49 protein-coding genes and 1 pseudogene (2 of these 50 only partly in view) are annotated in these 56378 nt (G+C 70.4%); 14 read left to right on the top strand and 36 right to left on the bottom strand.

What is annotated here, in order from left to right; translation table 11 throughout:
• The 5 genes from D9R14_RS06835 to D9R14_RS06815 form a co-directional block, all read right to left on the bottom strand.
• A protein-coding gene (locus D9R14_RS06835) for an RNA degradosome polyphosphate kinase (RefSeq protein ID WP_184759507.1) crosses the window boundary here: on the bottom strand, window positions 1-1266 show its 5' portion. The gene continues 924 nt to the left of window position 1, outside the view; 1266 of the gene's 2190 nt are visible here — the first part of the coding sequence; it begins with the start codon at window positions 1264-1266; its stop codon lies beyond the left edge, outside the window.
• A gap of 67 nt (window positions 1267-1333) precedes the next feature.
• Entirely contained in the window at window positions 1334-2041 is a 708-nt protein-coding gene (locus tag D9R14_RS06830; protein ID WP_121622567.1) for a P-loop NTPase family protein, read from the bottom strand.
• A gap of 5 nt (window positions 2042-2046) precedes the next feature.
• On the bottom strand, window positions 2047-3141 hold the full coding sequence (locus D9R14_RS06825; protein WP_121622566.1) for an AI-2E family transporter: 1095 nt from the start codon (window positions 3139-3141) through the stop codon (window positions 2047-2049).
• A gap of 145 nt (window positions 3142-3286) precedes the next feature.
• On the bottom strand, window positions 3287-3817 hold the full coding sequence (locus D9R14_RS06820; protein WP_121622565.1) for a CDP-alcohol phosphatidyltransferase family protein: 531 nt from the start codon (window positions 3815-3817) through the stop codon (window positions 3287-3289).
• Window positions 3818-3893: 76 nt separating this feature from the next.
• Window positions 3894-4664, bottom strand: coding sequence for an SDR family NAD(P)-dependent oxidoreductase (locus D9R14_RS06815; RefSeq protein WP_121622678.1), 771 nt, complete (start codon window positions 4662-4664; stop codon window positions 3894-3896).
• A 363-nt stretch (window positions 4665-5027) separates the two neighbouring features.
• Between D9R14_RS06815 and D9R14_RS06810 the strand changes: the two genes are divergently transcribed.
• Window positions 5028-5579 (top strand): protease inhibitor Inh/omp19 family protein, encoded by a 552-nt coding sequence (locus tag D9R14_RS06810; protein ID WP_121622564.1) that lies wholly within the window; start codon window positions 5028-5030, stop codon window positions 5577-5579.
• Window positions 5580-5830: 251 nt separating this feature from the next.
• Here D9R14_RS06810 and polA read toward each other — a convergent pair whose 3' ends face one another.
• The 9 genes from polA to uvrC all read right to left on the bottom strand — a co-directional run bounded on the left by polA (window position 5831) and on the right by uvrC (window position 18596).
• Window positions 5831-8833: a DNA polymerase I gene (polA, locus tag D9R14_RS06805; RefSeq protein WP_121622677.1), complete on the bottom strand. Its 3003-nt coding sequence runs from the start codon at window positions 8831-8833 to the stop codon at window positions 5831-5833.
• A 120-nt stretch (window positions 8834-8953) separates the two neighbouring features.
• Window positions 8954-9739 carry a polyphosphate kinase 2 gene (ppk2, locus tag D9R14_RS06800; RefSeq protein ID WP_121622563.1) on the bottom strand — a complete coding sequence of 262 codons (786 nt, stop codon included), beginning with the start codon at window positions 9737-9739 and terminating at the stop codon, window positions 8954-8956.
• A gap of 41 nt (window positions 9740-9780) precedes the next feature.
• Window positions 9781-10266, bottom strand: a complete 486-nt coding sequence (locus tag D9R14_RS06795; protein ID WP_121622562.1) for a hypothetical protein — start codon at window positions 10264-10266, stop codon at window positions 9781-9783.
• Window positions 10267-10381: 115 nt separating this feature from the next.
• Window positions 10382-13546, bottom strand: coding sequence for an efflux RND transporter permease subunit (locus D9R14_RS06790; protein ID WP_121622561.1), 3165 nt, complete (start codon window positions 13544-13546; stop codon window positions 10382-10384).
• 3 nt (window positions 13547-13549) lie between these two features.
• Window positions 13550-14683 (bottom strand): efflux RND transporter periplasmic adaptor subunit, encoded by a 1134-nt coding sequence (locus D9R14_RS06785; RefSeq protein ID WP_121622676.1) that lies wholly within the window; start codon window positions 14681-14683, stop codon window positions 13550-13552.
• Window positions 14684-14888: 205 nt separating this feature from the next.
• The gene (locus D9R14_RS06780; RefSeq protein WP_121622560.1) at window positions 14889-15353 is read right to left on the bottom strand and encodes a molybdenum cofactor biosynthesis protein MoaE; all 465 of its coding nucleotides are present in this window, start codon (window positions 15351-15353) and stop codon (window positions 14889-14891) included.
• 2 nt (window positions 15354-15355) lie between these two features.
• A complete protein-coding gene (gene moaD / locus D9R14_RS06775; protein WP_121622559.1) occupies window positions 15356-15607 on the bottom strand; it encodes a molybdopterin converting factor subunit 1 in 252 nt (83 codons plus the stop codon).
• Entirely contained in the window at window positions 15604-16242 is a 639-nt protein-coding gene (gene pgsA / locus D9R14_RS06770; RefSeq protein ID WP_121622558.1) for a CDP-diacylglycerol--glycerol-3-phosphate 3-phosphatidyltransferase, read from the bottom strand. Before pgsA ends, moaD begins: the two co-directional genes overlap by 4 nt.
• Window positions 16243-16346: 104 nt before the next feature.
• On the bottom strand, window positions 16347-18596 hold the full coding sequence (gene uvrC, locus D9R14_RS06765; RefSeq protein ID WP_121622557.1) for an excinuclease ABC subunit UvrC: 2250 nt from the start codon (window positions 18594-18596) through the stop codon (window positions 16347-16349).
• A 356-nt stretch (window positions 18597-18952) separates the two neighbouring features.
• Here uvrC and D9R14_RS06760 point away from each other — a divergent pair, with 356 nt between their 5' ends.
• Window positions 18953-19579 carry an outer membrane protein gene (locus D9R14_RS06760; protein ID WP_121622556.1) on the top strand — a complete coding sequence of 209 codons (627 nt, stop codon included), beginning with the start codon at window positions 18953-18955 and terminating at the stop codon, window positions 19577-19579.
• Between the two features lie 4 nt (window positions 19580-19583).
• Here D9R14_RS06760 and D9R14_RS06755 read toward each other — a convergent pair whose 3' ends face one another.
• Window positions 19584-20735: an NAD(P)H-dependent flavin oxidoreductase gene (locus D9R14_RS06755; RefSeq protein WP_121622555.1), complete on the bottom strand. Its 1152-nt coding sequence runs from the start codon at window positions 20733-20735 to the stop codon at window positions 19584-19586.
• A 137-nt stretch (window positions 20736-20872) separates the two neighbouring features.
• On the opposite strand from D9R14_RS06755, the gene D9R14_RS06750 reads away from it, so the two are divergent.
• Window positions 20873-21748, top strand: a complete 876-nt coding sequence (locus D9R14_RS06750; RefSeq protein ID WP_121622675.1) for a LysR family transcriptional regulator — start codon at window positions 20873-20875, stop codon at window positions 21746-21748.
• A 95-nt stretch (window positions 21749-21843) separates the two neighbouring features.
• Entirely contained in the window at window positions 21844-22731 is an 888-nt protein-coding gene (locus D9R14_RS06745; protein WP_121622554.1) for a DMT family transporter, read from the top strand.
• A gap of 48 nt (window positions 22732-22779) precedes the next feature.
• On the opposite strand, the gene D9R14_RS06740 is transcribed toward D9R14_RS06745, so the two are convergent.
• The gene (locus tag D9R14_RS06740) at window positions 22780-23814 is read right to left on the bottom strand and encodes an aspartate-semialdehyde dehydrogenase (protein ID WP_121622553.1); all 1035 of its coding nucleotides are present in this window, start codon (window positions 23812-23814) and stop codon (window positions 22780-22782) included.
• Window positions 23815-24170: 356 nt separating this feature from the next.
• On the opposite strand from D9R14_RS06740, the gene D9R14_RS06735 reads away from it, so the two are divergent.
• Together D9R14_RS06735 and D9R14_RS06730 are read left to right on the top strand one after the other, a co-directional pair.
• Window positions 24171-24455 carry a hypothetical protein gene (locus D9R14_RS06735; RefSeq protein WP_121622552.1) on the top strand — a complete coding sequence of 95 codons (285 nt, stop codon included), beginning with the start codon at window positions 24171-24173 and terminating at the stop codon, window positions 24453-24455.
• Window positions 24456-24701: 246 nt separating this feature from the next.
• Window positions 24702-27500, top strand: a complete 2799-nt coding sequence (locus tag D9R14_RS06730) for a DUF2339 domain-containing protein (RefSeq protein WP_121622551.1) — start codon at window positions 24702-24704, stop codon at window positions 27498-27500.
• 34 nt (window positions 27501-27534) lie between these two features.
• Here the strand turns inward: D9R14_RS06730 and D9R14_RS06725 are convergent, their stop codons facing one another.
• Window positions 27535-27963 (bottom strand): DoxX family protein, encoded by a 429-nt coding sequence (locus tag D9R14_RS06725; RefSeq protein ID WP_121622674.1) that lies wholly within the window; start codon window positions 27961-27963, stop codon window positions 27535-27537.
• Between the two features lie 98 nt (window positions 27964-28061).
• Here D9R14_RS06725 and D9R14_RS06720 point away from each other — a divergent pair, with 98 nt between their 5' ends.
• On the top strand, window positions 28062-28985 hold the full coding sequence (locus tag D9R14_RS06720; protein WP_184759509.1) for a LysR family transcriptional regulator: 924 nt from the start codon (window positions 28062-28064) through the stop codon (window positions 28983-28985).
• 22 nt (window positions 28986-29007) lie between these two features.
• Here D9R14_RS06720 and D9R14_RS06715 read toward each other — a convergent pair whose 3' ends face one another.
• The 4 genes from D9R14_RS06715 to D9R14_RS06700 all read right to left on the bottom strand — a co-directional run bounded on the left by D9R14_RS06715 (window position 29008) and on the right by D9R14_RS06700 (window position 32750).
• On the bottom strand, window positions 29008-29463 hold the full coding sequence (locus tag D9R14_RS06715; RefSeq protein WP_121622549.1) for a hypothetical protein: 456 nt from the start codon (window positions 29461-29463) through the stop codon (window positions 29008-29010).
• A gap of 136 nt (window positions 29464-29599) precedes the next feature.
• The gene (locus D9R14_RS06710; protein ID WP_121622548.1) at window positions 29600-30868 is read right to left on the bottom strand and encodes an MFS transporter; all 1269 of its coding nucleotides are present in this window, start codon (window positions 30866-30868) and stop codon (window positions 29600-29602) included.
• Window positions 30869-31156: 288 nt separating this feature from the next.
• A complete protein-coding gene (locus D9R14_RS06705; protein ID WP_121622547.1) occupies window positions 31157-31657 on the bottom strand; it encodes a Spy/CpxP family protein refolding chaperone in 501 nt (166 codons plus the stop codon).
• 187 nt (window positions 31658-31844) lie between these two features.
• Entirely contained in the window at window positions 31845-32750 is a 906-nt protein-coding gene (locus tag D9R14_RS06700; RefSeq protein WP_121622546.1) for a metallophosphoesterase family protein, read from the bottom strand.
• 105 nt (window positions 32751-32855) lie between these two features.
• Here D9R14_RS06700 and D9R14_RS06695 point away from each other — a divergent pair, with 105 nt between their 5' ends.
• Window positions 32856-33719 carry a S49 family peptidase gene (locus D9R14_RS06695; RefSeq protein WP_121622545.1) on the top strand — a complete coding sequence of 288 codons (864 nt, stop codon included), beginning with the start codon at window positions 32856-32858 and terminating at the stop codon, window positions 33717-33719.
• Here the strand turns inward: D9R14_RS06695 and D9R14_RS06690 are convergent.
• The 5 genes from D9R14_RS06690 to D9R14_RS06670 form a co-directional block, all read right to left on the bottom strand.
• Window positions 33716-34381 (bottom strand): uracil-DNA glycosylase family protein, encoded by a 666-nt coding sequence (locus D9R14_RS06690; RefSeq protein ID WP_121622544.1) that lies wholly within the window; start codon window positions 34379-34381, stop codon window positions 33716-33718. The two genes, D9R14_RS06695 and D9R14_RS06690, sit on opposite strands and share 4 nt — an antisense overlap.
• On the bottom strand, window positions 34359-35102 hold the full coding sequence (locus D9R14_RS06685; RefSeq protein WP_121622543.1) for an MBL fold metallo-hydrolase: 744 nt from the start codon (window positions 35100-35102) through the stop codon (window positions 34359-34361). The genes D9R14_RS06690 and D9R14_RS06685 overlap by 23 nt, the downstream gene beginning before the upstream one ends.
• Window positions 35103-35108: 6 nt before the next feature.
• Complete coding sequence (locus D9R14_RS06680; RefSeq protein WP_121622542.1) at window positions 35109-35720, bottom strand: glutathione S-transferase family protein; 612 nt, start codon at window positions 35718-35720, stop codon at window positions 35109-35111.
• Window positions 35721-35860: 140 nt separating this feature from the next.
• A complete protein-coding gene (locus tag D9R14_RS06675; protein ID WP_121622541.1) occupies window positions 35861-36454 on the bottom strand; it encodes a SoxW family protein in 594 nt (197 codons plus the stop codon).
• Between the two features lie 19 nt (window positions 36455-36473).
• Window positions 36474-37214, bottom strand: coding sequence for a cytochrome c biogenesis CcdA family protein (locus D9R14_RS06670; protein WP_121622540.1), 741 nt, complete (start codon window positions 37212-37214; stop codon window positions 36474-36476).
• A gap of 184 nt (window positions 37215-37398) precedes the next feature.
• On the opposite strand from D9R14_RS06670, the gene D9R14_RS06665 reads away from it, so the two are divergent.
• The 3 genes from D9R14_RS06665 to D9R14_RS06655 all read left to right on the top strand — a co-directional run bounded on the left by D9R14_RS06665 (window position 37399) and on the right by D9R14_RS06655 (window position 39808).
• Window positions 37399-37851: a thioredoxin family protein gene (locus D9R14_RS06665; protein ID WP_121622539.1), complete on the top strand. Its 453-nt coding sequence runs from the start codon at window positions 37399-37401 to the stop codon at window positions 37849-37851.
• A 179-nt stretch (window positions 37852-38030) separates the two neighbouring features.
• Complete coding sequence (locus tag D9R14_RS06660) at window positions 38031-38402, top strand: ArsR/SmtB family transcription factor (RefSeq protein ID WP_121622538.1); 372 nt, start codon at window positions 38031-38033, stop codon at window positions 38400-38402.
• A 281-nt stretch (window positions 38403-38683) separates the two neighbouring features.
• Window positions 38684-39808 (top strand): YeeE/YedE family protein, encoded by a 1125-nt coding sequence (locus D9R14_RS06655; RefSeq protein WP_121622537.1) that lies wholly within the window; start codon window positions 38684-38686, stop codon window positions 39806-39808.
• A 242-nt stretch (window positions 39809-40050) separates the two neighbouring features.
• Here D9R14_RS06655 and D9R14_RS23575 read toward each other — a convergent pair.
• Window positions 40051-40260 (bottom strand): annotated as a pseudogene (locus tag D9R14_RS23575) (YeeE/YedE thiosulfate transporter family protein); the annotation flags it as partial.
• Between the two features lie 84 nt (window positions 40261-40344).
• Between D9R14_RS23575 and D9R14_RS06645 the strand changes: the two are divergent.
• Entirely contained in the window at window positions 40345-40857 is a 513-nt protein-coding gene (locus D9R14_RS06645; RefSeq protein ID WP_121622536.1) for a methyltransferase family protein, read from the top strand.
• A 126-nt stretch (window positions 40858-40983) separates the two neighbouring features.
• On the opposite strand, the gene metH is transcribed toward D9R14_RS06645, so the two are convergent.
• The 4 genes from metH to D9R14_RS06625 all read right to left on the bottom strand — a co-directional run bounded on the left by metH (window position 40984) and on the right by D9R14_RS06625 (window position 47183).
• Window positions 40984-44736: a methionine synthase gene (gene metH / locus D9R14_RS06640; RefSeq protein WP_121622535.1), complete on the bottom strand. Its 3753-nt coding sequence runs from the start codon at window positions 44734-44736 to the stop codon at window positions 40984-40986.
• 236 nt (window positions 44737-44972) lie between these two features.
• Window positions 44973-45251 (bottom strand): hypothetical protein, encoded by a 279-nt coding sequence (locus D9R14_RS06635; RefSeq protein WP_121622534.1) that lies wholly within the window; start codon window positions 45249-45251, stop codon window positions 44973-44975.
• A gap of 10 nt (window positions 45252-45261) precedes the next feature.
• Complete coding sequence (gene metF, locus D9R14_RS06630) at window positions 45262-46179, bottom strand: methylenetetrahydrofolate reductase [NAD(P)H] (RefSeq protein WP_121622533.1); 918 nt, start codon at window positions 46177-46179, stop codon at window positions 45262-45264.
• Window positions 46179-47183, bottom strand: a complete 1005-nt coding sequence (locus D9R14_RS06625; RefSeq protein WP_121622532.1) for an ArsR/SmtB family transcription factor — start codon at window positions 47181-47183, stop codon at window positions 46179-46181. The genes metF and D9R14_RS06625 overlap by 1 nt, the downstream gene beginning before the upstream one ends.
• Before the next feature lie 347 nt (window positions 47184-47530).
• Between D9R14_RS06625 and D9R14_RS06620 the strand changes: the two genes are divergently transcribed.
• Window positions 47531-48712: a L,D-transpeptidase family protein gene (locus D9R14_RS06620; protein ID WP_245420608.1), complete on the top strand. Its 1182-nt coding sequence runs from the start codon at window positions 47531-47533 to the stop codon at window positions 48710-48712.
• Window positions 48713-48790: 78 nt separating this feature from the next.
• Here the strand turns inward: D9R14_RS06620 and D9R14_RS06615 are convergent, their stop codons facing one another.
• Window positions 48791-49477, bottom strand: coding sequence for a DUF1345 domain-containing protein (locus D9R14_RS06615; protein WP_121622531.1), 687 nt, complete (start codon window positions 49475-49477; stop codon window positions 48791-48793).
• Between the two features lie 135 nt (window positions 49478-49612).
• Between D9R14_RS06615 and D9R14_RS06610 the strand changes: the two genes are divergently transcribed.
• The gene (locus tag D9R14_RS06610; RefSeq protein ID WP_121622530.1) at window positions 49613-50188 is read left to right on the top strand and encodes an HdeD family acid-resistance protein; all 576 of its coding nucleotides are present in this window, start codon (window positions 49613-49615) and stop codon (window positions 50186-50188) included.
• Between the two features lie 69 nt (window positions 50189-50257).
• Here D9R14_RS06610 and D9R14_RS06605 read toward each other — a convergent pair whose 3' ends face one another.
• The 4 genes from D9R14_RS06605 to pheT all read right to left on the bottom strand — a co-directional run.
• Window positions 50258-53392 carry an efflux RND transporter permease subunit gene (locus D9R14_RS06605; RefSeq protein WP_121622529.1) on the bottom strand — a complete coding sequence of 1045 codons (3135 nt, stop codon included), beginning with the start codon at window positions 53390-53392 and terminating at the stop codon, window positions 50258-50260.
• Window positions 53389-54609 (bottom strand): efflux RND transporter periplasmic adaptor subunit, encoded by a 1221-nt coding sequence (locus tag D9R14_RS06600; protein WP_121622528.1) that lies wholly within the window; start codon window positions 54607-54609, stop codon window positions 53389-53391. The genes D9R14_RS06605 and D9R14_RS06600 overlap by 4 nt, the downstream gene beginning before the upstream one ends.
• Before the next feature lie 140 nt (window positions 54610-54749).
• On the bottom strand, window positions 54750-55400 hold the full coding sequence (locus D9R14_RS06595) for a TetR/AcrR family transcriptional regulator (protein WP_170168531.1): 651 nt from the start codon (window positions 55398-55400) through the stop codon (window positions 54750-54752).
• Between the two features lie 550 nt (window positions 55401-55950).
• Window positions 55951-56378, bottom strand: partial view of a phenylalanine--tRNA ligase subunit beta gene (pheT, locus tag D9R14_RS06590; protein WP_121622526.1) — the 3' end only. Its footprint extends 1987 nt past the window's final position; 428 of the gene's 2415 nt are visible here — the last part of the coding sequence; its start codon lies off the right edge, out of view — the gene reads right to left on this strand; the stop codon is at window positions 55951-55953.

Genomic DNA, 56378 nt, shown 5'->3' with positions numbered 1-56378 from the left:
CAGCTCCACCAGCGCGGTCACCGACTTGCCGGCCTCGGCGGCCTCGGCGAGGGCCTTCACGATGGGGCTGTCGGAGGAGGTGCGGTAGAGGGTCTGCTTGATGGCGACGACGTTGGGGTCGCGGGCGGCCTGGCGAAGGAACTGAACCACCACGTCAAAGGATTCATAAGGGTGGTGAACCAGAATGTCCTTCTCACGAATAGCGAGAAAGCAGTCTCCTCCGTGGTCGCGGATGCGTTCGGGAAATCGCGCATTGTAGGGCGGAAACTTGAGGTCCGGCCGGTCCACCGAGACGAGCTGCGAGAACTCGTTCATGGCGACCACGCCGTCGATGACGAAGATCTCGTCGTCGTTCACGCCCAGCTCGCGGGCGACGAAGTTGCGCAGTTCGTCCGGCATGGCGGCGTCGGCCTCCATGCGGATCACCTCGCCATAGCGGCGCTGCTTGAGCGCGGTCTCGAACAGGCGGACGAGGTCCTCGGCCTCCTCCTCGATTTCGAGGTCGCTGTCGCGGATCACCCGGAACACGCCCTGGCCCTTCACCGCATAGCCCGGGAACAGGCGCGCGATGAACAGGCCGATCATCTGCTCCAGCGTGACGAAGCGCATGGCGCCGGCGTCGTCCGGCAGGCGGATGAAGCGCTCGACCTTGGCCGGCACGCGGATCAGCGCGTTCATGCCCCGCCCGTCGCTCTCGCGCACCAGCTGGAGCGCCAGCGAGAAGCCCAGATTGGGGATGAAGGGGAAGGGGTGCGCCGGGTCGATGGCGAGCGGGGTGAGGACCGGGAAGACGTGATTGAGGAAGTGCTTCTCCAGCGCGTCGCGGTCGGCGCCCGAGGCATCCGCACCGTCCACCAGGACGATGCCGGCGCCGGCCAGCTCCTTGCGCAGCTCGCGCCAGCGCACCTGCTGGTCGGCGATCAGCTGGGCCGCGCCGGCCATGATCTTCACGAGCTGCTCGGAGGGGGTGAGGCCGTCCGGGCTCGGCGTCTGCACGCCCTCGCGCACCTGCTCCTTCAGGCCGGCGACACGGACCATGAAGAACTCGTCGAGATTGTTTGCCGAGATGGAGAGGAAGCGCAGCTGCTCCAGCAGCGGGTGGCTGCGGTTGGAGGCCTCCTCCATCACGCGCCGGTTGAAGTGCAGCCAGGAGAGCTCGCGGTTGATGAAGCGCTCCGGCGAGGCGGCGAGGTCGATTTCCTCGCGGGCGTCGTCCGCGGCGAATTCTTCCACCTGCGCCAAGGCTGCGACGTCGTTTGCGCTCATGCTGGGTCCCCCTTGCTCGGCCGGACCATGGCCGCCTTGCATGACCACTCTATGACGGCCGGCGGTGTCAGTCTTCGTCTTCGTTAGCAGCCAGTTCGCCCTGTTCCTTGAGCACCTGGGCGGCGAGCGCGCGCGTCACCGGGCGGGCGGCGGCGAGGGCGGCGGCGTCGATCGCCTCCACCACCCGCTTCGCCCCGGCCACCGAGCGCGGCGCCCGCAGGAGGAGGTATTGTACGGTGGCTTCATCCACCATCAGCTGGCGGTCGGCGAACAGCTTCACCAGCACCGCGGCGAGCAGCGCGTCGTCGGCGGGGGCGATCTCGAACACCGGAACGGTGCGCAGGCGCGAGGTGAGGTCGGCGGTGGCGAGGCGCAGCTGGGCCGGCGGCACGCGCGCGGTGATGAGCAGAAAGGCGTTCTGCTCGCGCGTCAGGTTCAGCAGGTGGAACAGCGCCGCCTCCTCGAAGGCGCCGGGCTCAAGGTCCTCCAGCACCAGCGCGCCGGTCGCGAGGGCGTCCGGCACGCCGGCCCGGTCGAGGGTCCGCGCCTCGATGGTGCGCGCGCCGGCGCGCTCGGCGAAGATGGCGGCGAGATGGCTCTTGCCGGCGCCCTCCGGGCCGACGAGGCACACCACACGCGCCGGCCAGTCGGGGAAGGCGTCGATCAGCGCGAGCGCGGCGGCGTTGCCCGGCGCGGCGAGGAAGTCCTCGCGTCGCAAGGCCGGCCGGCCGGGAAGCTGGAGCGGCAACTGGCGCGGGCGGGCGGATCGCGACATGGCGCTCAGGGCGCCCCGGCCGGGGGCGGCAGGAGGTCGTCCTCCTCGCCCCGGTAGATCGTGGAGTGCATGTACTGGCCGATGGCGAACCGCGTCAGCACCCCCACCGCGGCGGTGAGCGGCACCGCCAGCAGCAGCCCGACGAAGCCGAACAGGTAGCCGAACGCGAACAAGGCGAACATCAGCCAGACCGGGTGCACGCCGATGCTGTCGCCCACCAGCTTGGGATAGAGCACATAGCCCTCGATGGTCTGCCCGGCGATGAAGATGGCGACCACGGTGCCGATCATCCCCCAGTCCGGGAAGAACTGCACGATGGCGACGCCGATGGCGAGGATGAAGCCGGTGAGCGATCCCACATAGGGGATGAAGGAGATGATGCCCGAGACGATGCCGATCAGCAGGCCGAAATTCAGCCCGACCATGGAGAGCGAGACGGCGTAGAAGGTGCCGAGGATGAGGCACACCATCGCCTGGCCGCGCACGAAGCCGGCGATGGCGAGGTCCATGGAGCGTGCGAGGTGGTGCACCACCGGGCGGTGCGGGACCGGGACGAGGCGGTCCACATAGGCCACCATCGAGTCCCAGTCGCACAGGATGTAGAACATCACCACCGGCGTCACCACCAGCAGCGCGAACATGGAGATCAGCGCCTGCCCGCCGGACCACACCGAGGACAGCAGCCCCAGGAGGTAGGTCACGCTCTGGGACATGAGGTCGGAGATCGAGCGCTGCATGTCCGGCAGCCGGTCGCCGACGATGTGGGAGAGCCACTCCCGGTTCTCCTCGGTGACGAGGCCCTGGAGCCGCGTCACGTAGGATGGCAGACGCTGGATGAACTCGAACAGCTGGCTGGAGAGCACCGGCAGCAGCACGAGGAAGAACAGCATCACGAAGAACAGCATGATGCCGACGATGACGAGGCTCGACGGCATGCGGCCGATGCCGAGCCGCTCCAGGCGGATCACTACCGGATTGAGGAAATAGGCCAGCACGATGCCGGCGACGAACGGCAGCAGGACGCCCCGCAGCAGCCAGAGGACGAGGATCGTCGCCAGCAGCGCGCCGATCCAGAAGCCCACCTGAACCCTGCCGGCCATCGCGCCTCCTTGGGTCATGTGCCGCACCGCATCGCCTGTCGCTTCAGTTGCGTATCACATGCCGATACGTCAGGCACGCGCCGCGTCAGGCCGTCGCCGCGGCGCGCTGTCCCTGGGGATTGCGCAGCCGGCGCGGCGCGGCGGCTCACTTCGCCATGTGGCGCGTCCATTCCGCGAGATAGGCAGCGGCGGAAACACCCGTCAAGAGGCCCACCGCCACAAGGCCCAGCTCCATCAGCTGCGGCGCCTCGATGCCGAAGCCGGTGCTGGCGAGCACGAAGGCGGCGAAGCAGATCTGCGCCAGCGTGTTGGCCTTCGACACCAGCAGCGGGGCGATCGCCACCGGCCGGGCGAGCACCTGCGACAGCAGGACCGCGCCGACGATCAGCACGTCCCGCGTCACCACGGCGATGGCGATCCAGCTCGGCACCAGCGAGGTGGCCGCGAGCATGACATAGATCGAGACCAGCAGCGCCTTGTCGGCGAGCGGATCGAGATAGGAGCCGAGTTCGGTCTGCATGCCGAACTTCTTGGCGATCAGGCCGTCCAGCGCGTCGGAGATGCCCGCCACGACGAACAGCCAGAAGGCGAGCTGCGTGCGCTCCGACGCGATTGCCCAGATGACCACCGGCACCAGCAGGATGCGGATGAGGGTGATGATGTTCGGCAGGCTCACGCGGCGTTTCCCGGTCTTGCTCTTGCCGCCAGCATAAGCAGGGCGCTGGCCGGGCGGTAGGGTGGGCCGAGCTGCGTCAATCGCGGCGCACGGTCATGTTGCCGAAGGTCTGGCGGCTGGGCATGGCCTGGATGCGGTTGATGTTCACGTGGCGCGGCAGGGTGCAGGCGAAGAACACCTGCTCGGCGATGTCGGCGCCCGTCATGGGCTCGGCGCCGGCATAGACCTTCTGGGCGCGCCCGGCGTCGCCCTCGAAGCGCACCATGGAGAATTCGGTCTCCACCAGCCCCGGCTCGATGTTGGTGACGCGCACGCCGGTGCCAGCCACGTCCGCCCACAGGTTGAGCGAGAACTGCTTCACGAACGCCTTGGTGGCGCCGTAGACGTTGGCGCCGGGATAGGGGAATTCGCCGGCGATGGAGCCGGTGAGCACCACGTGGCCCTCCTTGCGGGCCACCATGGCCGGCAGGCAGGCGCGCACGGTGTAGAGCATGCCGTTGATGTTGGTCTCCACCATGGTGTCCCAGTTCGACAGGCTCGCCTGCTGCGACGGCTCCAGCCCCAGCGCGAGGCCGGCATTGGCGAACACCACGTTGTAGTCGGCGAACGGCGCCGGCAGGCCGGCGAAGGCGGCCTCGGTGGCCGCCGCGTCGCGCACGTCCAGCTCCACCGGCAGGATGCGCGCGCCCAATTCGTCGCGCAGCGCCTCCAGGCGATCCTTGCGCCGGCCCATCACCACCACCTGCGCCCCCGCGCCGGCGAAGCGGCGCACGGTGGCCTCGCCGATGCCCGAGGTGGCGCCGGTGACGACGACAGTGAGGGAACGGGGATCGAGCATGGCGGACATGAAGGGCTCCTTGGTCGGCGCCGGGGGGCGGGCGGGCTTCCCGCGCCCGGCTGCTGCGAACGGCACCTGGAAAGGGGCCGCGCGGCGCGAGCGGCCGGGGCGGAAGATGGTGGTGGGATAACGCGCATTAACCACTGCGTCCATCTATGCCGGCGTTGGGGTATTATTGTAGTCATGCGGTCATGGTGATGCCATGATCTCGGAAAAGGGTTCGCTCCTTGCACCGAGTGCAGGCGATGCGCGCATGGCGCGTCACGAGCCGAACGTTGTGAATGGCCATGGACGGGTTCCGATCTCGCTCTCGGGCGGTGGCGGTTCGGAGCTGAAATGGCTAGGGTTGCGGGGAACGTCCGGAGAGTGTGGATGAAGGTGGTCTATCTGGGGGCGGCGGTCGCTTCGGCGGTCGTTTTGGGCGGTTGCAGCACGGAACTCGACGGTTTCGGCGCGAAGCCCTCCGCCATGGACGCGAATCGCGCGATGACGGCGCCGACCGGCTCAGTGGAAAGCTCTTCCGCTCCGGTCGCGGTGTCGGCCGCTGCGACCGGCGCCATTACCACGCGCACCGCCGCCACCGTGCCTTTGACGCCTCCGCCCGCCAATCCCGGCGGCACCGCTTATGCCCCCTCCGCCGCCAAGGACCAGATGTCCGGCGCCTGGAACTTCAGCTGGGACAACGGCCGCAACACCTGTCCGCTGACGCTGTCCAACACCCGCGGCCTCAACGGCCTCGCCGCCCAGGCGGACGTTTCCTGCCCGAGCGAGATCTTCATGACCAAGGGCTGGGACATGATGGGTCCCGATCTGGTGCTGCAGAACCACCAGGGCAAGGTGACCGCCCGGCTCCAGCCCGCCGGCCCGAACATGTATGTCGGCACCATCATGGACACCAACCAGAAGGTTGCTCTGGTCCGCTGAGGCGCCGCGCGCCCGCGATCGCCAAAAGGCCCCCGGCGAGCCTCCCGGCTTTTCTGCACGTTCGAATGACGTCATCCCCCGCGCATCGTCATGCCCGGCATTGTGACAGGCATCCACGCCGTGCCGCCGACGCCTCGTTTTGGATGTGCGCACCCAGCCGCGCGGCGTGGATGGCCGGGACATCCCGGCCGTGACGGGCGGACCCGGAACACCCGCCCTGGCTGGCGATCCGTCCGGGACCCCGATGGCGCTCAGTGCGCCTCTTCCCAGTTCCTCGCGGCGCGGCCATCCACCTTCAGCGGCACCGCGAGCTCGACCGCCGGCGCGGGCGCGCTCTCCATCACGTGGCGCACCACGGGCAAGGTCGCTGCAGCCTCCGCCTCGCTCACCTCGAACACCAGTTCGTCGTGCACCTGGAGCAGCATGCGTGCGGAGAGCTTCGCCGCCGCCAGCGCATCTTCCATGCGCACCATGGCGCGGCGGATGATGTCGGCCGCCGTGCCCTGGAGCCGGGCATTGATGGCGGCGCGCTCGTTGAAGGCGCGGATGGAGGGGTTCTTCGCCGCGATGTCGGGATAGTGGCAGCGCCGGCCGAACAGCGTCTCCACATAGCCGTGCTCGCGGCAGAAGGTCTTGGTCTCCTCCATATAGTCGCGGATGCCGGGGAAGCGCTCGAAATAGCGCTTGATGTACTGCCCGGCTTCCTCGCGCGGGATGGAGAGCTGGTTGGCGAGCCCGAACGCCGAGATGCCGTAGATGATGCCGAAATTGATCGCCTTGGCGCGCCGGCGGATCTCGCCCGGCATGTCCTTCACCGGCACGTTGAACATCTCGGACGCGGTCATGGCGTGGATGTCGAGCCCGTCCTGGAACGCCTGCTTCAAGGCGGGAATGTCGGCGATCTCCGCGAGCAGCCTCAGCTCGATCTGCGAATAGTCCGCCGAGATGAGCAGGTTGCCCTCTTCCGCCACGAACGCGCGGCGGATGCGCCGCCCCTCCTCGGTGCGCACCGGGATGTTCTGCAGGTTCGGATCGGACGAGGACAGCCGGCCCGTGGTGGTGGCGGCGAGCGCGTAGGAGGTGTGGACGCGCTTGGTCTGCGGGTGCACGTAGTTCGGCAGCGCGTCGGTATAGGTGGAGCGCAGCTTGGCCAGCTGGCGCCATTCGAGGATCTTCTGCGGGAGCTTGTGGCCCTGCTCGGCCAGTTCTTCCAGGGCGGTTGCCTTGGTGGACCACATGCCGGTGGCGGTCTTGGTGCCGCCCGGCAGACCCATGCGGCCGAACAGGATGTCGCCCATCTGCTTGGGGCTGCCCACGTTCAGCCGCTCGCCGGCGAGCTCCGCGATCTCGTCCTCCACCCGCGCCGCGCCCTGGGCGAACTCCGAGGACAGGCGCGCCAGCATGGCCTTGTCGATGGCGATGCCGCGGCTCTCCATGCGCGCGAGAACCGCGATCAGCGGGCGCTCCAGGGTCTCGTAGACGGTGGTGCGGCCCTCGGCGGCGAGGCGGGGCTTGAGCACCTGCCACAGGCGCAGCGTCACGTCCGCGTCTTCGGCGGCATAGTCGGTGGCGGCCTGGAGCGGCACCTTGTCGAAGGTGATCTGGCCCTTGCCCTTGCCGGCCACCTCGGTGAAGGCGATGGGCTGGTGGCCGAGATGCAGCACCGAAAGCTCGTCCATGCCGTGGCCGTTGCGCCCGGCGTCGAGCGCGTAGGACATGCACATGGTGCAGTCGATGGGGGCGACCTGGATGCCGTGGCGCGCCAGCACCAGCTGGTCGTACTTCACGTTGTGGCCGATCTTCAGGACGCCCTTGTCCTCCAGCACGCCCTTGAGCGCGGCGATGGCCTCGTGGCTCGGGATCTGGCCCGGCAGGAGGCCTTCGCTGAACAGGCCGTCGCCTGCTCCCTGGTGCAGCAGCGGGATGTAGCAGGCCTCGTTGGGCGCGAGCGCCAGCGAGACGCCCACGAGGTCGGCCTGCATGGGATCGAGCGAATTGGTCTCGGTGTCGAAGGCGAGATAGCCCTGGTCCGCCGCCTTGGCGCACCAGGCCTTCAGCTCGGCGAGGTCGGTGAGCGCGCGGTAGGCCGTGCGGTCCACCGGCGTCGCCCGCGCCGCCTGGGCGCGGGTGCTGGCGAGGGCGGAGGGCGTGGGCGTGCCCGGCGCGGCCTTGGCCTGGCCCGGAGCGCCCGGCGCCGGTGCGCCTTCGTCGGCAGGCGCGGCGGCATCTTCGGCCGGCTCCGCCGCAGCGGGCGCGAACAGGCCGCCCGAGGGCGCGAGCCGCGCGTCGGCCTCCACCGCGCTCGCCTCGACGCCGTAGGCCTCCGCCACGCGGCGCGTGATGGTGGTGAATTCCATGGCCTTGAGGAAGGCGATGAGGCGCGCGGCGTCCGGCTGCTCCAGCACCAGATCGTCGAGCGGCACCTCGACCGACACGTCGCGCACCAGCGTCACGAGCTGCTTGGAGATGCGCGCCGCCTCGGCATTGCCGAGCAGCGATTCCCGGCGCTTGGGCTGCTTGATCTCGCCGGCGCGGGAAAGCAGCGTTTCGAGATCGCCATATTCGGCGATCAACTGGGCCGCGGTCTTGATGCCGATGCCGGGCACGCCGGGTACGTTGTCGGTCGAATCGCCCGCCAGCGCCTGGACGTCCGTGACCTTCTCGGGCGGCACGCCGAAATATTCCAGCACCTCGCCGACGCCGATGCGCCGCTCCGGCCGCGCCCCGCGCCCGCCGCTCTCGCCGGAAGCGGGATCGTACATGGCGACCTTCGGGCCGATGAGCTGCATCAGGTCCTTGTCGGCGGAGACGATGAGCACCTCCGCCCCGGCCTCGACCGCCTGCACCGCATAGGTGGCGATCAGGTCGTCCGCCTCGTAGCGCGACTGCTCCACCGGGATCAGGCCGAACGCGCGCACCGCCTCGCGCATGAGCGGAAACTGCGGGATCAGCTCGTCCGGCGGGTCGGATCGGTTGGCTTTGTAGGCGGGGTAGAGCTCCTTGCGGAAGCTGTCCTCCGACTTGTCGAAGATGATGGCGAGGTGGGTCGGGCGGATGCCGACCGCTCCGTCGCGCACGAACTGGAACAGCTTGGTGCAGAACAGCCGCACCGCCCCGGTGGGCAGCCGGTCGGAGCGGAAATTGTACTTCCGGTCCTGGTTGATGGACTGGAAATAGGCGCGGAAGACGAAGGAGGAGCCGTCCACCAGGAAGACGCGGTCACCGGGCTGGACGGGTCGGGGCGAAGGGGACATGGGCTTCCGCGCAAAAGGGGGATCGACGGCGCGCACGATGCCCGAGGGGGGCGCGGCGAACAAGCCTGCCGCTTTTTCCCTTGCCGGACCGGGCGCCCGCGGTGCGGAGGCGCTCCGGCTTCAGAACCGCGCGGGCACCACGTGGCGCGGCGCGAAATGGTCCTCGAAGCCGTGGTCCTTGCCGCGCTTCGGCAGCTTCACCTTCTCGCGCTTCACCTCGGCATAGGGGATCTGCGAGAGCAGGTGCGAGATGATGTTGAGGCGGGTCCGCCGCTTGTCGTCGGAATAGGCGACGTACCAGGGCGCCCATTCGGTGTCGGTGGCGGCGATCATCTCGGCCCGCGCGCGGGAATAGTCGTCCCAGCGGGCGTAGGATTCCACGTCCATGGGCGAGAGCTTCCAGACCTTGCGCGGGTCGTCGATGCGCCCTTCCATGCGCCGGGTCTGCTCCTCCTTGGACACTTCCAGCCAGTATTTGAGGAGGATGACGCCGGATTCGACGATGGCGCGCTCCACCAGCGGCGTCGCCATGAGAAACTTCTTCGCCTGCTCCTCGGTGCAGAAGCCCATGACGCGCTCGACGCCCACCCGGTTGTACCAGGAACGGTCGAAGATCATGATCTCGCCCGCCGCGGGCAGATGCGGGATGTAGCGCTGGATGAACATCTGCGACTTCTCCCGCTCGGTGGGCGGGGGCAGCGCGACGACGCGGAAGATGCGCGGGCTCACCCGCTCCATGATCGCCTTGATGACGCCGCCCTTGCCGGCGCCATCGCGGCCCTCGAACAGGACGCAGACCTTGGCGCCGGTCTCCTTGGCCCAGAGCTGGAGCTTCACCAGCTCGGCGTGGAGCGATTTCAGTTCGTGCTCGTAGTCCTTGTTCTTGAGCCGCTCGGCGCTGGCCATGGCGGTCCTCCCCTTGTGCCGGTGGCGATGCTGCGGCGCGGTCAGGCCCAGCTGAGGAAGAAGCCGATGTCGCCCGGCATGCCGTTCGGCCAGTCGACGATCATCGCCTTGAGCTTGTAGTGCGCCGGGCGCAGGTGGTCGCGCCACAGCTCGAACGCCTGGCGCGGGCGGCCGGTCAGCGTGTCGGGCCAGCCGTCCTCGGCATTGTTGATGGCGCGGCCCTTGTCCGTGCACAGCACGTTGGGAAAGCGCATGACCATGATCTCGGTCTCGCCGCGCTGGGCGGCAAGGCGCATCTTGGTCACGAGGCTCTGCGAAATCTCGTGCAGCCGCTCGGGGGTGAGGTCGATCGGTTCCGACAGGGTCTTGACGAGTTCCTGGCGCGCCTTGTCCGCCTGGTCCATGGCGGCAAGCTCCTTGTTGAGCTTCTTGCGCTCCAGCTCGTCCATGTAGGCGCGCAGGTCGTCGGCGGACATGAAGGTCTCGTCGGCGAGGTGCTCGGCCTGGGTGTTCGCGGCACTGGTCATCGGTCTGCTCCCTTGGCCGTCGGCCGCCCGCACGGGGCAGGGCGCCGGGGTGATCCCGGCGCGTTCGCGTTGTCCTCCACTCAACGCACCGCGCGCCCGGCTTCCTTGTGCCAGATCAAGAATGGGCGCCCGGCGGCGTTGCTTCCGCTGGCGGCGGTACCTTGGGGCGGGCGCCGGGCCGCAGCCGCTCGCGGATGGCCTGGAACATCACGTAGAGCGGCGGGATGACGAAGATGCCCAGCACCGAGGCGGCGATCATGCCGCCGAACACGGGCGTGCCCACGTTCTGCCGCGCCATCTGCGCCGCGCCGGTCGCCACCACCAGCGGCAGCAGGCCGAGGATGAAGGCGAGCGAGGTCATCATCACCGGCCGGAAGCGCAGCCGCGCGCCCTCGGTGGCGGCCTCAAGCAGCGGCTCGCCCTTCTCGCGGCGCTCCTTGGCGAACTCGACGATCAGGATGCCGTTCTTCGCCGCGAGGCCGATCAGCACGATCATGCCGATCTGCCCGTAGAGGTCGAGCGTGAGCCCGGCCATCAGGATCGCCGCGAACGCGCCGACCATGCCCACCGTGACCGAGAGCAGCACCGGCACGGGGATCGACCAGCTCTCGTAGAGCGCCACCAGGAACAGGAAGGCGAACAGCACCGCGAAGCCGAGGATGATGCCGGTCTGGCCCTCGGCCCGCTTCTCCTGGAACGAGGTGTCGGTCCAGGCGCCGGAGAAGCCCTGCGGCAGCGTCTTGGCCGCCACCTGCTCCATGGCGTTGAGCGCCTGGCCGGAGGAGACGCCCTCCGCCGGCGCGCCCTGCACCGTCACCGCGCGCTTGTTGTTGTAGCGGATGAGGGCGGGCGGCCCGACCTCCACCTTGACCTCCACGAACGAGCGCAGCGGGATCATCTCGCCCTTATTGTTGCGCACGTGGATGCGGTAGATGTCGTCGACGTTCTTCCTGTCCTCGCCCTCCGACTGCACCTGCACCTGCCAGGTGCGGCCGAACAGGTTCATGTCGTTGACGTAGAGCCCGCCCAGCGAGGCCTGGAGCGCCTGGAACACATCGCTCAGCGGCACGCCCAGCACCTGCGCCTTCTCCCGGTCGATGTCGAGGAAGATGGAGGGGTTGGAGGCCGAGTAGGTGGAGAACACGCGCGAGAGCTGCGGGTCCTGGTTGGCGGCGATGATGAGGCCGCGCAGCACCTGGGCCAGCACCTTGGGGTCGCCCGCGCGCAGGTCCTGGAGCACATAGGCGAAGCCGCCGCCGGTGCCGAGGCCGACGATGGGCGGCGGCGCCAGCGGCACCACCGTGCCGCCGGGGATGAGGCGCAGCTTCGCCCCCAGGCGGTCGATGATGGCGGCGGCGCCGTTCTCCACGCCCTCGCGGTCCTCGAACGGCTTCAGCGTGACGACGATGAAGCCGGCATTGGACTGGGAATAATTGTCGATGAAGTTGAGGCCGATCACGGACGTGAAGTCCTCGACCGTGTGCTCCTGCTTGAGCACCGCCTCGGCCTTGCGGATCACCTCCTCGGTGCGGCCCACCGAGGCGCCGCCGGGCAGCTGCACCACGACGAAGAAGGCGCCCTGGTCGTCCTCCGGCAGGAAGCCCGTGGGGGTCGCCTTGGAGAGCGCGAGGATGCCGCCCGAGGCCACCACCACCGCGATCAGCCCGAACAGCGACCAGCGCACGAGCCGCCCGACGATCGAGCCGTAGCCGTCGCGCACCCGGTCGATGAAGCGCATGACATAGCCGATCGGCCCCTTGCGCGGCCCGTGGGCGGGCTTCAGCAGGATCGCGCACAAGGCCGGCGAGAGCGTCAGCGCGTTGATCGCCGAGAGGAACATGGCGACCGCCACCGTGATGGCGAACTGGCGGAACAGCTCGCCCGAGATGCCGGGGATGAACGCCACCGGCACGAACACCGAGAGCAGCACCAAGGTGATGGCGATGATCGGCGCGGTGATCTCGCCCATGGCCTTCTTGGTGGCTTCGGCCGGGGTGAGCTCGGGATGCTCCTCCATCACCCGCTCGACGTTCTCCACCACGACGATGGCGTCGTCCACGACGATGCCGATGGCGAGCACGATCGCGAGCAGCGACACGGTGTTGGCGGAATAGCCGATGGCGTTCAGCACGATGAAGGTGCCGATCAGGCTCACCGGCACGGCGAGCGTCGGGATCAGCGTCGCCCGGAACGAGCCGAGGAACAGATAGACCACCAGCACCACCAGGATGAACGCCTCGATCAGCGTCTTCTGAACCTCGTGGATGGTCTCGGTGACGAACATGGTGGGGTCGTAGGTGACCTTCCATTCCATGTCCTCGGGAAAGGCCTTGGCCAGCTCCGCCATGCGCGCGCGGATGGCGGTGATGGTGGTGATGGCGTTGGCGCCGGGCGACTGGTAGAGCGCCAGCACCGCCGCCGGGCCGCCGTTGAACAGCGTCTCGCGGTCGAGGTTGGAGGCACCGAGCTCCAGGCGCGCCACGTCGCCGAGCCGGAGCACCGAGCCGTCCGCATTGGTGCGCAGCACGATGTCCTCGAACTCCTTCACCGTGGAGAGCCGGCCCTTGGTGCGCAGGTTGAGCTGCAATTGCTGATCGTCGGAGATCGGCCGCGCGCCGATGCGGCCCACGGCCGCCTGCACGTTCTGGGCGCGGATGGCGTCGACGATGTCGCCGGTGGTGAGGTTGAGGCCGGTGAGGCGGTCGGTCTTCACCCAGGCGCGCATGGCGTAGTCCTGGGGGCCCCACAGCCCGGCGTCGCCGACGCCGGGAATGCTCTTCAGCTCGTCCAGGACGTTGATGGTGACGTAGTTGGAGAGATAGAGCGGGTCCTTGGTCGCTTTGGGCGAATAGACGGCGAGCACGCCGAGCAGCGCCGACGACTTCTTCTTCACCACCACGCCCTGGCGCTTCACGTCCTCCGGCAGGCGCGAGAGCGCCACCTGCACGCGGTTGTTCATGTTGACGGTGTTGATGTCCGGGTCGGTGCCCAGCTCGAACGAGCCGGTGAGGGTGTAAGAGCCGTCGTCGCCCGACACGCTCTTCATGTAGATCAGCTTGTCCACCCCCACCACCTGGGCCTCGATGGGCTGGGCGACGGTGGAATCCACCACTTCGGCGGAGGCGCCGGGAAACACCGTGGTCACGGAGACCTGGGGCGGGATGATGTCCGGATACTGGGAGATCGGGATCGCCATCAGCGACAGCGCGCCGGCGATCACGGTGACGATGGCGATGACGATGGCGAGGCGCGGACGATCGACGAAGACCGAGGAGAGCATGGATCAGCCCCCGCTCGCGAGGCCGGCGGCGGGGGTGGCGCGCACCGCGGCGCCGGGCCGCAACTGCTCGAAGCCGTCCACCACCACCTGGTCACCGACCTTGAGGCCCTCCTCGACCACGATGTTCGCGCCCACGGAGCCGCCGGGCTTGATGCGCCGCGTGACCGCCTTCCCGTCCTGCACCACGAACACATAGACGCCGCCCTGGTCGGCGATCAGCGCCGCCTGGGGAATGACGATCTTCTCGTCGGGCTTGGAGGACGACAGCTCCACCCGCACCAATTGCCCGTCGATCAGCGCGCCCTTGGGGTTCGGCACGTCGGCGCGCATGATGACGGTGTCGGTGGTGCGGCTCACGCTCACGTCGACGAAGTTGATGCGCCCGACCTCCGGATAGACCGAGCCGTCGGAGAACTTGACGCGGACCTCCACGTTGGTGAGGTCCACCTTGCCCTCCTCCTTCTGCGCCTCCAGGTAGTCGCGCTGGCTGACGGGGAAGGTGACGTACATGGGGTTCTCGCTCACCACCGTGGCGAGCACGCCGGATTCGGGGCCGACGATGTGGCCCTTGGTGAAGGCGGTGCGGCCGATCTTGCCGGCGATGGGGGAGACGATGTCGGTGTAGCCGAGATTGATCTGCGCCGTCTTCAGGTGCGCCTCGGCGGTGAGCAGCTGGCCCTTGGCGGAGGCCTCGGCGGCGATCGCCTGGTCGCGGGCGACCACGGTGCCGGCATTCTTCGCCAGCAATTCCTCGGCGCGCTCGCGCTGGATCTTGGCAAGCTCAAGGGCGGCCTTCGCCCGCTCGACCTCGCCCTGGGCATTCTCCACGTCGGCCTGGAACAGCGGCTTCTCGATGCGGTAGAGCGGCGCGCCCTCCTTCACCGTCTCGCCCTCCTTGAAGAGCACCGCCTCCAGCATGCCCTTCACGCGGGCGCGGATCTCCACCCGCTCGGGTGCCTCCACGCGGCCGACGAACTCCAGCGCCGCGCGCACCGGCTTCAACTGCGCCTGGGCGACGCTGACGGGGATGGCGGGCGGGGCGGCGGGCGCGGGGTCGGCGGCACGGGCGGGCAGGGCGCCCGCCGCGGCCAGCGCGGCGAGGGCCGTCGCGGCAAAGGCGGTCAAGGAAAGCAGCATGCGGACGCGCCCGCCCGCCATGGTGGACTTGCGACGCATGCTCGCCTCCCGGCCTTGTTTCAGGCCCTTGTCGATGTACGAGCCGCGCCGTCAGCGGCGGGCTAGCATCCGCGCTGTTCTACGCGTTCTTGGTGTGCGGGAAAAGCGGCGGCTCGGGCTCAGCCAGGGGCGTCCACAGCCGGGTGCGCCCATCCCTTGGGGAAGCTCAGTCGGCGGTCCAGCGCGCGGCGGCGGCGTCATCGCTCGCCTTGGCGGCGACCCAGCCACCGGCGGCGCCGCGCTCCTCCTTCTTCCAGAAGGGGGCATTGGTCTTGAGCCAGTCCATCAGGAAGGCGGCCGCCGCGAACGCCGCCTCGCGATGGGCCGAGGCGGTCACCACCAGGACGATCGGCTCGCCGGGCAGGATGCGCCCGTGGCGGTGGACGATGACGGCGCCGGTGAGGGGCCAGCGCTCCCGCGCCGTATCGAGATGGCGCGCCATCTCCTCTTCCGCCATGCCGGGATAATGCTCCAGCACCAAGGCGGTGAGCGGCGCGCCGGCCGCGTCGGGATCGGCGCGGCACAGGCCGGTGAAGGTGACGAGCGCGCCGACATCCGTGCGGGCGTCCGACAGGCGGGCAGCTTCCGCGCTGGCATCGAACACGGCGCTCTGGACCCGCACCTCGAACATGCTCAGCCTCCGGTCATGGGCGGGAAGAAGGCGATCTCCCGCACCCCGGCGATCGGTGCGTCCGGCTTCACATGGCGCCGGTCGAGGGCGGCGCGCACCACCGCCGGGTTCTCGAACGCATGGGCATGGGCCTCGTCCTTGGCGGCCAGCCAGCGGGCGAGGTCGGCCACCGTGACCACTTCGGCCGGCGGCTCCACCGTCTCCTCTGCGCGGCCGACGCGCTCGCGCAGCCAGGCGAAATAAAGGACCTTCATCGCCGGTCCTCCACCAGATGGCGGGCGCCGGCCCGGAAATAGTCGTAGCCGGTATAGAGCGTCAGCACCGCCGACACCCACAGCAGCGTCAGGCCGAGGAACGAGACGCCGGGCAGCACCTTCTCGCCCGCCGGACCGGCGATCAGCACGCCGACGGCGACGAGCTGCATGGCGGTCTTCCACTTGGCGAGCCGCGAGACCGGCACCGAGACGCGCAGCTCGGCGAGGAACTCGCGCAGGCCCGAGACCAGGATCTCCCGGCACAGGATGACGATGGCGGCCCACAGCGACCAGCCGCGGATCGTGCCGTCGGAGGCCAGCATCAAAAGACAGGTGGAGACCAGCAGCTTGTCGGCGATCGGGTCGAGCATCCGGCCGATGGCGGACTGCTGCGACCAAGCGCGCGCCAGGTAGCCGTCGAAGAAATCGGTGACGGCGGCGGCGATGAACAGCGCCAGCGCCACCCACCGCAGCCACACCCCGCCCTGGAGAATGTCGGACCAGAACAGGCATCCGGCCACCACCGGCACGGCCACGCAGCGCCCATAGGTGAGCAGGTTCGGCAGCGAGAACGCATGGCCGCGCGCCGCCGAGGCGGTGGTGGGAGGGGCGGGGCGGGTCGCGGCGTCTGCCATGAGATCACTCTTCCTGCGGGCACGGGAGACGGCGCCCGGATCTGTCGCTCTTCCTTGGTCGGCTCCGGCGCCCCCGTCAAGGAACGAGGCCGGGAGCGGCGGGTTCATGGCCGGCCGTGGAAATAATCATAGACCGCCTGGGCGGTGGCGGCGTTGATCCCGTCCACCTGCCCGAGATCGGCGAGCGAGGCGCGCTCGATCGCCTTGAGCGTGCCGAAATGGCGCAGCAGCGCCCGCTTGCGGGTAGGGCCGACGCCGGCGATCGCCTGGAGCCCGGCCTCGGTGATGTCCTTCTTGCGCCGCGCCCGGTGCGAGCCGATGGCGAAGCGGTGCGCCTCGTCGCGCAGGCGCTGGATGAAATAGAGCACCGGGTCGCGCGGCTCCATGCGGAACGGTGTCTTTCCGGGCAGGAAAAACTGCTCGCGCCCGGCCTCGCGGTCGAGCCCCTTGGCGATGCCCACCAGGGGCACGTCGGTGATGCCCAGTTCCGCCAGAACCTGCCGGGCGGCGTTGAGCTGGCCGAGGCCGCCGTCGATCAGCACCAAATCCGGCCAGGGCGGCGTGTCGGCCGCGACGGGGGCGTCCTCCTCCTCGGCGGGATCGGCGCCCGGGCCGATATCCTCGTCCGGCGGCGGCAGGTCAGCGGAGGTGCCGCCGTTCCGTGATCCACCCGCGCGGTGGGAGGTCGCGGCCGCGCGGCCGCGCGGCTCTCCCTCTCCCGCTTGCGGGGGAGGGCCGGGGAGGGGGGGCGTCCCGCTCTCATCAAGCTGCCGGGGAGAATCGGCGCCGTCCCCCTCCCAACCTTCCCCCGCAAGCGGGAGAGGGCTTTCCCCTTGTAAGGCGCCTCTGGGCGCCTCCTTCAGCAGGCGCGAGAAGCGGCGGCGCAGCACCTCGCGCATCATGCCGAAATCGTCGCCGGGGGTGAGGTCGGTCGAGCGGATGTTGAACTTGCGGTACTGGCCCTTGGCGAACCCCTCGGGGCCGGCGACGATCATGCCGCCCACCGCATTGGTGCCCATGATGTGGGAATTGTCATAGACCTCGACGCGACGCGGCGGCGCGGGCAGGCCGAACGCCTGCGCCACCCCGTCCAGCAGCTTCTGCTGGGTGGCGGTTTCCGCGAGCGTGCGGGCCAGCGCCTCGCGGGCGTTCTGGAGCGCGTGGTCCACGAGGTCGCGCTTCTCGCCGCGCTTTGGGACCGCGATCTCCACCTTGAAGCCGGCCTTCTCGGAGAGCGCCTCGCCGATCAAGGCCTGCTCCTCCACCTCGTGCGAGAGCAGGATCAGGCGCGGCGCCGGCTTGTCCTCGTAGAACTGGGAGAGGAACGCGCCCAGCACCTCGGCCTCGGAGAGCGAGCGGTCGGCGCGCGGATAATAAGCGCGGTTGCCCCAGTTCTGGCCGGTGCGGAAGAAGAACACCTCGATGCAGGTGGCCCCGCCCTGCTGGGTGGCGGCGAACACGTCCGCCTCCTCCACGCCGCGCGGATTGATGCCCTGCGAGCCCTGCACCGCCGAGAGCGCGGCGAGCCGGTCGCGCAGCCTTGCCGCGCGCTCGAATTCGAGCTCGTGCGAAGCCGCCTCCATTTCGCGCGCCAGCTCCTCCTTCACCGCGCGGGAGCGGCCGGAGAGGAAGGCGCGCGCCTCGCGCACCAGCTCCTTGTAGTCCTCGTGGCCGACCTCGCCGGTGCACGGGCCGGCGCAGCGCTTGATCTGGAACAGCAGGCAGGGCCGGGTGCGGTTCTCGTAGTAGCTGTCCGAGCAGGAGCGCAGCAGGAAGGCGCGCTGGAGCGCGTTGATGGTGCGGTCCACCGCCCAGACGCTGGCGAACGGGCCGTAATAATCCCCCGGCCGGGAGCGCGCGCCGCGATGCTTGAGGATCTGCGGCGAGACGTGGTCCGCGGTGATGAGGATGTAGGGGAAGGACTTGTCGTCCCTGAGCAGCACGTTGAAGCGCGGCTTCAGCTGCTTGATGAGGTTCGCCTCCAAAAGCAGCGCCTCGGGCTCCGTGCGGGTGGAGACGAACTCCATGGCGACGGTGGCCGCGATCATGCGGGCGATGCGGTTGGTGTGGCCCACCGGGCGGGTATAGCTCAGCACCCGCTTCTTGATGCTCTTGGCCTTGCCCACATAGAGCACCTGGCCGGCGCGATCGATCATGCGGTAGACGCCCGGCCCCGCGGGCGCGTGCTTCACCGCCTTGACGATCGCCTCCCGGCCGGTGGCGAGGCTCTCCGCCGCCGGTGCGTCCTCCTCCACTGACGCTTCGGGCGCAGGGGTGGGAACCGGGGCATCCGGTGCGGTCTCGTCGGGAGCGCGGGCGATCTCGGGCGGGTCGGTGGGGCGGCGGCCGTTCATGGGCGCAAGTTAGGCATTGGCCGCGCCGAGGGCCAGGGGGGCGAGGGGGGCGAGGCGGCGGGCCGCCGCTTCACCATTCGTGAACCATGGCCGCCTTCGGCCGGCGGGCGCGGGGCGCCGGCGGCCAGACTGAACGGCGCGAAGCCTCATGAAATCAACGCACTAAATGGTCAATGGGAGATTCAGCATAGGGCGGCGAAGGGGGTTTGCGGGAAGGGGTTGGCAAGACCCTGCGGCAGAAGATGCGCGTGGAGCACGTGCCGATCCGCTCGCGTCGCGACCAGGCCGGCCCGTCGCCTATTCGTTTCTGAGGTGAAGTCGCCGCGCGGATGCGGCCGGTTGCGGAGAATGTGAACATGGCTCGTCGTCTCGTCTCTTCCCTTTCGGTCTCCACCGCCCTCCTGCTGGCGCTCGGCGCGGCCGGCGGCGCGCGCGCCGCCGACATGGGCTATGGCGCGCCGCGGGCCTATGTGCAGCCCGTTTCCGCCTTCACCAACTGGACCGGCTTCTATATCGGCGCCAATGCCGGCTACGGCTGGGGCACGTCCAACGTCCAGAATCCGGACGGCTTTCTCGGCGGCTTCCAGGCCGGCTACAATTTCCAGCTCGGCAATCCGTTCATGATCGGCATCGAGGCGGATTTCGACTTCGCCGGCATTTCCGGCGGCGGGTTCTCGCTCGACAATCTGGGCACGGTGCGGGCGCGCGGCGGCTTCACCTTCGACCGGGTGCTGTTCTACGGCACCGCCGGCTTCGCCTGGGGTCAGGGCAGCTTCGACGTGATGGGCCTGTCGTCGAGCCGCACCCAGAGCGGGTGGACCATCGGCGCGGGCCTCGAAATGGCGCTCGACCGCAACTGGAGCGCCAAGTTCGAGTATCTGTACTTCGACCTCGGGTCTTCGGACTTCCGGACCGTCTGGGGGCCGCGCAGCGTGGGCTTCGACGGCGGCGTGCTGCGCGGCGGCGTGAACTACCGCTTCTGACCGCTCAGGCGGCGAGCCCGAGCCGCGCCCGGGCGTCCGCGGCGAGGCGGGCGACCAGGTCGCCCGCGCTCATGCCGTCATTGCCGCGGGAGAGGGCGGCGGCCTGCCCCGCCCACAGGTTGGTGAAATCGCCGGCGCCCGCCGCCTCCGCCTTGGCCTTGAGCGGCGCCAGCGCGCCGCCGGCCAGCGGGAAGGCGGGCGCGTCGGCGCTCATGGGGCCGACCTCCCGCATCACCCGGTTCATGAACCCGCGCGCGGGGCGGCCGGTGAACAGGTCGGTGAGCGCGGTGGCGTCGTCGCGTGCCGCCCGGAGCGCCGCGCGGTGCACCTCCGGGGTGCGCGCCTCGCGGGTGAGGAGGAAGGCGGAGCCGATCTGCGCGGCGCTCGCGCCCAGCACCAGGGCTGCGGCGATGCCGCGCCCGTCGGCGATGCCGCCCGCAGCGATCACCGGCACCGGCACCGCATCCGCCACCTGGGGCACCAGCGCGAAGGTGCCCGGCTGGCGCGCCATCGCCCCGGCCATGGCCACCTTGCCGTCGGCTTCAAGGAAGGTGGCGCGGTGGCCGCCGGCCTCCAGCCCCATGGCGATGACCGCGTCGCAGCCGTGATCGGCGAGGAAGCGCGCCTCCGCCACCGTGGTGGCGGCCGAGATCACCTTGGCGCCGGTCTTCTTCACGCGCTCCAGCAGCGCCGGCTCCGGCAGGCCGAAATGGAAGCTCACCACCTCGGGCCGGACGCGCTCCACCACGGCGCAGAAATCCGCATCGAACGGCGTGCGCCCGCCCGCCGGCGGGGTGATCTCGGGATCAAGCCCCAGTTCCACGTAATAGGGTGCGAGGCGCGTGCGCCAGGCGAGCATCGCGACGGGATCGGGCGCGGGCGGCCGGTGGCAGAAGAAATTGGCATTCACCGGCCCGTCGACCGCCGCGCGCACTTCGCGCAGCGCCGCCTCGAACTGGGCGAGGTCGTACATGGCGCAGGGCAGGGCGCCGAGCCCGCCGGCCTGGGTGACGGCCGCCGCCAGTTCCGGCGTGCCGGGACCTGCGAGCGGACCGAGCAGGATCGGCACCTCAATGCCGAACAGGTCGAGCAGCCGGCGGTCCGGCCAGTTCCCCGGCGCCCGGCCGGGGGTGGAGGATGCGGGGGAAGCGGACATGGCGCGTCTCCTCGGGCGGCGTTCGCCCAGGCCCGGCAGCGGGCGGGAGGGGCGCCTTGCGCGGCGCCGGGTCGGGGTGCAATATTCCCCAATAGGAAATGAAAATCAAATATCATTCTCAAAACTGGAATTTGGCGGTGGACCTCTCCAGCCTCGAAGTGTTCCGCGCCGTGGCCGAGACCGGCAGCGTCACCCGCGCCGCCGCGGCGCTCGACCGCGCGCCGTCCAACGTCACCACCCGCGTGCGCGCGCTGGAGGACGATCTCGGCGTCGCGCTGTTCCTGCGCGACGGCAAGCGCATGGCGCTCACCGCCGAGGGCGAGACGTTCCTCGGCTATGCCCTTCGGCTTCTGGCGCTGGAGGCGGAAGCGCGGGGCGCGGTGCGGCCCGGCATTCCCTCCGGCCGGCTCAGGCTCGGCGCCATGGAGAGCACGGCGGCGAGCCGCCTGCCGGAGCCGCTGGCCCGCTTCCACGCCTCCTGGCCCGAGGTGGCGCTGGACCTCGCCACCGGCACCAGCCGCGACCTCGCCGAGCGGGTGCGCGCCCACGATCTCGACTGCGCGCTGATCGCCGCCGCGCCCGGCGTAGGCGACGGGCTCGACCCGGGGCTGGAGGCGGTGCCGCTGTTCGCCGAAGATCTGCTGCTTGTCGCGCCGGCCGGCCACGGGCCGATCGCCGGCCCGGACGATGTCGGGCCCGACACGCTCGCCGCCTTGCCGGCCGGCTGCACCTATCGCGCGGTGGCGGAGGCCTGGCTGCAAGGCAGGCGGGCCGGGCGGCCGCTGCGGCGGATCGAGCTTGCATCCTACGACGCCATGCTGGCCTGCGTCGCCGCCGGGGTTGCAGTGGCGGTGGTGCCACGCTCCGTGCTCGATTTGCGGCCGGGGCTGGCGCACCTCGTCACCGTGCCGATCGCCCGCCTGCCGACCCTGCTGATCCGCCGCCGGGGCTACCGCTCCGCCGCCTTCGAGGCGCTGAAGGCGGTACTGGCGGCATCCCATCAGGCGGCGTGATGGGTGCATCAGGCGAAATTGCTGTCCTTCGCGCTGCCTAGCATTTAAGCAGAACGGGCGGGCCCCATCGCGCGGCCCCTGTTCCGGAACCCTCCATGCAGCGCCGCGTCCTCATCGGCCTTCTCCTGGGCTTCTGCGGCGTCGTCATGTTCGGCGTGACCCTGCCCATGACGCGCCTTGCCCTCGACGATCTCGGCCCGTGGTTTATCTCGTTTGGCCGCGCCACCATCGGCGGCGTGCTGGCGGTGCTGCTGGTCCTCGCCATGGGCCGGCGCGTGCCGCTGCGCGGGCGCACGCTCGTCGATCTGCTGGTCGCCACCGTCACTTTGGTGTTCATGTTCCCGCTGCTGATGGCGGTGGCGACGCAGACCGTGCCGGCCTCGCACGGCGGCGTGGTGCTGGGGCTGCTGCCGCTCACCACCGCCATCGCCGCCATGCTGTTCGCGGGCGAGCGCCCGAGCCTCGGCCTGATCGGCGCGAGCGCCACCGGGGCGGCCCTGATCGGTACTTTCGCCCTGCGCAACGGCGCCACCGAGGGCCTCGGCTATGGCGACGCCCTGCTGGTGCTGGCGGTGATCGCCTGCAGCTGCGGCTATGCGGTGGCGGGGCGGCTCGCGCGCACCATGACGGGGTGGGAGGTGATCTGCTTCATGCTGATCCTGGCGCTGCCGGTGAACCTCGTCGGCGCGCTGCTCACCTTCCCGGCGCATGTGGCGGCGGTGGCGTGGCCGTCCTGGGCGGCGCTCGCCTATCTCGGCGTCATCAGCCAGTTCGTCGGCTTCTTCTTCTGGAATGCGGGCCTCGCCATGGGCGGCATCGCCCGCGTCGGCCAGGTGCAGTTGCTGCAGACCTTCGTCACGGTGGGCCTCGCCTGGCCCATCAACGGCGAGGTGCCGACGCTGGAGACGGTCGGCTTCGCGGTCGCCGTGGTGGCGGTGGTGGCGTTCGCCCAGCGCGCCGGGCGCAAGCGGGACGCCACATGAAAACGGCCCCCAGCGGGGGCCGTTTCCGGAAACGAAGGCGCAGGGACCTCAGGCCGCCTTGCGGCGCGAGGTGATGAGCTTGCGGTTCACCAGCACCTCGGCGATCTGCACCGCATTCAGCGCGGCGCCCTTGCGCAGATTGTCCGACACGCACCAGAAGGCGATGCCGTTGTCCACGGTCGGGTCGTCGCGCAGGCGCGAGATGTAGGTCGCGTCCTCGCCGGCCGCCTCGTGCGGGGTGGCGTAGCCGCCCGGCTCGCGGGTGTCGATGACCAGGATGCCGGGGGCCTCGCGCAGGATCTTGCGCGCGTCCTCGGCGGACAGCTCGTTCTCGAACTCCACGTTCACCGCCTCGGAATGGGAGATGAAGACCGGCACGCGGACGCAGGTGGCCGTGAGCTTGATCTTGGGGTCGAGGATCTTCTTGGTCTCGGCCACCATCTTCCACTCTTCCTTGGTGAAACCGTCGTCCATGAAGACGTCGATCTGCGGGATGAGATTGAAGGCGATGCGCTTCGGGAACTTCTTCGGCTCCACCGGGTCGGAGACGAACACCGCGCGGGTCTGGGTGAACAGCTCGTCCATGGCGTCCTTGCCGGCGCCGGAGACGGACTGGTAGGTGGAAACCACCACGCGCTTGATGGTCGCGGCGTCGTGCAGCGGCTTCAGCGCCACCACGAGCTGCGCCGTGGAGCAGTTCGGGTTGGCGATGATGTTCTTCTTCGCAAAGCCGGTGATGGCGTCGGCGTTCACCTCGGGAACGATGAGGGGAACGTCCGGGTCCATGCGCCACTGCGAGGAATTGTCGATGACGACGCAGCCGGCGGCGCCGATCTTCGGCGACCACTCCTTCGACACGGCTCCGCCGGCCGACATCAGGCAGATGTCGGTGTCGGAGAAGTCGTAGGTTTCGAGGTTCTTCACCTTCAGGGTTTTGTCGCCGAAGGAGACCTCCACGCCCTGCGAGCGGCGCGAAGCGAGCGCGACCACCTCGTCCGCGGGGAAGCCCCGCTCGGCGAGGATCGACAGAATCTCCCGGCCCACGTTGCCCGTGGCGCCGACGACGGCGACCTTGTAACCCATGGTGTTCCTCGGAAAAATGTCCGCGCCCCATTCATCCGGGGCCGGAGGATGCGCTTTTATGACGAAGCGCGTGCCGGCGCAACGCCGCGCCGCGCAAGGCTGGGCCGAGCGTGGCGCGGGGGTGATTCGGCGGCGGTGCCCCGCGGAGGGGTCCGCGACCGGGTCCTGGGCATGGTCGTCCGGAGGCCTTTGCCTTCCCCTGGGGGCGCCCGGCGGTCCGCAACTGTTGCCGGCAGGCCACGCGATGGGCGTCTCCGGCCGGGAACCGGGGTGCCAGCCGGACCGTTTCCTTGCCTGACGGCCAAGCATGCCGTAACCAAGGGCCAACGGCCGTGTGCCGTTCTGGGAGGCTATCCATGCGTTTCGCGCCCGCTCTTACCCTCGCTGCCGTGCTCGCGGTCGCGTTTGCCGGCACGGCCGAAGCGCAGACGTCGTCGAAGAAGCGCACCCAGGTCACCATCTCCAAGCGCTCGTATCTCGATGCCGGCACGATGGTGAAACCCGGCTCCAAGTCCTACACGGACTATGCGCTGCCGCTGAACTACAACTTCCCGAACTATCAGGGCAGCGCCGTCGGCCCCGGCCCGATCACCGGCATCCGCTCGCCGCTGCCGGGCCCGTTCGACCTGCCGGGCTACTGAGCCTTCCTCCTGTCCCTTCCGCCTGTTCCGGACGGCCGCGCTCCCTGGGAGGCGGCCGTTTTGATTCGCGCCGACGGGTGGAGGGAGAGGGCCCGAGGTAGCATAATGGGTTCAGTCGCCGTCTCTCCGCCGGCCTGACCTTTCCGGGTACCTCCCGCCTCCCGGTGTCGTGCCTGGGATCGCCGGGCGAGTGGCGCCGCGCTTGGCGCAGCTATAGCTTGTGCCGCAGCGACGGGAGACGGGCCGATGGACGAGCTGGTGTGGCTGGTGCTGCTGGTGCTCACCTTTCCGGTGATCGCCATCGTCGCCCTCGTTCTGGCGCTCAAGGCGCGCGGGCGCATCCGCACCCTGGAGGAGAAGGTGGCGGAGCTGGACCTGCGCCTGGCCGGCGCGGCGCCGGCCCCAGTCCCGCTGCCGACGCCCCAGATCCCGCCTGTTTCGTCCGGCTCGCCGCTGGCCCGCTTCGCCACCCCGGAAGCCGCGCCGCAGACGGATTCCGCGCCCGAAACCGCGCCCGTTCCCCCGCAGGACGGTCCCGGGACGTCCGACGCCCCGCCGCTGGTCCCGCAAATCGGTCCCGCCGACACCCCCGCCCCCCCCACCCTAGAGCCGGCCGGGGTGCCTGCGCGCCCGCCGGCCGTCCCCCTCAAGGAGCGCTTCGCCGGCTTCGAGGAGCGCCTCGGCGCCCGCTGGGCGGTCTGGGTGGGCGGCATCGCGCTGGCGCTCGGCGGCGTGTTCCTGGTGCGCTATGCGGTGGAGCAGGACCTGATCGGGCCGCTGGCGCGCATCGTCCTCGGCCTGCTGCTTGCCGCCGGGCTGATGGGCGCGGGCGAGTGGCTGCGCCGGATCGACCGAACGGACGGCTTCGCCGGTCTGCCGGCGGCCCATGTGCCGAGCGTGCTCACCGCCGCCGGCACCATGACCGCGTTCGGCAGCCTCTATGCCGCCTACGAGCTCTACCATCTGCTGTCGCCCGGCGCGGCCTTCGTGCTGCTGGCGCTCACCGGCATCGCCACGGTGTTCGCCGCGCTGCTGCACGGGCCGGCGCTGGCGGTGCTGGGCTTTGCCGGCGCGGCGGCGACGCCGCTGCTGGTCACCTCTAGCGATCCGAACGCCTATGGCGTCGCCATCCTGATCGTCGCCGTGGGGGCGAGCGCGCTCGCGGTGGCGCGGCTGAAGCGCTGGCGCCTGCTGGCGCTGCTCGCCATCGCCGGCATGGTCGGGTGGGGGCTGACGCTGCTCGCCTTCGAGGTGCCGCAGGCGACGCCCGCGAGCGGGCTCATCGGCCTGGTCCTCATGGCGCTGACCGCGGCCCTGCTCACGCCCGGCCATTTGTGGGGGCCGGCCGCGAGCCGAAGGCCGGACCTCGTCTCCAGCCTCGGCGCGGCGGGCGCGATCCTGGTGACCCTGGCGGCGGCGGTTCACGGCGGCGTCGCCTTCGGGCCGCTGGCAGTGTTCGTCGTCGCGGCGCTCGGGGCGCTGGCGCTGGCCTGGCGCGCGCCGCCGGCGACGCTCGCGGCGCTGGCCGTGGCGCTCGCCGCGCCGGTGATCCTCGCCCAATGGAATTTCCCGCCCGATCCCGGCTCGGCGGTGGCGCCCGCCGGCCCCGTCGCCGGCTCGGTGCCCGAGCCGTCGCATCTGCCGCTCGGCCATTTCGTCGCCTATGGCCTGCTGATGGCGGGGCTGCAGCTCGCGCTCGGCCTCCTCGGCGCGCGCCGGGCGGGACGCGCCTTCGCCAGCATCGGCTGGGCGGGGGCGTCGAGCCTCGGGGCGGTGCTGCTGCTGGTGGCCGGCTACGAGCGGCTGACCGACCTTGAGAAGAGCATGCCGTTCGCGGCGCTCGCCGCGCTGCTGGCGCTCGTCCTCGCCTTCTGGGCCGAGACCGCCCAGCGCGCCCGGCCGAGCGGGGCGGCGGCGGGCGCCTTCGCCGCCGGCAGCGTGGTCGCCCTCGCGCTCGGCCTTGCCTTCGCGCTGGAGAAGGGCTGGCTCACGGTGGGCCTCGCGCTCGCCGCGCTCGCCGTGGCGTGGGTCGCGACCCGCCGCCCGGTGCCGGGCCTGCGCCAGCTCTCGGCCGGGCTCGGCCTGCTGGTGGCGGCGCATGTGGGCGCCGACCCCACCATCGCCGGCGCTGAGCTCGGCACCACGCCGATCCTCAACTGGCTGCTGTGGGGCTATGGCGTGCCCGCCGCCGCCTTCGCCCTGAGCGCCCACCTCCTGGGGCGTACCGCCGACGACTGGCCGCGGCGGGTGCATGAGGGCCTCGCCCTGCTGTTCGCGGTGCTGCTCGCGGCGCTGGAGGTGTTCCACCTCGCCCATCCGGAACAGTTCCTTGCCGAGCGCTCCGGCCTGTTCGAGACCGGGCTGCTCGCGAGCATCTACGGTGCCTATGCGGTGGGGCTGCTGTGGCTGTCGGAGGTCAGGGCGCGCCCGCTCTACGGCCTGTTCGCGCGCCTCGTCGGCGGCCTCGCGGCGCTGTTCGCGGTGGGCACGCTCATCGGACCCAACCCGTTCGCCGACAAGGTGAGCGTCGGCGGGCCGGTGTTCAACGTGCTGCTGACCGCCTATGCGCTGCCGGCGGTGCTGGCGCTCCTGTTCGCCTCGCGGGTGCCGGCGGGGGAGCGGCCGACCCGGCTGTTCGCGCGCGGCCTCGCCGTGGTGCTGGGGCTCGCTTATGTCACCTTCGAGGTGAGCCGGCTGTTCCAGGGGCCGGTGCTCGATCCCTCCGCCATCTCGTCCGCCGAATGGTACGCCTATTCGGCCGCCTGGCTCGGCTTCGGTATCCTGCTGCTCGCCCTCGGTTTGTGGCGCGGCTCGCGCACGCTGCGCCTCGCATCGGGCGCGGTGATGGTGGTGACGGTGTTCAAGGTGTTCCGCTACGACATGCAGGACCTCGACGGCGTCCTGCGCGCCGTCTCCTTTGTCGGCCTCGGCCTTGTACTGGTGGCCATCGGCAGGCTCTACCAGCGCCGACTGGCCAAGGGAGCCGGCGCGAGGCAGGCGCCACCGACCACCGCAGGCGCGGACACACCGCCGCCTGCTCCCTGAGGGCGCGAGCGGCGGCGTGCGGTTCCGTGTGGTGTCAGGCGTAGGCGCGCTTGCCGAGGCCGGGGATGAGCGCCGAGGGCTTGAGGGCGAAGGCGCCTTCGCCGGCCAGCGCCACGGTGAGCGAGGCCACCACCAGGAAGGCGGGATATTCCCAGCCGCCGCCGGCGGCGGAGAAGATCCAGCCGTTGGGGATGTGCACCGACATGGCGCCGAGCATCACCGGGATCAGCAGCACCGCCACCGGGCGGGCATAGATGCCGGCGAGGATCAGCAGGCCGCCGATCAGCTCGGCGCCGATGGTCGGCAGCGCGAGCGCGGCCGGGAAGCCCTTGCTGGCGAGGAAGCCGGAGAAGCCGGCGACGGTGAACACGAACACCTTGAGCAGCGCGTGGGAAATCCACATCGCGCCGAGCGCGGCGCGCAGGAGGAAAAGGCCGTAGGGGGCAGTGCGGGCGTCGATCATGGAGGTCATCTCCGGTTGCGTTGCCGCAGATGTAGCGCTTTCCCTCATGCAACTCGATGCGTATAAATGAAGGATATGATTTGCATGAGTGCAAGCAAATGATCCCCTGGGACGACTTCCGCCTGGTGCGGGCCATCGCCGAGACCGGCTCGCTGGCCGGCGCGGCGGAGCAGCTTTCGGTGAACCATTCCACGGTGTTCCGGCGCCTCGGGGCGCTGGAGAGCCAGCTCGGCGCGCGGTTGTTCGAGCGCTCGCGCGCCGGCTACCAGCCGACCCCCACCGGCGAGGAGATGGTGCGCCTCGCCGAGCGCATGGCGGAGGAGGTGAACGCCGTCGAGCGCCGCATCACCGGGCAGGACCTGCGGCCCTCCGGCGAATTGCGCGTCACCACCAACGACACGCTGCTGGTGCACCTGCTGACGCCGATCTTCGCCTCGTTCCGCAAGGCCTATCCCGAGATCCATCTCGACATCGTCGTCGCCAATCCCTCGCTGAACCTCTCCAAGCGCGACGCGGACGTGGCGATCCGCGCCAGCGACCGGCCGGGCGACACGCTGGTGGGCCGGCGCATCGCCTCCATCGCCTGGGCGGTCTACGGCCGGCCGGGCGACTGCAAGGGCGCTTTGGAGGCGCCGGACTTCCGGCGCCACGACTGGCTGGGCTATGCCGAGCCGCTGAACGGCATCAAGGCCGCCAAGTGGCTGCGCGAGCGGGTGGGCGAGGAGAAGATCGTCTACCGCGTCAACACCGTGCTCGGGCTGGCGGAGGCGGTGGCGGCGGGCATCGGCCTCGGCCTCCTGCCCTGCATGATCGCCGAGCGCGTGGCCGGCCTCGTGCGCGTGCTGCCGCCGCAGCCGGAGCTGGAGGCGGGGCTGTGGCTGCTCACCCATCCGGACATCAAGGCGACGGCGCGGGTGCGCGCCTTCATGGACCACGCCGCGCGCGAGCTCGGCCGGCTCAAGCCGCTGATCGAGGGCCATGGGGAAAACGGGGCGGCGAAGGCGGAAGCGCCGGCGGCCTGAGGCGGCCGGCGCGGCGCAGCGCTCAGTCGGCGTCTTCGGCGCTGCTCTTCGACTTGCGGCGGGAGGCGATCTGCGGCCGCGATTGCCCGCCGCTGCCGACGAACTCGCACCACATGGTGCCGATGCCGGCGAGGGTGCCGCGGAACGAGCTGGGCCCGGTGCGCACCACGTCGAAGCAGGGCTCGAAGCTCATGCCTTTGACGAAGCCGCACACCGCCTCGCCCCGCACGCGCAGCGTGTTGGGCGGCAGGCGCACGAAGCGCGCCGGGTTCTGGCCGAGCGAGATGGTGCCGGCCACCGAGCCGTCGGCATAGATGCGGCCCGAGCCGGAGGTGCCCTCGAAGCAGGTGAAGGAGAACACGCGGCCCACCACGAAGGTGCGGGCCTCGTCGGCGCTGAGCTGCTGCGCCCCGGCCGGCACGGCGGCCAGCGGCCCCGCACAGGCGAGCGCGACGATCGCGAGAATGATCTGGCGCATGTCGATCGCAGAGTCCTGAACGTTTGAGGAACACGATGCACCCGCCGGGGCGCACCTTGTCAAGCGCTGCAGCCCCGCGCAGCCGCGATCACGGGCCGCGCGGGGGCGATTTGTGCCTGGGTGTGCCCCGGAGGACTCAGGCCGGCTGGGGGGTCGGGCGATGCACCGGCGCCTCGCGGATCGGCAGGTTGATGGCGGCGGAGGCGAAGGAGAGCGCCACCGAGAGCCACCAGACCACCGCGTAGGAGCCGCTCGATTCGTACAGCTCGCCCCCCAGGATCACCCCCAGGAAGCCACCCACCTGGTGCGAAAAGAAGGCGAAGCCGTAGAGCATGGCCATGTAGCGCGTGCCGAACATCAGCATCACGAGGCCGGAGGTGGGCGGCACCGTGGACAGCCACAGCAGCCCGAACACCGCGCCGAACAGGTAGCAGCTCAAAGGCGAGATCGGCACCAGCATGAACACGGTGATGGCAAGGCCGCGGCCGGCATAGATCAGCGCCAGGATCCACTTGCGCGAGAAGCGCCCGGCAAGGTAGCCGGCCGACAGCGAGCCCATGATGTTGAACAGGCCGATCAGGGCCAGCGTGTAGGCGCCGACGCTCAGCGTCATGCCCTTGTCCACCAGGTAGGCCGGCATGTGCACGGTGACGAAGGCGAGCTGGAAGCCGCAGGTGAAGAAGCCGAGCACCAGCATCACGTAGCTCGGGTGGCGGAACGCCTCGGCGAGCGCGCCGGAGATCGACTGCGCCGGCGCCGCGCTGGCCGCCGCGGCCGCCGCCGGCCTGGCATTGCCGCGGGTGGCGAGCGCCACCGCCACCGGCAGGGTCAGCAGCATGGAGAAGCCGAACATGACCAGCGTCTCCTGCCAGCCGACCGTGTCCATCAGCCCGCGCGCCAGCGGCGGGAACAGGAACTGGCCGAACGAGCCGGCCGCCGTGGCGAGGCCGAAGCCGAGCGACTTCAGGTGGTCCGGCAAAAGCTTGCCGAACGCCGCCAGCACCAGGTTGAACGAGCAGGCCGAGAGGCCGAAGCCCACCAGCACGCCGGCGCTCAGATGCAGCACCAGCGGCGTCTGGGCATAGGCCATCAGCACCAGGCCCGCGCCGTAGAGCAGCGCGCCCACCCACAGCACCCGCACGGTGCCGAAGCGGTCGGCCATGGCGCCGGCGAACGGAGAGCCGACGCCCCACAGCAGGTTCTGGATCGCCACCGCGACGGCGAACACGTCGCGACCCCAGCCGAATTCCTGCGTCATGGGCAGCAGGAACAGGCCGAATACCGAGCGCGGCCCGAAGGTGATCATGCCGATCAGGCCGCCGGCGGCGATGATGACGACGGCCGGCAGGACCAGGCTGCGGCGCTGCGGGGACGGGGAGACCGGGGAGGCGGGAAGGGACGACATGAAGGACTCGCAGCGCGCCCGTGACGGGCGCTCGCCGCGCCGCCTCCGCGCCGGACGCCGCAGGCGCCGGGAGCGCGGGGTGACGCGGCCGGGACGGGATACCTTCCGCCCCGGGCGTTGAATCCGCGGAACAGGAGGCCATTTCACCGCCACGATACTGCGGGCCTGCACTTGATAGAAATCAATAATAATCACGCGATCCATGACCGATGTTCATGGATTGCGCGCCCGAGCGATTACCGGGCAAGCGGAAGGCCCGCGGGGGCGGGCCTTCCGGAGCGGGCGGCGTCAGCCGCGGCGGGGGCCGCCGTGCGGCGCGCCGTGGTGCATGCCCATGCCCTTGAAGTTCTGGCGCAGCAGAACGTTCAGGCGCTGCTTCTGGGCCTCGTCGAGCACGTTGTAGAGCGGCTGGGAGGCGTCGGCCACCTTGCGCAGGTCGGCGGCGGTGGCGTCCATGCGGGTGGCGGCGTTGCGCATGCGGGCGATCGGGTCGGGCCGCGCGCCGTCATTGGCCTTGCGGGCCTCGCGCGCCTGCTCCATGCGGGCGGCGCGGTCCTTGGAGACGTCGCGCAGCGTGGTCTCCACCTGCGGCCAGAGCTTCTCCTGCTCGGGGGTGAGCTTGAGCCCCGCCTTCAGCCCGGCGATGCGGGCATCGGTGAGGGCGGCGAAGTCGGCGGCGCTCGGCTGCCAGCGCTCGCCTTTGCCCGGCCCGCCGGTGTTGGCGGCATAGCTGACGGCGGAGCCGGCGATCAGAGCGGCGGCCGTGGCGGCGATCAGGGCTTTCTTCATGGTCTCAACCTCCTCAAGGGATGAGAAAGGATTGCGCGACCGGTCGGCAACCTCAACTTAAACTTCGGTAATGAGGGTCTGTTACAATTCGTTACTGGAAGTGGCATCAGAATTCGCGCGCCGCAAACAAGTCACGACTTCGCCGCATCTTTGAACAGACGTTAATTTGGCGCGGTCCGGCGGCGCCTCAGCCGAGGATCACCCGCCGATCCCGCTCGGCCACGCCCGGCTCGCCCGGCGCATAGCCGCGCGCCTCCATCTCGCAGCGCCAGGCGCCGGGGCCGCCCGAGATGCGGTAGAGGTTGTAGCGGCCGGCGCCGCGGTCGTCGTCCGCCCCGGCGGAGGCGGAGGGCACGCCCACCACCGGGATCGGCCCATGCGCCGAGGGGATGGCGCCGAGCGAGGCGCGGTGGTCGTGGCCGTGCATCACCAGTTCGGCGCCGGCCTGCCCGATCACCTCGCGCACCGCCTCGGCATCGCGCAAATCGCGATGGAAGGCCCGCTCGCCCACCGGCGGGTGGTGGATCATCACGGCGCGGAACAGTCCCTCGTCGCCGAGCCGGCGCAGCAGGTCGGCAAGCCGCGCGCGCTGCGCCCGGCCCACCGCGCCGCTGGCGAGGAACACCGCGGTCGGCACGGCGGTGGAGACGCCGACGATCGCCACCGGCCCGCGCCGGCGCACATAGGGGAACGCGTCGATGTCCACCGGCGTGTGCGGGTGGCTGTCGTCGCCGGCGAGGAACGGCGCCCAGTGCTCCAGGTGGTAGTGCATGGCCGAGCGCACATAGGCGTCGTGGTTGCCGGGCACGACGCTCACCTGGTCCGCCGGGCCGAGCGCGGTGAGAAAGGCGGCGCCGGTGTCGAACTCCGCCGGCAGGCTCACATTCACGAGGTCGCCGGTGACGCAGATATGGTCGACGCCCTGGGCGAGCAGGTCGTCCATCAGCGGGCGCAGGGTCGCCGCGCCGAAATTGCGCCGCCGCGCGCCGATCCAGTTCATCATGCCGAAGAAGCGCTTGCCCAGCAGCTCGGACAGCCGCGCCTCGGGGATCGGGCCGAGATGGGGATCGGAGAGGTGGGCGATCACGAACATGGCGGGCCTCGGCGCGGGGGCGTGCCTCCCCTTTAGGCGATCGGGGCGCGGTCGGAAACCTTCGCCTGCCTTGAGGCCGACGCAGTCACCCGCTAATCGGGTGCCATGGCCGAACCCCTTTCCTCCTCCTCCATGCTGCGCCGCGCGCGCGACCTCCTCCCGAAAAGCTTGCGGAGCGACCTGCCGGTGGTGCCGGTGGTGCGCCTGTCGGGCGCCATCGGCATGAATTCGCCCTTCAGCCAGAGCCTCACCCTCGCCGGGGTGGCGAAGCCGCTGGAGAAGGCGTTCGCGATGAAGAAGGCGCCGGCGGTGGCGCTGCTCATCAGCTCGCCCGGCGGGGCGCCGGTGCAGTCGCATCTGATCTTCAAGCGCATCCGCGCGCTGGCGGAAGAGAAGGACAAGCACGTCTTCGCCTTCGTCGAGGACGTGGCGGCCTCGGGCGGCTACATGATCGCCTGCGCGGCGGACGAGATCTTCGCCGATCCGTGCTCCATCGTCGGTTCCATCGGCGTGGTGACGGCGGGCTTCGGCTTCAACGAGGCGATCGCCCGCCTCGGCATCGAGCGGCGCGTCTACACGGCGGGCGAGAAGAAGGTGATGCTCGATCCCTTCCGCCCCGAGCGCCCCGAGGACGTGGAGCGGCTCGACACGCTCTTGAAGGAACTGCACGTGGTGTTCGCGGACCTCGTTCGCTCGCGTCGCGGCGAGGCGCTGAACGCGCCCGACGAGGCGCTGTTCTCCGGCGAGTTCTGGCTCGCCACCCAGGCCGCCGGCTTCGGCCTCGTGGACGGGCTGGGCGACGTGCGGTCGATCCTCAAGGCGCGCTATGGCGAGGACGTGCGGATGCCGCTGATCCAGACGCCCGGCCCGTTCTTCCGGCGCCGGCCCGGCGGCTTCGGCGCCGAAGCCGCCCACGGCGCCCTGGCGGCGCTGGAGGAGCGCATGCTCTGGAGTCGCTTCGGTCTCTAACCGCGCAGCAGCAGGCGGGCGATGTCGGCCTTGAGCGCCGGCAGCAGCTCGGCCTCGAAGAACGGGTTGTTCCGGATCCAGCCGGTGTTGCGCCAGGAGGGATGCGGTAGCGGATAGACCATGGTGTGCCCGCCGGCGGCTGCGGCGGCGCGCACCGCGCGCCAGTTGGCCACCGTCTCGGTGAGGCCGCGGCCGACCAGGTGGCCGAGGCCGAGGCGCGTCAGGTGATAGGCCTGCGCCGGCCGCCCCACCGCCAGCACCAGAGCGAAGTTCGGCAAAGCCGCGAACAGCGCGTCGTGCCAGGCGGCGGCGCATTCGCGCCGGGGCGGCAGGTCCGCGCCCTTGGCGTCCTGTCCCGGAAAGCAGAAGCCCATGGGCGCGATGGCGATGCGCGCCACGTCGTAGAAGGTGTCGCTCCCCACCCCCATCCAGGCGCGCAGCCGGTCGCCCGAAGCGTCGGTGAAGGGCAGGCCGGAAAGGTGCACCTTGGTGCCCGGCGCCTGGCTCGCCACCAGGATGCGGGCGGTGGAGGAGACCCGCAGCACCGGCCGCGGCGCATGGGGCAAAGGCGCGCCGCGCGGCGCCTCGACGCACAGCCGGCAGGCGCGGATGCGCGCGACGAGCGCGTCGAGCGCGGCGTCAGATGTCGAGTTCGAGGCCATCCTCCGCCACGCTGAAATGGGCGCCGTCCACCTCTGCGCGCCGCGCCCACATGGCGTCGCCCATATGGGTGAGCAGGATGCGCCGGGCGCCGAGATCGGCGCGGCGCGCGGCGATGGTGCGGTAGGCGAGATGGCCCACCGGCGAGCCCTCGAACATGTAGCTCTCGCAGATGAAGAGGTCGGCGCCCTGGGCGATCGGCAGCAGCGCCTCGGTCCATTCCGTGTCGCCGGAGAAGGCGAGGGTGCGCGTCCCGTCGGTGAGGCGCAGCGCGGTGGAGGGTGCGCCGGAGGGGTGGATCACCTCGGCGGTGGTGAGCGTGAACGGGCCATGGGTGGTGGTGGAGCCCGGCTCCACCTCGATCACCTCCCAGGCGAAGCGCCAGGCATTGGCGCTCATGCGCGGGAACAGCGCCTCCATGGTGGTGACGAGGCGCGCCCGCGTGCCCGGCGGGCCGACGATGGCGAGCGGCTTGGTGCGCCGGTGCACGAACTGCCCGTCCAGCAGCAGGAAGGGCAGGCCGCCGAAATGGTCGCCGTGCAGGTGGCTGAGGAAGATGATGTCGATCGCCGCCGGATCGAGCCCCATCCGGTTGAAGGCCACCGGCGCGCTGGCGCCGAAGTCCAGCGTCGCCGTCAGCCCGGCGGCCGCGACGAGATAGCAGGAATTGCTGCGCCCGCCGGAGCCGAACGCATCCCCGCAGCCGACCACTGTCAGGTGCATGTCGGATCAGGCCTTCGCGCTCGGGCGCTCGGAAACGACGCTCTTCCAGCGCAACAGGTGACTGAACGTCTCGGGCACCTCGACGCGGATCACGCGCATGAAGTCGAGCGCCACCAAAGCGGTGATGTCGGCCACCGTGAAGCGGTCGCCGGCGATATAGGCGCGCTCCGCCAGTTCCAGGTTCAGGAATTCGAGATAGGCCATGACCTTGGGCCGGTTGGCCTCGCCCCATTCGGGCACCTGCGGCACCTCCATTTGGGCCATGCCGGGATTGGTGTGGCGCAGCACGAACATGATGGGATAGAGCAGCTCCAGCTCCACCCGGCGCTGCCACATCTCGATCACGCCCTGCTCCACCGGGGTGCGGCCGAACAGGTTCGGCTCCGGCTTCTCAGCCTCGAAATAGCGGCAGATGGCCATGGTCTCGGTGATGACCGTGCCGTCGTCGAGCACCAAGGCCGGCACGCGCTGGCGCGGATTGATGCGGGTGAAGTCGGCGCTCTTCTGCTCCAGCTTGCCGAGGTCCACCGGCACCAGCTCTACCGAAATATCCTTCTCCGCCAGGAAGATGCGCACCCGGCGCGGGTTCGGTGCACGTCCCGAATCGTAGAGCTTCATGGCGTCGGCCTCTCCTCGCATCATGTTGTTGGCGACGCACAAAACACCCCGCCGGGGCCGGACGCAAGGCATGCCGGCGGCCCGCCGCCATGCGTTCGCGGGGGAGCGGTAGGGGCGTAGATGGCCGCTTGGGGGCGCCGTCAGCCGCGCGGCGCGCCCTGGCGTGCCAGCCATTCGGGAAAGGTGGCGCCGGCGTAGCCCTTCTGCGCCACGTAGCGGAACATGGCGGAAAATTCCGGCGGCGCCAGCAGGCCCGGCATGCGCGCCACCTCCTTCACCTTGCCGTCCACCTCGGCGAAGAACTGGAAGGTGGGCGTGGCGCGGATGCCCTCGCGGGTGCCGAGCGCCTTCTCGGAAAGGCGGGCGCCGTCGAAGAACGTGACCTCGCGGGCGCCGAACAGGTCGAGATGGACGATGTCGAAGTTCGCCTTGATGGGACCCTCGATGGCGGCGTCGGCGAAATACTCGGTGTGCAGGCGCTTGCACAGGGGGCAGCCGCGCTGGCTCCACTGGAGCGCGAAGCCATGCCCCCTGGCGGCGGCCGCGGCGAGGTCCTCCTTGAGGTCCAGGAAGCCCTCCACATACCAGTCCTGGGTGTAGAGCCCGTCGTCGCCGAGCCGCGTCGCGGCGGGGGCCGGGCCGGCCGCGAGGCCGCTGGCAAGGCCGCCGGAGAGCGCGCCGGCGATCAGCGCGCGGCGCGTGGGTCCGGATGCGGCAGTGCGGTTCGCTCCCATGGCGTCCTCCTCGTTCGTGTCAGCCGATGGCGCCGAAGGCCGGCACCCGGTCGAGCAGCCATTGCGCCACCTCGGGCATCAGCCCGGTGACGAAGATCAGCCCGGTCGCCACCAGCAGGGCGCCCGAAATCTTCTCGATCAGCCCCATGCGCTGCTTCACCGCCGCCGCCCAGGCGAGGAACGGGCCGGCGAACAGGGCGGCGAGCAGGAAGGGGATGCCGATGCCGGCGGCATAGAGCGCGAGCAGCAGCGCCCCGCGTCCAAGAGAGGCCTCGGCGCCGGCGACGATCAGGATGGCGGCCAGCACCGGCCCGACGCAGGGCGACCAGCCGAAGCCGAAGGCGAGGCCGATGACATAGGCGCCGAGGAGCCCGGCCGGCTTCTCGCGCACCTCCAGCTTCGCCTGGCGGTAGAGCAGGGGGATGCGCAGCAGGCCCAGCATGTGCAGGCCGAACACGATCAGCAGCACCCCCGAGGCGATGGTGAGCGGGCCGGCATAGCGCATCAGCGCCTGGCCCAGCGTCGACGCGGTGGCGCCGAGCAGGATGAAGACGGTGGAGAATCCCAGCACGAAGGCGAAGGCCGCCGCCACCACGGCCCGGTTCGCGGGCCGCGCCTTCGCGCCGGCATCGGCGGGCGCGGCCTCGGCGGCGCCGGCGAGGAAGCCGAGATAGGCCGGCACCAGCGGCAGCACGCACGGCGAGGCAAAGGACAGGAGACCGGCGACGAAGGCGCCGGGCAGGCTCACATCCAGCGACATGGCGCGCCCTCCCGGCGCTCTTCCCGGCGCTTTCCGCCGGTTTGTCCTGCCGCGCTGTTTGGTCTCGGGCGGATTTGATCCACCTCAATCCGGGACGCGGCGTTCGGTGGAAAAAGATATTCGAATGCGATAATATGTAAAGCCGAACCCGGCCCCGAACGGCATTCGACGGAGTGGCCCGACCATGGTGAGCGTGCGCGTGCGCAGGAGCATCAGCGCGAGCATGAGCGCGAGCGTCCTTGCGGGCTCCCTGCTGGCCCTTCTCGCGCTTTCGGGGGCGGCGCGGGCGGCGGAGCTGGTGATGTTCGAACGCCCCGGCTGCGCCTATTGCCGGCAGTTCGACGCCGAGATCGCGCCGATCTACGACCGCACGGAGGAGGGCCGCCGGGCGCCGCTGCGCCGCGCCACCCTGTCCGGCGGCCTCGGCGCGCTGTTCGGCGGCGATACGGGCGGCATCGCGCTTGCAGCGCCGGTGCGCTATGCGCCCACCTTCGTGCTGGTGGAAGGCGGGCGCGAGGTGGGCCGCATCACGGGATACATGTCGCAGGAAGCGTTCTGGGGGCTGCTCGACGCCATGACACGCGATCTCACGCGCGATCTGCCGGCCAGGGGGCTGCCTGCCACGGCGCGCAACTGAAGCGGACGAAGAAGAAGGGAGCGGGCCGGCATCGGCGACGTGCACAGTTTGCGGACTGCGGCGAATTTTTCATCCCGAAAGGTTCGACCTTCGCGATTCCCGCTCTAAGATGCACCGCACACAGCCGCTGGCGCGTCCGTGCGCTGCGGGTCGCCGACTGAAAGGTCTGGAACACGACGATGCCAATCCTGTCCACGCGGATCGAGGACGAGCTGCGCGAAGGCCCGGAGATTTCGCCCGAGCTGGACCAGCTCATGCGCAACGCCCGCAAGGCGAGCGACTTCCTGAAGGCCCTCTCCCACGAGAACCGGCTGCTGCTGCTGTGCCTTCTGGCCGAGCGCGAGCGCTCGGTCACCGAGCTGGAGAACATCCTCTCTCTGCGCCAGCCGACGGTGTCGCAGCAATTGGCGCGGCTGCGGCTCGACGACCTCGTCACCACCCGCCGCGACGGCAAGACGATCTATTACAGCCTCGCCAACGACGATGTGCGGCGTGTCATCTCGGTGATCTACTCGATTTATTGCGAGCCCGCCGCCGCCAGCGAGAAATAAGCGCCCGCAAGGGGGCGGGCCGCCTCCGCCGCGATCGGCGGGCCTCGTTCGATCCGCATTGCCTATTGCGGGATCGGCAAAAGGCCGAGAAAATATTCCCTAACGGCGCCTGCTCGGCGGCCGGGTGGCGGCCGAGGGTGCGCAGCGGCCGCCGGATGCCTTGGCTGTGGCCCTCGGGCCGCGTGGTCCTTGGCGGCGCGTCCCGAACGTCCGAGCCTTCGAAGAATGCGCCGGCGACCGCCGAGCCGTCATGGCCGGCGGCGTCACGGGAGGACCGGCGCATGGACATTTCGAACCCGTGGTGGGTCGCGCTCGCCGGCCTCCTGGTCGGCGGCGTCGCCGGCTTTGCCGTGTTCCGCGCGCGCCTGTGCACCTTCGGCGCGCTGGAAGACGCCATGGTGGGCGCCGACTTCCGCCGCCTGAAGGTGTTCGGCCTCGCGCTCGGCGTCGCCCTCATCGGCACCCAGCTTCTGGTGGCGCTGGATGTGCTCGCGCCAGAGCGCACCAATTATGTGGGCGCCGCGCTGCCGTGGTTCGGCATCCTGTTCGGCGGGCTGCTGTTCGGCCTCGGCATGGCGCTGGTAGGCACCTGCGCCTTCGGCTCGCTGGTGCGGCTCGGCGGCGGCGACCTGCGCAGCCTTGTGGTGCTGATGGTCTATGGCGCGGTCGCCTATGCCACCCTGCGCGGGGCGCTCGCCGGCTTCCGGGTGGACGTGATCGAGGGTGTGCAACTGCCCATGCCCGCCGGCACGCAGTCCGATCTGCCCTCGCTGCTCGGCCGCGTGAGCGGCGTCGATTTCCGGCTGGCGCTGGCGGTGGTGCTCGGCCTCGGCCTCATCGGCCTCGTCTTCGCCGATGCCCGCCTGCGGCGCGCACGCCGGCTCGTCACCGCCGGGGCGCTGCTCGGCCTCGCGGTGATCGCGGGGTGGATGGCGACGCTGTTCCTGGTGGACGAGTTCGCGCACCCCGTCGCGCCGCAGAGCCTCACCTTCGTCTCGCCGGTGGCGCGCGGCTTCTTCGGGCTGGTGTTCGTCACCGAGAGCCTCGCCGAGTTCGGCATCGGCTCGGCCGCCGGCGTGGCGCTCGGCTCGGCGCTCGCCGCGCTGCGCGCCGACGAATTCCGCTGGGAGGCGTTCGACGACCCGCGCGAGATGAAGCGCCACCTTCTGGGCGCCGTGCTCATGGGGGTCGGCGGCATCCTGTGCGGCGGCTGCACCATCGGCCAGGGCATCACCGCCGGCTCCCTGATGGCGCTGTCCTGGCCGCTGGCGGTGCTCGGCATGGCGGCCGGCGCGCGGCTCGGCATCGCCTTGCTGATGGAAGGCTCGTTCACCGACTTCCTGCGCGGCACCGCGCTCGCCTTGCGCGAGCGGCGGGCCGGCGGCGGCGGCGACGGGCCGCGGTGAGGCTGCTCCGGCCGGCGGCCTCCTTTGCCGCCGCCCGGCAGATCGACGACGCGGCCCCGTTTCTGAAGGCCGCGGCGGCGCTCACTCGGCGGGCTTGAGCCGGCCGGCGGCCTCGGCCGCGCGCTCGCGCGGGCCGAAGTCGCCGTCCACGTCGGCGCCCAGGTCCGCCCGCCACGGCCGCCAGCGCTCCAGCGCCACGAGGCCGAGACGATCGCCCCCGCAAGGCCAGCCGCCAGCATCCAGTAGGGGATGCCGGTGAGGTCCATGAAGGTGATCTTGCCCGGCCCGCCAGTGAGCAGCATCGGCTTCAGGGTGGGCTCCATATAGGCGAAGGTCATGGCGCCGGCTATGCCGCCGAGCAAAGTGAAGATCGCGTCGCGGTAGCCGACCCCCACCTGCGCCAGCACCGTGCCCGGGCAGGCGCCGGCGAGCGCGATGCCGGCGCCCAGCACCAGGCCGCCGATCACGTCCGCCGCATAGAGCGGTCGCAGGCCGGCCGGCAAGAGGGAACCAAAGAGGGAACGCTAGGGGGAACGATGGAGCAGGTGGCAGCGCGTCCCAACCGCATTCCATGGCCGCCGCTGCTCTATGGCGCAGCGCTCGGTCTTGGGATCGCGCTCGGCCGGCTGTCCCCGCTCGGCTGGCCGCAGGAGCCGGCCGGCGGCGCCCTGCGCATGGCCGGCGGTGCGCTCGCGGTGCTCGGGCTTGCGCTCGATCTCTGGTCGCTGGCGACGCTCCACCGCGCGCGCACCAACATCCTGCCGCACCGCGCCGCCGAACGGCTGGTGACGCACGGTCCTTACGGGCTGTCGCGCAATCCCATCTATCTCGGCAACACGCTTCTGGTGCTGGGGCTCGGCGCCGTCTTCGCCAATGGGTGGATCATGGCGGCGGCGCTGGGCGCGGCGCTCGCCACCGACCGGCTCGCCGCCCGGCGCGAGGAGGCGCACCTTGCGGCGCGCTTCGGCGCGGATTTTTCGGCCTATCGCGCCCGCGTGCCGCGCTGGATCGGCCGGCCCCGGGGACAGCAATCGAGCTGGAAGCGCTGATGCGAGAGGGCCGCGCGCGACGCGGAACCCTCTCCCGCGTGCGGGGGAGGGCAGGGTGGGGGACGTGCCCGCAGCCGGATCGGCGCGCCGGCCGAAACCGAGAGCGGAACGGCCGGCCCCGCGCCCCTACTCCGCCGCCGCCCTGCGGGCCGGGTCGTAGTTGAGGATGGGGGCGAGCCAGCGCTCGGCCTCCTCCACGCTCCAGCCCTTGCGGGCGGCGTAGTCCTCCACCTGGTCGCGCTCGATGCGTCCGACGCCGAAATAGGCGCTTTCCGGGTGCGCGAAATAGAGCCCCGACACCGAGGAGCCGGGCCACATGGCGAAGCTCTCGGTGAGGTGGATGCCGGCCAGCGCCGTGGCGTCCAGCAGCTTGAAGAGCGTCGCCTTCTCGGTGTGGTCGGGCTGGGCCGGATAGCCCGGCGCCGGGCGGATGCCGCGATACTTCTCGCCGATCAGGTCGTCGTTCGAGAGCGTCTCGTCCGCCGCATAGCCCCAGAACTGCGTGCGCACCAGATGGTGCATGCGCTCAGCGAACGCCTCGGCGAGGCGGTCGCACAGGGCCTTGAACAGGATCGAGGAATAGTCGTCGTTGGCGGCCTTGAACGCCTCCGAGCGGTCCTCCTCGCCGACGCCGGTGGTGACCGCGAAGCCGCCCACATAGTCCGGGACGCCGCCGTCGAGCGGGGCGACGAAGTCGGCGAGCGCGAGCGCCGACTTGCCCTCGCGGCGCGGCAATTGCTGGCGCAGCGTGTGCAGCGTCGCGAGCGGCGTCTTGCGGGTGTCGTCGCGGAACAGGAGGATGTCGTCGCCCACCGCATTGGCCGGCCAGAAGCCGATCACCGCGCGCGCCGTCACCCACTTCTCCTCAACCATCTTCTTCAGCATCGCCTGTGCGTCGTCGAACAGCGCGCGCGCCGGCCCGCCGACCACGGGATCGGAGAGGATCGCCGGGTAGCGCCCGGTCAGCTCCCAGGACTGGAAGAACGGCGTCCAGTCGATGAAGGGCACGAGGTCGGCGAGGTCGTGGTCCTCGAACACGCGGGTGCCGAGGAAGCTGGGCTTGGCCGGCGCCTCGGCGGCAAAGTCGAGCTTGAGCGCGTTCTCGCGCGCCTTGGCGAGCGGCACGCGCTGCTTGGCGGCGTCGGCGCGGGCGTGGGCCTCGGCGAGCTTCGCGTATTCAGCGCGGATGTCGGCCACATAGGCCGGCTTGGTCTCCGGATTGAGCAGGTTCGAGACCACGCCCACCGCGCGGCTGGCATCGGTGACGTAGACCGCCTGGCCGCGGGCATATTGCGGCGCGATCTTCACCGCCGTGTGGACGCGCGAGGTGGTCGCGCCGCCGATCAGCAGCGGCACGTGGAAGCCCTCGCGCTCCATCTCGGCGGCGACGTTCACCATCTCGTCCAGCGAGGGCGTGATGAGGCCGCTAAGGCCGATCACGTCCACCTTCTGGTCCTTGGCGGTCTGCAGGATCTTGGCCGCGGGCACCATGACGCCGAGGTCGATGACCTCGTAATTGTTGCACTGGAGCACGACGCCGACGATGTTCTTGCCGATGTCGTGGACGTCGCCCTTCACCGTCGCCATCAGCACCTTGCCGGCGGCCGAGGCCTCGGTGAGGCCCATCTCCGCCTTCTCCTTCTCCATGAAGGGCATGAGATAGGCCACCGCCTGCTTCATCACGCGCGCGGACTTCACCACCTGGGGCAGGAACATCTTGCCGGCGCCGAACAGGTCGCCGACCACGTTCATGCCGGCCATCAGCGGGCCCTCGATGACGTGCAGCGGCCGGGCGACGTTCCGGCGCGCCTCCTCGGTATCGGCCTCGACGAACTCGGTGATGCCGTTGACCAGCGCGTGCTCCAGGCGCTTCTCCACCGGCCAGGTGCGCCAGGCGAGGTCGGCCTCCTTCTTCTCCTTGCCGGCGGCGCCCTTGAAGCCCTCGGCGATCTCCAGCAGGCGCTCGGTGGCGTCGGCGCGGCGGTTCAGCACCACGTCCTCGCAGGCCTCGCGCAAGGCCGGTTCGATCTCGTCATAGACCGCGAGCTGGCCGGCATTGACGATGCCCATGTCCATGCCCGCCTTGATGGCGTGGTAGAGGAACACGGCGTGCATCGCCTCGCGCACCGGCTCGTTGCCGCGGAACGAGAAGGACAGGTTGGAGACGCCGCCCGAGATGTGGGCGTGCGGCAGGTCCTGGCGGATCCAGCGCGTCGCCTCGATGAAGTAGACGCCGTAGGGCGCGTGCTCCTCGATGCCGGTGGCCACCGCGAAGATGTTCGGGTCGAAGATGATGTCCTGGGGCGGAAAGCCCATTTCGGTCAGGATCTTGTAGGCGCGGGCGCAGATCTGCGTCTTGCGCTCGAAGGTGTCGGCCTGGCCCTCCTCGTCGAACGCCATCACCACCACCGCCGCGCCGTAGCGGCGCACGAGGCGGGCCTGGGCGCGGAAATTGTCCTCGCCTTCCTTCATCGAGATGGAATTGACGATGCCCTTGCCCTGGATGCGCTTGAGGCCCTGCTCGATGATGGACCACTTCGAGGAGTCCACCATCACCGGCACCTTGGCGATGTCGGGCTCGGAGGCGACGAGGTTCAGGAAGGTGATCATGGCGGCCTCGCTGTCGAGCAGGCCTTCGTCCATGTTGATGTCGATCACCTGGGCGCCGCTCTCCACCTGGTCGCGGGCGACCGCGAGGGCGGCGGGGAAGTCGCCGGCGGTGATGAGCTTCCGGAAGCGCGCGGAGCCGGTGACGTTGGTGCGCTCGCCCACGTTCACGAACGGGATTTCCGGCGTCAGCTCGAACGGCTCCAGCCCCGACAGGCGCAGGCGCGGGGGGATTTCGGGCACGGCGCGCGGCGCCTTGCCGGCCACCGCCTCGGCGATCGCGCGGATATGGTCGGGCGTGGTGCCGCAGCAGCCGCCGACGATGTTCACGAGGCCGGAGGCGGCGAACTCGCCCACCAGCGCCGCCATGGCCTCCGGGCTCTCGTCATAGAGGCCGAACTCGTTGGGCAGGCCGGCATTGGGATAGGCGCACACCAGCGTGTCGGCGACCCGGCCGATCTCGGCCACGTGCGCGCGCATCTCCCTGGCGCCGAGCGCGCAGTTGAGGCCGATGGAGAACGGCTGCGCGTGGGCGAGCGAATACCAGAACGCCGCCGGCGTCTGGCCCGAGAGCGTGCGGCCGGACAGGTCCGTGATGGTGCCGGAGATCATCACCGGCAGGCGGAAGCCCAGGTCGTCGAACAGCCCCTCGATGGCGAACACCGCCGCCTTGGCGTTCAGCGTGTCGAAGATGGTCTCGATCAGGATGATGTCGGCGCCGCCGTCGATCAGGCCCTCGGCCTGCTCGCGATAGGCGGCGGCGAGCTCGTCGAAGGTCACGGCGCGGAAGCCGGGGTCGTTCACGTCCGGCGAGATGGAGGCGGTGCGGTTGGTGGGGCCGAGCGCGCCGGCGACGAAGCGCCGGCGGCCGTCCTGTTCCTGCGCCTCAAGCGCCGCCTCGCGGGCGAGGCGCGCGCTCTCCAGGTTCAGCTCATAGGCCAGCGCCTCCATGCCGTAGTCGGCCTGGGCGATGGTGGTGGAGGAGAAGGTGTTGGTCTCGACGATGTCCGCGCCGGCGAGGAAATACTTGAGGTGGATCGCCCGCACCGCGTCCGGCTGGGTGAGGCTTAGCAGGTCGTTGTTGCCCTTCACGTCGCGCGGCCAGTCCTTGAACCGGTCGCCGCGATAGCCCGCCTCGTCGAGCTTCAGGCCCTGGATCATGGTGCCCATGGCGCCGTCCAGGATCAGGATGCGCTCGGCCGCGGCCGCGTTGAGGGCGGCGTGGATGTCGGCGGCGCGGCCGGCGTCTGCGCGAAGGGTCTGGGCGCTCATGGCTCGGTCTCGGTCTCCGGCGGCGGGCCGCCTTGGGAAGGGTCCGGCGGGAGGCCGGGCAATTCATCGGGAGGACTGCGGGAGCGCGACGCGCCCCCTCTCCCGCCTGCGCGGGAGGGAAAGGGAGGGGGCCGGGCCGCTGCCGGATAGGCGGCGCGGCGCGGTCCTGTCCCTTTCCCCCTCCCAACCCTCCCCCGCAGGCGGGAGAGGGCTTTGCGTCATCTTTTCCCGCCGTCTCAGGCGGTCGGTTTGCGCGGGGTCGGCGGCTTCTTGCCTGGGCCCTTCTCCAGCACGGAGAGGCGCTTCTCGATGCCCTCGAGGCGCTCTTCCACCTCGGCGGCGGCGTAGCGGCCGAGCACGCTCTCGCCGTTGATGGCCTGGCGCAGGCTGTCGAGCTTCTTGTCGAGCGTATCGAAACGCTTGTCCTGCGCGTCAAAACGTTTGTCGTGCGCGTCGAGCTTCTCGCGGATTTCCCGGAGCAGGCTCAGCACCAGATTCTGCGGTTCCCCTGGCATGTGGCTCTCCTCACACCGCGATCGCCTGCGGCGCCTCGGCCGCCTTCGGGCGCAGGCCGATGAGGTGGCAGATGGCGTAGACGAGGTCGGCGCGGTTCAGGGTATAGAAATGGATATCCGTGACGCCGCGATCAACAAGGTCCGTCACCTGCTCGGCCGCCACCGCCGCGGCGATCAGCTTGCGCGTCTCGGCGTCGTCGTCGAGTCCCTCGAAGCGCTTCAGCAGCCAGGACGGCACGCTCGCGCCGGTTCGGGTGGCGAAGTTCGAGGCCTGCTTGAAATTCGTCACCGGCAGGATGCCGGGCACGATGGGGATGTCGATGCCCTTGGCGCGCACCTTGTCGAGATAGCGGAAATAGACGTCGTTCTCGAAGAAGAACTGGGTGATGGCGCGGGTCGCGCCGGCATCCACCTTGGCCTTCAGATAGTCGATGTCGGCGTCGATGCTCGGGCTCTCCGGGTGCTTCTCCGGATAGGCCGAGACCGACACCTCGAAGTCGCCGAGCCGCCTGATGCCGGAGACCAGGTCGCAGGCATGGGCGTAGCCGTTCTCGTGCGGCACGTACTTCGTGCCGACGCCGGTGGTCGGGTCGCCGCGCAGGGCGACGATGTGCTTCACCCCGGCCGTGCCGTAGCCGCGGATCACCTCGTCGATCTCGTCCCGCGTCGCGGCGACGCAGGTGAGGTGCGCGGCGGGGTGCAGATCGGTGTCCCTGACGATGCGCGAGACGGTCGCATGGGTGCGCTCGCGGGTGGAGCCGCCGGCGCCGTAGGTCACCGACACGAAGCGCGGCGCGAGCGGCGCCAGCCGGTCGATGGAGGCCCACAGCTGCTTCTCCATCTCCTCGTTCTTCGGCGGGAAGAACTCGAACGAGACCGAGATCGGCGCCTTGTCCGTCTGGCGGCTCGCCCGCACGGCGTCAGTCATCACGCAACCTCCCTTTGGGCGCCCGCCATCAGCATGCGCGGGTCGCGGGCGAGCCAGATGGAAACCACGAGCCCGTCCTTGGCGCCGCCCTCGGGAACGAGGGTGCGGAACGACACCGGACGAAGGCCCGCCTGCGCCAGCCACGCCTCCATCTGCTCGCGCGCGAAGCCGAGCCGGCGGTGGGCGTGGTCGTCGCGCAGGAATTCGAGATCGTGGGGCGCGAAGTCCACCACCAGGAGCCGGCCGCCGGGGCGCAGCACCCGCGCCGCCTCGGCCAGCGCGCGTGCCGCGTCGTCGAGGAAGTGCAGCACCTGGTGGAGGATCACCACGTCGAACGAATCGCGCGGCGCAGGAATGGCATAGATGTCGCTCTGGCGCACCGTGCAGTGGCGGATGCCGGCGCGCTCCAGGTTGGCGCGCGCGACGCCCAGCATGTCGGGCGACAGATCGAGGCCGATGCCGCGCTCGATCTCGGGCGCGAACAGCTCCAGCATGCGGGCGGTGCCGGTGCCGAGGTCGAGCAGGCTGTGGATCGGCTCGCCGCCGAGCGCCTCGCGCACGGCGCCTTCGACCGCCGCCTCGGGCACGTGCAATTTGCGGATCTCGTCCCAGCTTTTCGCATGGGTCGAGAAATAGGCCTGTGCCGCGGCGGCGCGGGCGGCGCGCACGTCGGCGAGGCGCTCGCGGTCGCGGGTGAGCAGCCCGTCCTGCCGGTCGAGCAGCGCCAGGAGGCGGGAGACGAAGGCCCGGCCCGCCCCCTCGGTGGCGCAGCGGTAGAAGATCCAGCTCGCCTCGCGGTGGCGCTCGACCAGGCCGGCATCGGCCAGGAGCTTTAGATGGCGGGAGATTCTCGGCTGCGACTGGCCGAGGATGTCGGTCAGGTCGGAGACCGTCAGCTCGGCTTCCGCGAGCACCGCCAAGAGGCGCAGCCGCGTGCTCTCGCCCGCGGCCTTGAGGCCTTCGAGCGCGAACGGGAAGGGGAGTGCGGCATTCGATGATGACATAAGGATATGTTTATATCGTTCGCGAGGCGGGTGCAAGCATCGCGGATGGGTGCACGCGGCGCGCAGGTAGGGCAGGGCAGGCCCGGCCGGCGCAGATCACGTTTTGCGGCGAACGCCCATGCCGCGTTGCACCAGGATGCAGCGCAAGATAAAGCGCTGAGAGAGGCGCCGTGCACCCTTCGGGCCTGCGGCGCGTCGGCTTTCCAGGACGGCGTGCCCGGCCTCGGGGGTTCATGGACGGGGAAAGCCGCGTCGCCTGGGCCAATTTGGGCGGGCAAGGCGGGGAACCGGAGAAAGTCTCAGTCCGTTTCCAATTTCGTCACGTTTCAAGGTTAACAGCTTTTGTCATGATGCTGCGTCAGACCTTCCTCATCGCTGCCTTCGGGGCGTCCCTCGTGTCCCTGCCGGCGTTCGGCCAGGGTGCCTATGGCGGCTATGCCATGCCGGCGGAGCCCGACACCCCGCCCGGCAGCGTCGGCGGCTATGGTGCGCCGCCGCCCGGCTACAACGATCCCTATGCGCGGCCGATGCCCGGCCGCAGCAGCGACGCGGTGGAGCGGACCAATCTGGCGCCGCCTTCGGGCCAGCCTCAGGGCTACACGCCGTCCGTGCCGGCCCCGCAGCAGGCCTATGGCGCGCCGGCCCCGGCCGAATCGGGTCAGCCCATGTCCATCACGCCGCAGCAGCCTTATCCGCAGCAGCAGGCATATCCCCAGCAGGGCTACCCGCAGCAGCAGCAGGCGTACCCGCAGCAGGCGTATCCGCAGCCCGGCTATCCCCAGCAGGGCAACGTGCAGCAGGCCTATCCGCAGCCGGGCTATCCGCCGGCCGCGCAGCCGGATTATTCCCAGCAGCAGGCCTATGGCGTGCCGAGCCAGCAGGGCTATGTCGCGGCGCCGCCTGCCGGCGTCTATAGCCCCAATGCCGCCATGGTGCCCGGCACCCAGGAGGCGCCCTCCGGCCCGCGCATCGAGGATGTCGACCCGGCCGAGCCGGTGCCGGATCGCTTCCGCCGGCAGACGGTGGACTATGTGACGACCCAGCCCGCGGGCACGATCGTCATCGATACCCCGAACACCTACCTCTATTTCGTGCTCGGCAACGGCAAGGCGATCCGCTACGGCATCGGCGTCGGCCGCGACGGCTTCACCTGGGCCGGCACCGAGAAGGTCACCCGCAAGGCGGAATGGGCCGACTGGCGCCCGCCGGCGGAGATGATCCAGCGCCAGCCCTATCTGCCGCGCTTCATGGCCGGCGGACCGGGCAATCCGCTCGGCGCCCGCACCATGTATCTCGGCGGCACCATCTACCGCATCCACGGCACCAACGAGCCGCAGACCATCGGCAAGTTCGTGTCGTCGGGCTGCTTCCGCATGCTGAACAACGACGTGGAAGACCTCTACGACCGCGTGAAGGTGGGCACCAAGGTGGTGATCCTGCCCAAGCCCGGCGGCGCCCAGGCCAATGCGGCCGGCGCCTCGGCTCCGATCACGACCGGCTCGACCCCGTCCGCCACCGCCCAGCGCTGACGCGCGGCAGAAGGCACGGATGACGACAGAGGGCGCGCCCGCAAGGCGCGCCCTTTTCGCGTTCGGCTTGAGGCGCGCTCACATCAGCGAGGCGGCCACGTTCACGCCGAGCGCGATCACCGCGGTGTTGAACAGGTAGGACGCCACCTGGTGGCCGAGGACGAAGCGGCGCAGGCGCTGGGAGTTCACCGTCACGTCCGAGGTCTGGGCCGAGGTGCCGAGGTTGAACGCGAAGTAGAGAAAGTCCCAGTAGTCCGGGCGGCCGCCGCCGGGAAAGCCGAGCGGCGGCGCGGCATCGGGAATGTCCGGGTCGTAATATTCCCGCGCATAGTGGAACGCGAACAGGGTGTGGAGGAACAGCCACGAGGCGAGCAGGGTGCCGACCCCGAGCGCGATGTGCGCCGAGCGCGGCGCATTGGGCGGCGCCGCGGCGGCGAGCACCACCGCCACCAGGCTCGACGCGGTGGCGACCACCGCCACCACCAATGCGATCCAGGCCCCCTCGTCGTCGTCCTCGGCGCGGCGCCGCACCTCGGCGGCGTCGCACCTCAGCACCAGCGCCACCGCCAGTGCCAGCCACACCGCCGCGCCGGCATCGAAGGCGATGAGGTAGCGCATGCTGGCGCGCGGGATCGGCGCCAGCGCGAACACCGCCGCGGCGACGGCGATTGCGAGGATCAGCCGCAGGTGCGGCCGGAGCCAGCCGGGCAGCCGTGTGCGCAATGCCGTCTTCCATGCGGGCGGCTGGCGCCTGGTCTTGTCCATCTCTCGGCCTCCCGGCAGTGCGGCTCTCGATCACGGAAACGTTATGTCGCGCATCCGACTGCTGTATGATGCCATTTGTCCGCCGGACGCGCCGCGAGTCGCGGCAACCTGTCCCGGCGCGCTTGGAGACGGTCCATGACCATGCCTGCTTCTGCCCCCTCCGCCGCCGCCATCGACGGGCTGCAATCCATCCGCGCCAGCTGGGGCTGGTTCGTCGCCCTCGGCGTCGCGTTCGCGATTCTCGGCTTCGTCGCGCTCGGACACGTGCTCGCCTCCACCCTGGTCACGGTGCTCTATGTGGGCGCGCTGATCGTGGTGGGTGGCGTGGTGCAGGTGATCCACGCCTTCCGCGTCAAGGGCTGGGGCCGCTTCTTCTTCTGGCTGCTGGCCGGCGTGCTCTACGTCGTCGCTGGCGCGCTCATGATGTACAACCCGCTGCTCGGCGCCGGCGTGCTGACCCTGATGGTCGGCGTCGCGCTGGCGGTGGAAGGCGCGTTCCGCATCGCCGCCGGCTTCGGCACCCGCCCGGCCGCCGGCTGGGGCTGGATCGTCTTCGCCGGCCTCATCACGCTGGTGCTGGGCCTCATCATCATCGCCCGCTGGCCGGTGAACTCGCTCTACATCCTCGGCCTGTTCCTCGGCATCGACTTGATCGTGAACGGCGTCACCACCGCCATGTTCGGCCTCGCGCTGCGCGGCAAGAAGGCCTGAGCGGCGCCCTTTACGCAGGCCGAAGGCGTCCGCTCTCAGCCCTCCCCCGCGCGGGGGAGGGCACCGGCGTCATTCTGCCGGCGCCGGCAGCGCCTCCGGCTCCACCGGCTGGCGCACGTCCACCCGGAAGAAGGCGGCATAGAGCGCCGGCACCACCAGCAGGGTGAGCGCGGTCGCCACCAGCAGGCCGCCCATAATGGTGACCGCCATCGGCCCCCAGAACACGCTCCCCGCCAGCGGGATCATGCCCAGCACCGCGGCGAGCGCGGTCAGCACCACCGGCCGTGCCCGGCGCAGCGTGGCGTCGACGATGGCGCGGTGCGGTGCGTGGCCCTCGGCGATGTCGTGGTCGATCTGGTCCACCAGGATCACCGTGTTGCGCATGATCATGCCGGCGAGCGCGATCAAGCCGAGCAGCGCCACGAAGCCGAACGGGCGGTGCGCGATCAGGAGCGCGGCCGTGGCGCCGATCAGGCCGAGCGGCGCGGTGGCGAGCACGAGGCCGAGCCGCGAGAAGCTCTGCACCTGGATCATCAGCAGCGTCAGCATGACGATGATCATCACCGGGAACACCGCGGCGAGCGAGGCATTGGCCTTGGCGCTCTCCTCGATGGAGCCGCCGGTCTCGATGCGGTAGCCCGCCGGCAGCCCGGCCTTGAGCGGCGCGAGGCGCGGCAGGATGCGGGTGGTGACGTCGGGCGGCTGCACGCCGTCCTTCACGTCGGCGCGGGCGGTCAGCACGATGTCGCGGTCACGCCGCCACAGGATCGGCTCCTCATGCGCATAGGCGATGCGCGCCACCTGGGCGAGGGGCACCGGCGTGCCGTTGCCGCCCGCCACCGTGAGCGCCGCGATGCGTTCCAGGTCCACCCGCTCCTCCGGCACCGCGCGCGCCACCACGTCGATCAGCAGGTTGCCCTCGCGGTGCTGCGTCACGGTGTAGCCGGAGAGCAGCGTCTGCAGGGTCTCGGCGATGTCGCGCGGCGTGGTGCCGATGGCCCGCGCGCGGTCCTGGTCCACCGCCAGGGTGATCGACTTCACCTGCTCGCCCCAATTGAGGTGGGGATCGATGACGGCGGGATCCTGCGCCATCACCTGGCGCACCTTCTCGGCGATGTCGCGCACCACGAGGGGATCCGGCCCGGCGATGCGGAACTGCACCGGGAAGCCCACCGGCGGGCCGAACACGAAGCGGTCGACGCGCACCCGCGCCTCGGGCAGGGCGCCGTCCGCCACCGCCGCGTCGAGCCGCGCCTTCAGCCGCTCGCGCGCCGCGATGTCCTTCGCGACGATCACGATCTGCGCGAAGTTCGGGTTGGGCAGCACCGGGTTGAGGCCGAGCCAGAAGCGCGGCGTCCCGCGGCCCACATAGGTGGTGGCGGTGGCGATGTCGCCATCGCCCTTGATGAGCGCCTCGGCCTTGCGGGCGGTGGCCTCGGTGGCGGTGATGGAGGTGCCCTCCGGCAGGCGCATCTCCAGGAACAGCTCGGGCCGGGTGGAGGTGGGGAAGAACTGCTGCTGCACGAAGCCGAAGCCCGCGACCGAGAGCGCGAACAGGCCGAACGTGGTGCCGATCACCAGGAAGCGGTGCCTGAGGCAGGCCTCCAGCACCCGCCGAAGCAGGCGGTAGAGCCGCCCGTCATGCATGGCGTGGGCGCCGTGCGCGCCCGTCTTCTTCATCTGCGGCAGCAGCATGAAGCCGAGATAGGGCGTGAAGATCACCGCCACGAACCACGACGCCACCAGCGCGATGCCCACCACCCAGAAGATGCCGCCGGCATATTCGCCGGAGGAGGACTTCGCGAACCCCACCGGCAGGAAGCCCGCCGCCGTCACCAGCGTGCCGGTGAGCATGGGAAAAGCGGTGGAGGTCCAGGCGAAGGTGGCGGCGCGGGCGCGGTCCCAGCCCTCTTCCATCTTCACCACCATCATCTCGATGGCGATGATCGCGTCGTCCACCAGAAGGCCGAGGGCGATGATGAGCGCGCCGAGCGTGATGCGGTGCAGGTCCATGCCGGAGGCGAACATCACCAGGAACACGATGGCGAGCACCAGCGGCACCGAGAGCGCGACGACGATGCCGGTGCGGAAGCCCAGCGAGAGCAGGCTCACCGCCAGCACGATCACCAGCGCCTCGGCGAAGGTCCTCAGGAACTCGCCCACGGATTCGCCGACGATGTGCGGCTGGTCCGCCACCTGCACCACGTCGATGCCCACCGGCAGCTCGCTCATGGCCTCGTCCATGGCGGCCTTCACCGCCTTGCCCCAGGTGATGATGTTCTGCCCGGCCGCCATGGAAACGCCGATGCCGAGCGCGCCCTCGCCGTTCTGGCGCACCAGGAAGGAGGGCGGGTCCTCGTAGGCGCGGTGGATGGTGGCGATGTCGCCGAGGCGGAGCAGCGCGCCGCCGGCATTCACCGGCACCTCGGCCACCGCCTTCTCGCCGGAGAACGCGCCGGTGAGGCGCAGGTTGATGCGGTCGGCGCGGGTGTCGATGGCGCCGCCGGCCACCACCGCGTTCTGGCGCGCCACGCTGTCGAAGATCTGCTGCGGCGTGATGCCGAGGGTGGCGAGGCGGGCGTGGGAGAACTCGATGAAGATGCGCTCGGGCCGCTCGCCCACGAGATCCACCTTCTCGACGCCGGGCACGCGCAAGAGCCGCTGGCGGATCTCCTCCGCCTGGCGCTTCAGTTCGGCCGGCGACGCGCCCTTGCCGCTCAGCATGTAGAGGTTGGAATAGACGTCGCCATATTCGTCGTCGAAGCCGGGGCCGATCACGCCGAGCGGCAGGTCGCCCTTGATGTCGCCGACCTTCTTGCGCACCTGGTACCAGAGGTCCTTCACCTCGCGGGCGGGCGTGCTGTCGGCGAGGAACACCTGCACGAAGGAGACGCCGGGGCGCGAATAGCTCTCCACCCGGTCGAGGTGGGGCAGCGCCTGGAGCTTCTTCTCGATCGGGTCGGCCACCTGCGCCTGCATCTCGGAGGCGGTGGCGCCGGGCCAGGCGGCGGAGATCACCATCACCTTGATGGTGAAGGACGGGTCCTCGGCGCGGCCGAGATTGAGGTAGGAGTAGAGCCCCGAGGCGGCGAGCAGCAGGATCGCGAACAGGGTCAGGGCGCGGTGGGTGATGGCCCAGCGCGAGAGGTTGAAGCCGCCGGCTTCCTCAGGCGCGGGCTCCGGCGCGGGGGCGTGCGGGCTCATGGCCGCGTGCCGACTGCGGGCGCCGCCGCGGCGACCTGGGCCTGCGCCTTGGCCGGCACGGTGCGCACCGCCAGGCCCGCCTCCAGGGTCTGCACGCCGAGCGTCACCACCTGGTCGCCCTCGTTGAGGCCGGCGGCGATGATCGCCTGGGCATCGGTATAGGCGGCGATCTTCACCGGCCGCGCGGCGAGCGTCGCGGTTCCCGGCTCCACCACATAGACCAGCGGGCCGTGTCCCTTGTCGATGACGGCGGAGAGCGGCAGGCGCGCAACCTTCGCCTGATCCTTCGGGTGCAGCGTGACGGATGCGGTCATGCCCAGCGCCACCGCCGCGTCGGGATCGGCGATGGTGAAGCGCGCCGGATAGGTGCGCGAGGTGGCGTCCGCCTGGGGCGACAGCTCGCGCAGCTTCACCGCATAGGCCTTGCCGGGCGCGGCCCACAATTCCATGGAGGCGGGGGCGGTGCGCGCATCGGCGAGGTCGATCTCGGGGAGCGCCACCAGCGCCTCCTTCTCGTCGAGCCGCGCCACCCGCACGATGGTCTGGCCGGTGGAGACCACCTGGCCCGGCTCGGCTGCGGTGGCGATGACGACGCCCGCCTGGTCGGCGACGAGATCGGCGTAGGACAGCCGGTTCTGCGCCAGCTCCAGCGAACGCCGGGCGCGCTCCAGGCGGCCGACGGCCTCCTCCTTGGCGAGCGCCTTGCGGTCGAGCTCGGCGGCGGAGGCGAAGCCCTTGGCGGTGAGCGAGCGCGCCCGCTCATCCTCCGCCGCATTCTGGGAGAGGTTGGCCTTGGCGGCGGCGAACTCGGCCTCGGCGCTCTGGAGTTCGAGCTTCAGGTCGTCCGGATCGATCCGCGCCACCACCGTTCCCGGCTCCACGCGGTCGCCGATTCCGACGAGGCGCTGCGTGACCTTGCCGGCGACGCGGAAGGCGAGGTCGATCTCGCGCCGCGCCCGCACCACGCCGACGAAGCGCTTCTCCGCCTCGCGCGGGGCAAGGGCGACGGTGACCACCTGCACCGGGCGGGCGCGCGGCCCCTCGGTCTGGGCCGGCGCGCTCTCGCCGCAACCGGCGAGGAAGACAAGGCCGATCAGCGCGGCCGTGCCGGCGGCAATGCGCAGGCCGGCGCAGGCGAGGTCGGCCGGGCCGGCGAGGGCCATGTCCGGATGGGGCATGTCCGGGTGGGGCAGATCCAGGTCGACGGGGTCTCTCATGGCGAGCGTCCTGACGTCTGAAGGGTTATGATTCAAAACTGACAAAAATCTTCGATCGTCATTTTCAGAACGAGAAAGGCCGCAGGGCCGCCGCGTTCCGCCTTGTTCCTGAACGGGGCCGAGAGGCGCGGCCCGGCGCCTCAGCCGCCTTTGCGCGCCGGCGCAGTCCGTGCGGGGGCCGCCAGCGGCGCGCGCTCGGCCTCCACCGCGCGCAGGATGAAGCGCACCGTGGCGTCGAGCTGGCCTTCGAGATCCTCGTCGATGTTCTGGGCGATCAGCACCGGGTGGCAGAAGCGCACGCACGCACCGAGCAGGATGGCGGACACCTGCGCCGGAACGTGCGGCACGAAGGTGCCGCTCTCCATGCCCTCGGCCAGCACGCCGGCCACCATGGCGGCGATGCGCGCCTTGTGGGCCTCGATGTTCTGCCAATTGTGCTCGATGGCGACCTGCACCATGTCGTGCACGCGCCGCTCGGCCAGGAAGTTCGCCTTGTGATAGGCGAGGATGGAGGCATAGGCGGCGACGATGCGGTCCTGCGGCGTCCCGGGACCCGTGGCCGCCTGGGCCACCTCGACCTCGCTCTCGGTGAGGCACTTCTGGCAGATGGCCTCGACGATGGCGGTCTTGGAAGGGAAGAAGCGGTAGACATTCGCCGGCGACATGCCGAGCTCGGCGGCGATATCGGCCACCGCCGTCTTCGCGAAGCCCATGCGGCGGAACAGCTCTTCCGCCACCTGCGCGATCCGCTCGCGGGTCTCGTCCGCCGTCTCCTTGCCACGCACGTTCACTGCCGGATGCCCCTTCGGATTCAAATTCTGACGAATTTCATAAATCATCAGAAGTCACATGGCAAGCACCCCTCTTGGAGCGGCACGCCCTTGCGCCGCGGCCGACGGGAGCGTCAGCGGAAGGAGAGCCGGGGCCCAGCGCAAGAGGCCGCCGCAGGCGTTTCACCTTTGGGGCTTCGGGCATGTGCCCGGCGCTCTCAGGCATTGTCCGCTGCGCGGGATTTTCCCCTGGACCCCGGCTCGGCGCTCCGGCTGCGCCGTCGCTGGGCCGGGGAACGGCTCCAGCTTCGCTGTCGCGGGAGTCGATTTGCGGCGCGTGGCTTGCCCAGCCGCTTGGCGAGGGAACCACCCTCGCGCCCCGGCCGACTGCAACGGCGCGCAGCGCCGTGGAAGGAGAGCCGGGGCCCAGCGCAAGAGGCCGCCGCAGGCGCTTCACCTTTGGGGCTTTGGGCATGTGCCCGGCGCTCTCAGGCATTGCCCGCTGCGCGGGATTTTCTCCTGGACCCCGGCTCGGCGCTCCAGCTTCGCTGTCGCTGGGCCGGGGAACGGCTCAGGCGCGCAGGACGGCGCCGGTCTTCTTCGCCACCTCGGCGACGATCCGGCCCGCCACCTGATCGATCTCCTCGTCGGTGAGCGTGCGCTCGCGCGGCTGGAGCGTGACCTCGATGGCGACCGACTTCTTGTCCGCCTCGATGCCCTTGCCCTCGTAGAGGTCGAACACGCCGACCCCGGTCACGAGCTTCCTGTCCACCCCCTGCGCCGCCTTCAGGATGTCGGCGGCGGCCACCTCGCGGCCCACCAGGAAGGCGAAGTCGCGCCTGACCGGCTGGAATGCGGACAGCTCCAGCGGAGGCTTGACGCGGGTCGCCTTGGCCTTGGGCTCGGGGATCTTGTCGAGCGTGATCTCGAACGCCACCAGCGGGCCGGTGACGTCGAGCGCCTCCAGCACCGCCGGATGCACCTCGCCGAAATGGGCAA

Origin of the sequence: Xanthobacter tagetidis (genome assembly GCF_003667445.1) — a bacterium.
GTDB lineage: Bacteria > Pseudomonadota > Alphaproteobacteria > Rhizobiales > Xanthobacteraceae > Xanthobacter > Xanthobacter tagetidis.
This window is presented reverse-complemented; position numbering and strand designations above follow the sequence as displayed.

Coding starts and splice junctions, on each gene's coding strand:
- D9R14_RS06830 (WP_121622567.1), bottom strand. CDS start 2,041: ATGTCGCGATCCGCCCGCCCGCGCCAGTTGCCGCTCCAGCTTCCCGGC.
- D9R14_RS06825 (WP_121622566.1), bottom strand. CDS start 3,141: ATGGCCGGCAGGGTTCAGGTGGGCTTCTGGATCGGCGCGCTGCTGGCG.
- D9R14_RS06815 (WP_121622678.1), bottom strand. CDS start 4,664: ATGTCCGCCATGCTCGATCCCCGTTCCCTCACTGTCGTCGTCACCGGC.
- D9R14_RS06810 (WP_121622564.1), top strand. CDS start 5,028: ATGAAGGTGGTCTATCTGGGGGCGGCGGTCGCTTCGGCGGTCGTTTTG.
- polA (WP_121622677.1), bottom strand. CDS start 8,833: ATGTCCCCTTCGCCCCGACCCGTCCAGCCCGGTGACCGCGTCTTCCTG.
- ppk2 (WP_121622563.1), bottom strand. CDS start 9,739: ATGGCCAGCGCCGAGCGGCTCAAGAACAAGGACTACGAGCACGAACTG.
- D9R14_RS06795 (WP_121622562.1), bottom strand. CDS start 10,266: ATGACCAGTGCCGCGAACACCCAGGCCGAGCACCTCGCCGACGAGACC.
- D9R14_RS06790 (WP_121622561.1), bottom strand. CDS start 13,546: ATGCTCTCCTCGGTCTTCGTCGATCGTCCGCGCCTCGCCATCGTCATC.
- D9R14_RS06785 (WP_121622676.1), bottom strand. CDS start 14,683: ATGCTGCTTTCCTTGACCGCCTTTGCCGCGACGGCCCTCGCCGCGCTG.
- D9R14_RS06780 (WP_121622560.1), bottom strand. CDS start 15,353: ATGTTCGAGGTGCGGGTCCAGAGCGCCGTGTTCGATGCCAGCGCGGAA.
- moaD (WP_121622559.1), bottom strand. CDS start 15,607: ATGAAGGTCCTTTATTTCGCCTGGCTGCGCGAGCGCGTCGGCCGCGCA.
- pgsA (WP_121622558.1), bottom strand. CDS start 16,242: ATGGCAGACGCCGCGACCCGCCCCGCCCCTCCCACCACCGCCTCGGCG.
- uvrC (WP_121622557.1), bottom strand. CDS start 18,596: ATGAACGGCCGCCGCCCCACCGACCCGCCCGAGATCGCCCGCGCTCCC.
- D9R14_RS06760 (WP_121622556.1), top strand. CDS start 18,953: ATGGCTCGTCGTCTCGTCTCTTCCCTTTCGGTCTCCACCGCCCTCCTG.
- D9R14_RS06755 (WP_121622555.1), bottom strand. CDS start 20,735: ATGTCCGCTTCCCCCGCATCCTCCACCCCCGGCCGGGCGCCGGGGAAC.
- D9R14_RS06745 (WP_121622554.1), top strand. CDS start 21,844: ATGCAGCGCCGCGTCCTCATCGGCCTTCTCCTGGGCTTCTGCGGCGTC.
- D9R14_RS06740 (WP_121622553.1), bottom strand. CDS start 23,814: ATGGGTTACAAGGTCGCCGTCGTCGGCGCCACGGGCAACGTGGGCCGG.
- D9R14_RS06735 (WP_121622552.1), top strand. CDS start 24,171: ATGCGTTTCGCGCCCGCTCTTACCCTCGCTGCCGTGCTCGCGGTCGCG.
- D9R14_RS06730 (WP_121622551.1), top strand. CDS start 24,702: ATGGACGAGCTGGTGTGGCTGGTGCTGCTGGTGCTCACCTTTCCGGTG.
- D9R14_RS06725 (WP_121622674.1), bottom strand. CDS start 27,963: ATGATCGACGCCCGCACTGCCCCCTACGGCCTTTTCCTCCTGCGCGCC.
- D9R14_RS06720 (WP_184759509.1), top strand. CDS start 28,062: ATGATCCCCTGGGACGACTTCCGCCTGGTGCGGGCCATCGCCGAGACC.
- D9R14_RS06715 (WP_121622549.1), bottom strand. CDS start 29,463: ATGCGCCAGATCATTCTCGCGATCGTCGCGCTCGCCTGTGCGGGGCCG.
- D9R14_RS06710 (WP_121622548.1), bottom strand. CDS start 30,868: ATGTCGTCCCTTCCCGCCTCCCCGGTCTCCCCGTCCCCGCAGCGCCGC.
- D9R14_RS06705 (WP_121622547.1), bottom strand. CDS start 31,657: ATGAAGAAAGCCCTGATCGCCGCCACGGCCGCCGCTCTGATCGCCGGC.
- D9R14_RS06700 (WP_121622546.1), bottom strand. CDS start 32,750: ATGTTCGTGATCGCCCACCTCTCCGATCCCCATCTCGGCCCGATCCCC.
- D9R14_RS06695 (WP_121622545.1), top strand. CDS start 32,856: ATGGCCGAACCCCTTTCCTCCTCCTCCATGCTGCGCCGCGCGCGCGAC.
- D9R14_RS06690 (WP_121622544.1), bottom strand. CDS start 34,381: ATGGCCTCGAACTCGACATCTGACGCCGCGCTCGACGCGCTCGTCGCG.
- D9R14_RS06685 (WP_121622543.1), bottom strand. CDS start 35,102: ATGCACCTGACAGTGGTCGGCTGCGGGGATGCGTTCGGCTCCGGCGGG.
- D9R14_RS06680 (WP_121622542.1), bottom strand. CDS start 35,720: ATGAAGCTCTACGATTCGGGACGTGCACCGAACCCGCGCCGGGTGCGC.
- D9R14_RS06675 (WP_121622541.1), bottom strand. CDS start 36,454: ATGGGAGCGAACCGCACTGCCGCATCCGGACCCACGCGCCGCGCGCTG.
- D9R14_RS06670 (WP_121622540.1), bottom strand. CDS start 37,214: ATGTCGCTGGATGTGAGCCTGCCCGGCGCCTTCGTCGCCGGTCTCCTG.
- D9R14_RS06665 (WP_121622539.1), top strand. CDS start 37,399: ATGGTGAGCGTGCGCGTGCGCAGGAGCATCAGCGCGAGCATGAGCGCG.
- D9R14_RS06660 (WP_121622538.1), top strand. CDS start 38,031: ATGCCAATCCTGTCCACGCGGATCGAGGACGAGCTGCGCGAAGGCCCG.
- D9R14_RS06655 (WP_121622537.1), top strand. CDS start 38,684: ATGGACATTTCGAACCCGTGGTGGGTCGCGCTCGCCGGCCTCCTGGTC.
- D9R14_RS06645 (WP_121622536.1), top strand. CDS start 40,345: ATGGAGCAGGTGGCAGCGCGTCCCAACCGCATTCCATGGCCGCCGCTG.
- metH (WP_121622535.1), bottom strand. CDS start 44,736: ATGAGCGCCCAGACCCTTCGCGCAGACGCCGGCCGCGCCGCCGACATC.
- D9R14_RS06635 (WP_121622534.1), bottom strand. CDS start 45,251: ATGCCAGGGGAACCGCAGAATCTGGTGCTGAGCCTGCTCCGGGAAATC.
- metF (WP_121622533.1), bottom strand. CDS start 46,179: ATGACTGACGCCGTGCGGGCGAGCCGCCAGACGGACAAGGCGCCGATC.
- D9R14_RS06625 (WP_121622532.1), bottom strand. CDS start 47,183: ATGTCATCATCGAATGCCGCACTCCCCTTCCCGTTCGCGCTCGAAGGC.
- D9R14_RS06620 (WP_245420608.1), top strand. CDS start 47,531: ATGATGCTGCGTCAGACCTTCCTCATCGCTGCCTTCGGGGCGTCCCTC.
- D9R14_RS06615 (WP_121622531.1), bottom strand. CDS start 49,477: ATGGACAAGACCAGGCGCCAGCCGCCCGCATGGAAGACGGCATTGCGC.
- D9R14_RS06610 (WP_121622530.1), top strand. CDS start 49,613: ATGACCATGCCTGCTTCTGCCCCCTCCGCCGCCGCCATCGACGGGCTG.
- D9R14_RS06605 (WP_121622529.1), bottom strand. CDS start 53,392: ATGAGCCCGCACGCCCCCGCGCCGGAGCCCGCGCCTGAGGAAGCCGGC.
- D9R14_RS06600 (WP_121622528.1), bottom strand. CDS start 54,609: ATGAGAGACCCCGTCGACCTGGATCTGCCCCACCCGGACATGCCCCAT.